At 40.9% G+C, this 45,306-nt stretch carries 48 protein-coding genes; 7 read left to right on the top strand and 41 right to left on the bottom strand.

Annotated features, from left to right (window positions below; all coding sequences use genetic code 11):
* Positions 1-331: 331 nt before the first annotated feature.
* From HCK02_RS06005 to HCK02_RS05960, 10 genes are all read right to left on the bottom strand, one after another.
* Positions 332-805, bottom strand: a complete 474-nt coding sequence (locus HCK02_RS06005; protein WP_167629186.1) for a hypothetical protein — start codon at positions 803-805, stop codon at positions 332-334.
* 465 nt (positions 806-1,270) lie between these two features.
* On the bottom strand, positions 1,271-2,140 hold the full coding sequence (locus HCK02_RS06000) for a methyltransferase domain-containing protein (RefSeq protein ID WP_281348872.1): 870 nt from the start codon (positions 2,138-2,140) through the stop codon (positions 1,271-1,273).
* A gap of 371 nt (positions 2,141-2,511) precedes the next feature.
* Positions 2,512-2,733, bottom strand: a complete 222-nt coding sequence (locus tag HCK02_RS05995; protein ID WP_246215536.1) for a DUF4176 domain-containing protein — start codon at positions 2,731-2,733, stop codon at positions 2,512-2,514.
* Between the two features lie 208 nt (positions 2,734-2,941).
* Positions 2,942-3,250, bottom strand: coding sequence for a DUF4176 domain-containing protein (locus HCK02_RS05990; RefSeq protein WP_167629184.1), 309 nt, complete (start codon positions 3,248-3,250; stop codon positions 2,942-2,944).
* Positions 3,251-3,814 (bottom strand): hypothetical protein, encoded by a 564-nt coding sequence (locus tag HCK02_RS05985; protein ID WP_208970446.1) that lies wholly within the window; start codon positions 3,812-3,814, stop codon positions 3,251-3,253.
* Between the two features lie 12 nt (positions 3,815-3,826).
* The gene (locus tag HCK02_RS05980) at positions 3,827-5,278 is read right to left on the bottom strand and encodes a T7SS effector LXG polymorphic toxin (protein ID WP_167629182.1); all 1,452 of its coding nucleotides are present in this window, start codon (positions 5,276-5,278) and stop codon (positions 3,827-3,829) included.
* Positions 5,275-5,628, bottom strand: a complete 354-nt coding sequence (locus tag HCK02_RS05975) for a DUF3958 family protein (RefSeq protein WP_167629181.1) — start codon at positions 5,626-5,628, stop codon at positions 5,275-5,277. Before HCK02_RS05975 ends, HCK02_RS05980 begins: the two co-directional genes overlap by 4 nt.
* A complete protein-coding gene (locus HCK02_RS05970; RefSeq protein ID WP_167629180.1) occupies positions 5,625-5,918 on the bottom strand; it encodes a TIGR04197 family type VII secretion effector in 294 nt (97 codons plus the stop codon). The genes HCK02_RS05975 and HCK02_RS05970 overlap by 4 nt, the downstream gene beginning before the upstream one ends.
* A gap of 79 nt (positions 5,919-5,997) precedes the next feature.
* On the bottom strand, positions 5,998-6,291 hold the full coding sequence (locus HCK02_RS05965) for a WXG100 family type VII secretion target (protein ID WP_167629179.1): 294 nt from the start codon (positions 6,289-6,291) through the stop codon (positions 5,998-6,000).
* 373 nt (positions 6,292-6,664) lie between these two features.
* Positions 6,665-7,435, bottom strand: a complete 771-nt coding sequence (locus tag HCK02_RS05960; protein WP_167629178.1) for an SDR family oxidoreductase — start codon at positions 7,433-7,435, stop codon at positions 6,665-6,667.
* Between the two features lie 311 nt (positions 7,436-7,746).
* Between HCK02_RS05960 and HCK02_RS05955 the strand changes: the two genes are divergently transcribed.
* Positions 7,747-8,202 (top strand): hypothetical protein, encoded by a 456-nt coding sequence (locus HCK02_RS05955; protein WP_167629177.1) that lies wholly within the window; start codon positions 7,747-7,749, stop codon positions 8,200-8,202.
* A 99-nt stretch (positions 8,203-8,301) separates the two neighbouring features.
* Here HCK02_RS05955 and rlmN read toward each other — a convergent pair whose 3' ends face one another.
* Positions 8,302-9,405, bottom strand: coding sequence for a dual-specificity RNA methyltransferase RlmN (gene rlmN, locus HCK02_RS05950; protein WP_167629176.1), 1,104 nt, complete (start codon positions 9,403-9,405; stop codon positions 8,302-8,304).
* Between the two features lie 158 nt (positions 9,406-9,563).
* Between rlmN and HCK02_RS05945 the strand changes: the two genes are divergently transcribed.
* The 3 genes from HCK02_RS05945 to HCK02_RS05935 are packed head-to-tail and all read left to right on the top strand — an operon-like array spanning position 9,564 to position 13,799.
* Positions 9,564-10,520 (top strand): AAA family ATPase, encoded by a 957-nt coding sequence (locus tag HCK02_RS05945; RefSeq protein ID WP_167629175.1) that lies wholly within the window; start codon positions 9,564-9,566, stop codon positions 10,518-10,520.
* Positions 10,513-11,652, top strand: a complete 1,140-nt coding sequence (locus HCK02_RS05940; protein WP_167629174.1) for a DUF58 domain-containing protein — start codon at positions 10,513-10,515, stop codon at positions 11,650-11,652. Before HCK02_RS05945 ends, HCK02_RS05940 begins: the two co-directional genes overlap by 8 nt.
* On the top strand, positions 11,652-13,799 hold the full coding sequence (locus HCK02_RS05935; RefSeq protein ID WP_167629173.1) for a transglutaminase TgpA family protein: 2,148 nt from the start codon (positions 11,652-11,654) through the stop codon (positions 13,797-13,799). The genes HCK02_RS05940 and HCK02_RS05935 overlap by 1 nt, the downstream gene beginning before the upstream one ends.
* Before the next feature lie 60 nt (positions 13,800-13,859).
* Here HCK02_RS05935 and HCK02_RS05930 read toward each other — a convergent pair whose 3' ends face one another.
* The 10 genes from HCK02_RS05930 to HCK02_RS05885 form a co-directional block, all read right to left on the bottom strand.
* On the bottom strand, positions 13,860-14,504 hold the full coding sequence (locus tag HCK02_RS05930; RefSeq protein ID WP_167629172.1) for an HI_0552 family protein: 645 nt from the start codon (positions 14,502-14,504) through the stop codon (positions 13,860-13,862).
* A gap of 139 nt (positions 14,505-14,643) precedes the next feature.
* Entirely contained in the window at positions 14,644-15,015 is a 372-nt protein-coding gene (locus HCK02_RS05925; protein ID WP_167629171.1) for a YxeA family protein, read from the bottom strand.
* Positions 15,016-15,176: 161 nt separating this feature from the next.
* The gene (mscL, locus tag HCK02_RS05920) at positions 15,177-15,572 is read right to left on the bottom strand and encodes a large conductance mechanosensitive channel protein MscL (RefSeq protein ID WP_167629170.1); all 396 of its coding nucleotides are present in this window, start codon (positions 15,570-15,572) and stop codon (positions 15,177-15,179) included.
* A gap of 111 nt (positions 15,573-15,683) precedes the next feature.
* Positions 15,684-16,682 (bottom strand): LacI family DNA-binding transcriptional regulator, encoded by a 999-nt coding sequence (locus HCK02_RS05915; protein WP_167629169.1) that lies wholly within the window; start codon positions 16,680-16,682, stop codon positions 15,684-15,686.
* Between the two features lie 50 nt (positions 16,683-16,732).
* Positions 16,733-17,236, bottom strand: a complete 504-nt coding sequence (locus tag HCK02_RS05910) for a GNAT family N-acetyltransferase (RefSeq protein WP_167629168.1) — start codon at positions 17,234-17,236, stop codon at positions 16,733-16,735.
* Positions 17,233-18,135 carry a ribokinase gene (gene rbsK, locus HCK02_RS05905; protein ID WP_167629167.1) on the bottom strand — a complete coding sequence of 301 codons (903 nt, stop codon included), beginning with the start codon at positions 18,133-18,135 and terminating at the stop codon, positions 17,233-17,235. The genes HCK02_RS05910 and rbsK overlap by 4 nt, the downstream gene beginning before the upstream one ends.
* 14 nt (positions 18,136-18,149) lie before the next feature.
* Positions 18,150-19,511, bottom strand: a complete 1,362-nt coding sequence (gene dcuC, locus HCK02_RS05900) for a C4-dicarboxylate transporter DcuC (protein WP_167629166.1) — start codon at positions 19,509-19,511, stop codon at positions 18,150-18,152.
* On the bottom strand, positions 19,508-20,917 hold the full coding sequence (dcuC, locus tag HCK02_RS05895) for a C4-dicarboxylate transporter DcuC (protein ID WP_425482859.1): 1,410 nt from the start codon (positions 20,915-20,917) through the stop codon (positions 19,508-19,510). The genes dcuC (HCK02_RS05900) and dcuC (HCK02_RS05895) overlap by 4 nt, the downstream gene beginning before the upstream one ends.
* 18 nt (positions 20,918-20,935) lie before the next feature.
* Entirely contained in the window at positions 20,936-21,853 is a 918-nt protein-coding gene (gene rihC, locus HCK02_RS05890) for a ribonucleoside hydrolase RihC (RefSeq protein WP_167629165.1), read from the bottom strand.
* Positions 21,854-22,021: 168 nt separating this feature from the next.
* Positions 22,022-22,951, bottom strand: a complete 930-nt coding sequence (locus HCK02_RS05885; protein WP_167629164.1) for an LCP family protein — start codon at positions 22,949-22,951, stop codon at positions 22,022-22,024.
* Between the two features lie 216 nt (positions 22,952-23,167).
* Here HCK02_RS05885 and pbp4 point away from each other — a divergent pair, with 216 nt between their 5' ends.
* Positions 23,168-25,195 carry a penicillin-binding protein PBP4(5) gene (pbp4, locus tag HCK02_RS05880; RefSeq protein WP_167629163.1) on the top strand — a complete coding sequence of 676 codons (2,028 nt, stop codon included), beginning with the start codon at positions 23,168-23,170 and terminating at the stop codon, positions 25,193-25,195.
* Between the two features lie 42 nt (positions 25,196-25,237).
* Here pbp4 and HCK02_RS05875 read toward each other — a convergent pair whose 3' ends face one another.
* From HCK02_RS05875 to HCK02_RS05780, 20 genes are all read right to left on the bottom strand, one after another.
* Complete coding sequence (locus tag HCK02_RS05875; RefSeq protein ID WP_167629162.1) at positions 25,238-26,386, bottom strand: ArgE/DapE family deacylase; 1,149 nt, start codon at positions 26,384-26,386, stop codon at positions 25,238-25,240.
* Positions 26,387-26,507: 121 nt separating this feature from the next.
* Positions 26,508-26,885, bottom strand: a complete 378-nt coding sequence (locus tag HCK02_RS05870) for a hypothetical protein (protein ID WP_167629161.1) — start codon at positions 26,883-26,885, stop codon at positions 26,508-26,510.
* Between the two features lie 49 nt (positions 26,886-26,934).
* Positions 26,935-27,456 carry a VanZ family protein gene (locus HCK02_RS05865; protein ID WP_167629160.1) on the bottom strand — a complete coding sequence of 174 codons (522 nt, stop codon included), beginning with the start codon at positions 27,454-27,456 and terminating at the stop codon, positions 26,935-26,937.
* Between the two features lie 67 nt (positions 27,457-27,523).
* Complete coding sequence (locus HCK02_RS05860; protein WP_167629159.1) at positions 27,524-28,312, bottom strand: hypothetical protein; 789 nt, start codon at positions 28,310-28,312, stop codon at positions 27,524-27,526.
* Between the two features lies 1 nt (position 28,313).
* Complete coding sequence (locus tag HCK02_RS05855; protein ID WP_167629158.1) at positions 28,314-28,724, bottom strand: permease prefix domain 1-containing protein; 411 nt, start codon at positions 28,722-28,724, stop codon at positions 28,314-28,316.
* Positions 28,721-29,023 (bottom strand): PadR family transcriptional regulator, encoded by a 303-nt coding sequence (locus HCK02_RS05850; protein ID WP_246215535.1) that lies wholly within the window; start codon positions 29,021-29,023, stop codon positions 28,721-28,723. Before HCK02_RS05850 ends, HCK02_RS05855 begins: the two co-directional genes overlap by 4 nt.
* Before the next feature lie 230 nt (positions 29,024-29,253).
* Positions 29,254-30,636, bottom strand: a complete 1,383-nt coding sequence (locus tag HCK02_RS05845; protein ID WP_167629157.1) for a polysaccharide deacetylase family protein — start codon at positions 30,634-30,636, stop codon at positions 29,254-29,256.
* A gap of 198 nt (positions 30,637-30,834) precedes the next feature.
* Positions 30,835-31,644: a ZIP family metal transporter gene (locus HCK02_RS05840; RefSeq protein WP_167629156.1), complete on the bottom strand. Its 810-nt coding sequence runs from the start codon at positions 31,642-31,644 to the stop codon at positions 30,835-30,837.
* Between the two features lie 53 nt (positions 31,645-31,697).
* Positions 31,698-31,934: a hypothetical protein gene (locus HCK02_RS05835; RefSeq protein WP_167629155.1), complete on the bottom strand. Its 237-nt coding sequence runs from the start codon at positions 31,932-31,934 to the stop codon at positions 31,698-31,700.
* A 97-nt stretch (positions 31,935-32,031) separates the two neighbouring features.
* Positions 32,032-32,418 (bottom strand): DUF1149 family protein, encoded by a 387-nt coding sequence (locus HCK02_RS05830; RefSeq protein ID WP_167629154.1) that lies wholly within the window; start codon positions 32,416-32,418, stop codon positions 32,032-32,034.
* Positions 32,419-32,562: 144 nt separating this feature from the next.
* Complete coding sequence (locus tag HCK02_RS05825; RefSeq protein WP_167629153.1) at positions 32,563-33,567, bottom strand: inorganic phosphate transporter; 1,005 nt, start codon at positions 33,565-33,567, stop codon at positions 32,563-32,565.
* Between the two features lie 95 nt (positions 33,568-33,662).
* Positions 33,663-34,061, bottom strand: coding sequence for a peptidase (locus tag HCK02_RS05820; RefSeq protein ID WP_246215534.1), 399 nt, complete (start codon positions 34,059-34,061; stop codon positions 33,663-33,665).
* 254 nt (positions 34,062-34,315) lie between these two features.
* On the bottom strand, positions 34,316-35,917 hold the full coding sequence (aspD, locus tag HCK02_RS05815; RefSeq protein WP_167629152.1) for an aspartate 4-decarboxylase: 1,602 nt from the start codon (positions 35,915-35,917) through the stop codon (positions 34,316-34,318).
* 277 nt (positions 35,918-36,194) lie between these two features.
* A complete protein-coding gene (locus HCK02_RS05810) occupies positions 36,195-36,626 on the bottom strand; it encodes a universal stress protein (RefSeq protein WP_167629151.1) in 432 nt (143 codons plus the stop codon).
* Between the two features lie 112 nt (positions 36,627-36,738).
* A complete protein-coding gene (locus HCK02_RS05805; RefSeq protein WP_167629150.1) occupies positions 36,739-37,425 on the bottom strand; it encodes a DsbA family oxidoreductase in 687 nt (228 codons plus the stop codon).
* 82 nt (positions 37,426-37,507) lie between these two features.
* Positions 37,508-37,975 (bottom strand): DMT family transporter, encoded by a 468-nt coding sequence (locus tag HCK02_RS05800; RefSeq protein ID WP_167629149.1) that lies wholly within the window; start codon positions 37,973-37,975, stop codon positions 37,508-37,510.
* Between the two features lie 15 nt (positions 37,976-37,990).
* Positions 37,991-38,422 (bottom strand): DMT family transporter, encoded by a 432-nt coding sequence (locus tag HCK02_RS05795; RefSeq protein ID WP_420812308.1) that lies wholly within the window; start codon positions 38,420-38,422, stop codon positions 37,991-37,993.
* 139 nt (positions 38,423-38,561) lie between these two features.
* Positions 38,562-38,972: an NAD(+)--rifampin ADP-ribosyltransferase gene (gene arr, locus HCK02_RS05790; RefSeq protein ID WP_167629148.1), complete on the bottom strand. Its 411-nt coding sequence runs from the start codon at positions 38,970-38,972 to the stop codon at positions 38,562-38,564.
* A gap of 169 nt (positions 38,973-39,141) precedes the next feature.
* Positions 39,142-41,187: a heavy metal translocating P-type ATPase gene (locus HCK02_RS05785; RefSeq protein ID WP_208970447.1), complete on the bottom strand. Its 2,046-nt coding sequence runs from the start codon at positions 41,185-41,187 to the stop codon at positions 39,142-39,144.
* Between the two features lie 140 nt (positions 41,188-41,327).
* Positions 41,328-41,474, bottom strand: coding sequence for a hypothetical protein (locus HCK02_RS05780; protein WP_167629146.1), 147 nt, complete (start codon positions 41,472-41,474; stop codon positions 41,328-41,330).
* A 717-nt stretch (positions 41,475-42,191) separates the two neighbouring features.
* Here HCK02_RS05780 and HCK02_RS05775 point away from each other — a divergent pair.
* Positions 42,192-42,884: a Crp/Fnr family transcriptional regulator gene (locus HCK02_RS05775; RefSeq protein ID WP_167629145.1), complete on the top strand. Its 693-nt coding sequence runs from the start codon at positions 42,192-42,194 to the stop codon at positions 42,882-42,884.
* An 80-nt stretch (positions 42,885-42,964) separates the two neighbouring features.
* A complete protein-coding gene (locus HCK02_RS05770) occupies positions 42,965-44,932 on the top strand; it encodes an Ig-like domain-containing protein (RefSeq protein ID WP_167629144.1) in 1,968 nt (655 codons plus the stop codon).
* Positions 44,933-45,306 lie beyond the last annotated feature (374 nt).

The following is a 45,306-nucleotide window of genomic DNA, read 5'->3' as shown; positions in this document are numbered from 1 at the left end:
AAAAGTCCTTTCGACATTTGTGTCTATTTATTTACTAGTATATCAAAAAAGGTGTCTACTTTATTAGGATACATGCATATGGCTTCTAGCCCATATGGTGGTTTCATATATTCTGCCCGCCTTTCATCAACTATCTTATACTATATTCGTCAAAAAACTCCACTCAAATCCGCTTATTTTTTCTGTCTACTTTAGTATAACCCTTCCATAACCATGGAAGCTCGTTGTCAAGGACAATTGGACAATAACACGAGTACTTAATTGACACCTTATAAAATTTGTCAAAAATAGTGTTGCCATTTCAAACAAAGCAAAAACTTCACTTTTTAGATTATCTTCTTTTTATTTCCAAGTATTTACGTCGAGATTCTTTTGAATCTTGTTTCATTTCTGGATACATTCGTTTTATATCCATTGCTGTTACAAAGAAAAAAATAATCGCACTAATTTCAATAAGCAAAACTGTGATATTTAAAATTCCTAACAAAACTTCGCCCGTTCCACCATTAAAAATTTCTATTCCGTATAAAATAGCAAGAGGCACGCCGACTACTTGGATCGCATAGATAAGTATGGGCGCCACATACTTCTTGTTAGGTAAAAAATCCAGTTTACTAATCTCCACATGAGCATAGATGGTAAAGATAAACACAATCGTACCTATGCCATTTAAACTCCTGCCTATCAAGGATAACAAAATGGTGATAAGCATAATAATGGGGATAGCTAAGTAATATGTGTAAACTCGATAAGGTCTTCCTTTAATTTTCATTTCTTGTTTTGCATCTTTTACGTCTTGCTTCATTTTTTCTCCTTCTATCTAGTTATGTTTGACTTCTCTCATCCTGAGTTAATTCTAAGTGTGGATAATCTAACTCCTCTTGAACTTTTATGTAAAACTTTTTCTCTGCTATATTGATATAAGCTATAAAATAAATTTCTTCAGATTAAAAAAAAAGCTAATTGATCTGTTTACCAGCTAGATTGTGGCAGGCCCCGTGTTATCGTACCTTGATTATGAGTGACTAATAACTAAAAACGGGTGCTTTCTATTCTCATATCCACCATATTTACATAGATCCAACACGATTAATTCCTCATATGTACAGTACACATTATTGATTAGTAGTGCATAAACATCAACCGCTTTTTTAAACTCTGAACACGGATTTTTTTAAAGGTGTTGATCAAGTATATTTTTCTACTCCATTGCGCTGCCCTCAAAAAAGTTCTTCATTTCTCCCTTTCCTTGAGTATACAAGCTTTTTCTTTACTTTGTTTTTTGGTATTCTAAAACCTGCATAGTTGGATAATCCACAAATATCCCGAATTTTTCTCTAATCTTTTGATAATATATGGGATCATTTTCTATTAATCCAAAAACCAGTCGTCCAGGAATACTCGCCTCCAATCGCTTCACTAAATTTGACTGTGAAGTGAAATAATTTCGTTCCTTTTTTTCTCGATTCCAAGAATCTGGACCCCAGTTCAATGTAAAAATAAGTTCTTGAAAAATTTCATCTGTAGAATTAATGACTACTCCCATCTCTTCAAGTTGATGATAGTTGAATTTCCCACTTTGATAATAGCGACAAAATGGCTTCAAATTTTCCGCCTCAAATTCTGCTAGCATTTCCAACAATACTTCAACTGAAATTTCAGTTGGAATCAAAGTAAATGATTTCTCTTGCATCTTTGTCTCACCTTGAACACCATCACGTATTAGCAGATTCCCGCCTGGTTTTAATAGCTGATTGATATTTTCAAAAAAAACCGTGTGTAACTGTTTATCTTCACTATAGGATAAAATTTCATGTAACACAGATGAGAGAATGATAGAGTCAAACTGTCTGCCACTACCTGTCAACAGGACTTTATTTAAGTCAGAGAGATCTTGTTGAAAAAATTGAACATCTGCTTTTTCCATAGCTCGCTTCCCTTCAAGGCTCAAATCAACAGCATAGACCTTTGAACTTGGGTAGTGTTCTTTTATTGAAATACTAAGCGAACCATCTCCTGCTCCCAAATCTAAAATATCTCCTTTTTTCACACGTTTAATAAGTTCTTGCTTGCCTCCATGCAAAACAGAATTTTTCATTCGTTTATAGTACTCTGATGTATGTTTTGTTACATCGATCATTTTGTCGTCACCCCTATTAGTGAGTAAGTAATCCGTCAACTTTCTCGCTTACCACGAAATATCAATATTTAACACTAGCTCTTCTTTGGATACTTTATCTTTTTCTTTCTCAATAGAGAGCTACTCTTATGAAATAGATAGCCGCTTTTCCTTGGAACTTCAATATTGTATATTTTTTCTTTAGTTCTACAGCCTACAAAGACAAATAAACTTCAAGTTACAATCAAAAAAGTTCCTAATTTAAGCAGTTTTCTCATTTTTCCCTCACCTACTATAGAATTAGTAAAGCACTTAATCAACGGTCCCTTTGGGAAATTCACTTTCCTTGATCATTTGATCGTATTGTTCAGCAAACTCCCTTTCTTCCTCATTCAAAAACCCTTTAAATAGGACTTGATGGACATTTTCCCGATTAAAAAATAGACTGCTTCGGGGGCTATCATCCCTTGGGGAATTAATACAGCTCCATAATCATAAAAAAAGGCTTTTTTCTTATCTTCTATCACACTTGCTCTGGAAACGATCATTAATATGGATCCATCTCCATCTTTTAAAGTAACTACGCTACCTAGTGGTAAAATTTTCTCATTCATTTTTTCTTTCCTCCAATTTTCTTTTTTGATAACTTCCCACCACATTAAACCATCCAATCAGGTTATTTTGCCACACGAGATAAAATTCAATATAGGGAAGTATGTCAAAAAGACTTGATGGAATATTGGATTTCCTAAAAGCAAACCTTATAGCAACTTGCAACTCTGATATTGTTAATAGGAATAATTTTCTAGACTCTATGCTTTTTTATTCATTCTCTGTCACAATGAGTTCAAATCGTGGATAAGTTATTTTTTTTAATTCTTCGTCTACTTTTTCACGAAAAGCTCTTTCCGCTTCATTGACGTAACCTGTAAAATAGATTTCCTCAATATCTTCCTGATTAAAAAAATAAGAAGTTTGGTCAGTCTGTCCATTGGGATATAAACATCCACTGTATTCAAAGTAACCGATCACTCCTTGATTATTATACAGCGCGAAACGACTGATAATTAAAAGTTGCTGTTCTCCGTTTTTCAAACGTACGACAGATCCTAGTGGCAACAATTCTTCCATTTAAATTTCTCCATTCTCTATTGGTAATTGGTTCTTTTTATAAAGAGCATACATTTTTTTCCTCTTGAAAGGTCTTTGTAAAGCAAATAGCGGAATAGGTAACATCCAAAAAAGAGCTGTAGCAAAAAACAAAATCGCCTCTCCATTGGAAAAGTAGAGTACAACGGTACTTCCTATAGCCAATAAAAGGGTCCAACATCCTATTCTAAGATTTTTTTTAAGTTGCTTCTCACCTTCTTCAAAGCAAAAGGATACTTTTTCTATTGAGGTAGGAGTCCTAAAAACACTTTTTTTACTAGAATGATCAATCACAATAATCAATAGTACACTGATAGCAACGCCTAATAAAATACTTAAGCCTACTAGATAATTAATTGGCATTTTTATAATAAATGATCCCAGAAGCGCATACAAAACAACTCCAACAGTTCCAGAAAGTAATGTGACAATAGTATTTTGAGCAGAATACTTTCCTTCAACAAATTTTTTCTCATTTATATTATAAAAGTAATTTTTATTTTCTTTTTTATCATAAAATACAGGAATCCACGGTGATTTCATCATTTCTATCCTTTCTTAGCCAAAAGCGCTTCCTAAACCTTTCATAAACCCTGAAGCTGCATTTCCAATTTTATCTCCAACACTCTTAACACCTTTTTCTATGCTTTTTCCTACTTCTTTTGTTTTTTCACCGATGTCATCTACAATTTTTTTTGCTCCTCTGATGATATCATCTTTTTTATCATAAATCTTGTCAAAAACATAGTTGCCAACGGCTGTAATTCCAACGCCTACCGCAAATCCTAAAACTCCACCAACTACTGTCCCAACTATCGGTATAGGAATGGCTGTTCCAATTGCTGCACCTATTGCTGCACCTGCTTCTCCACCAGCAAAACCAATACCTACATGTACCGCAGATTTTATAACCGCATCGCCTACATCTTCACCTTGCGTAATTTGTGTCACCCCATCAATAACTCCACCAACAACCGGAAGTCCATATTTCCCTACTTTTGCCACGGTACTTCCTATTTTAATCAAATTAGTTGTGAGTGAAGATGTACTTGGATTAACCATCACAAAATTACCTGCTCCACCTGGCCCCATTTTCCCCGTTAATGCAGTCAAAAGAAAGCCAAAGCTCTGAACTGCTTTTCCACTTGATTCTACGCCTGCATTAAATAAATCTTGTGGCAAATTGTCTATGATAGATTTTGGAATTTCATCCACATCTTTCATAAAATAGTCAATAATTTCTTGTGGTGGCTCCATATCAGGATTTGTTTGAGCTAGTGTGAATAATTTTGCTCGCTCAGCATCAGATAAATTTGGTACTTTTTTGCTTATTCTTTCTAAAAATTGAGCATCACTTTGTTTCACTTTTTTAGTAACCATCTCAGCCCACATTAATTTTTCCTGAGGCGGAACCACAAAAGTTCCCGTTGAGGAATTCCAAGCCGACTTCGTTTGAGCAATCCCTTGATCAATAGCCTGTTTCAAGCTCGCAATTTCTGAAAAAATACTCGGTGAACTCGCATGAAAAGCGACTAATTTTCGTAGTTTGTCTTCGAGTTCCTTTTTACTCGTTTGATAAACGTCAATCAGAGCTTGATTGAATTTCAACTGCATTTGTTGATCCGTTTCTGGTAACGGAGATTGCAGCACTTGTTTCTGTAGCGCATTCGCTTGGTTGATGAGGTTATCTGCTTGCCGTATTTGTTCTTCCAATTCGGATTGTTTCAGATCCCCACTATCGACTTCACTTTGATAACGTTCTGGAAATTTCTGAACGGCTTCTTCAGTCGCTTCTGTTAAAAGAACACCTGCTTGAACGAGGGGCAACAGAACTGCGCTATAAAAAGCTTTGGCCGAATCATACGCTTTCCCTTTCAGTAAAGGGCTATCTCCTGTAAACTGATGAATCGCTTGTTGAAGGGCTTCATAGCCCTCTAAATGTTGCTGGCAAACTTGACTCATACTCGTCGCTTGGGCTTTGGATTTCGATACATACATATCGATACTCATGCTTTCACCTCCTGTTCGTCTAAGAATGCTTTTCTTTTTCCATAGGCGACTTCATGGGCTTGGTCTTCTAGGTCTCTTTTTTCTTGTTGGAAGGCTTCTTCCATGACGTCAAAATGTTCTTGCACCGATCGTGAAAGGGAAAAAACCCGTTCTTGCATATCCTCCCGCAAAAAAGCTCGATCATTTTTCCGAAACTGCCAACTCACCCCTTCCACAAATCGGAGCCCTTCTCGAAAATGGTTCGCATAAGCCTCTTGAAGTTGCAGAACAGCACGCCTTTTTTGTTGGTTTTCATCTTCTTTCCCCAGTAACCGCCGTTCCTCTTGCTGCCACTCGGTCCACGTCTTCATGGTGTTGGTCCTCCAATCGGTGAAAGGCTGGCTCCTATTTCCGCATCTTTCGCTGCAAAGGCCTCCGCAACGCTTTGCAAGTTCGTACTTGCTGTCGTTAACGCACTCGCAATCTGGGAAACCGCCTCACCTTCTGCTTGAATGGCCGTATGCGCCTGTGCATTCCCTCCAACTGTTGTTTCTTCATCCTTCGTCACAGTTGTGCCTTGTGTCTGGAGGAGCAAAACCGCTTGTTGAAGTGCGGTAGCTTTTTCGGAGGCTTGCCCTAAATCACTCGCTACTGTGCTCATTCATTATCCTCTCCTTCCCACCTTTTTAGAAAAAACACCTCTTACGAGAAACTCATAAGGGGCGTATTTGATAGTAGGATTAAAATCCAAAGTTTTGAGAAAGTTGTTGGTCTTGTTCTTCCACGGCTGTCGCTGTTTTTTGAAGTTGTTGTTCAATTTGATCCATCAAATTCGCAAACTCGGTTACTTTTGGTTTTAATTGATTAAACTGATCATCAAATCGTGCAAAAGCCTGTCCTTCCCATTCACTGCGAAGTTGTTCTTGTGTTTGGGATAGACGTTGTAGCGTTTGTTCAATATCTCGAGCACTTGTCCCATACGTTTTGGCACGATCCCGTAACTCAGCTGGGCTCATTCTAATTTGTCCTGACATTCTACTCCATCTCCTTCTGTTTTAGTTTTTCACAAGTATACAATAGCACAATGTTCTTTTGTTGTCTGTGTCTATTTTGTGACAGTTTAGATTAAAAAAAGCATGAATACCCTTTTTGATGAATAAGCAATCTTACCCAGATGATGGATAAAGTTAAGAAAATCAGTAAACAATACAATGAGTTGCTTTTTATGTAGAGTAAATTCTCATTCAATTCAAGTTAGACTAGATTAAATTGTTCTAGTCTAACTTTTAATATAATGCTTAAAGACCAATCCCCCAAAAAACTACATGAAAGGTCTATTTCTTTTGCTAGATGAAAAAAGCCTAGAATTTTTAAATTCTAGACTCCTCTTTATCAAATTTTTTATCTTTACTCTCTACCTTTCCCCATTCTATTTGCTAAATAATCGGGGAAAATCTTACCAGCTAAACGAAGAAATTTTGAAAAACCCGGAACTACACGTTTTTTATTTTGCTTCATACCTTTAATTCCTTCATTTACAAGTTTATCTAGAGTCATGTTCGGTATCTTAGCATTTACACTTTTTCCATTCCCATTGGATTCAAGATTCGTCTCATTTACCAGCGGTGGCACAATCTCCAGAACACGGATATTCTTCTCCGCTTCATTCAGTTGAATTCGAAGAGCATCTGTATACCTATGTACAGCTGCTTTTGTCGCCGAGTAAACCGGGTGAAATGGAGAAGAAAAATAAGAAAGACCAGAGCTAACTGTCACAATCATAGCTTCTTGTTGTTTTACAAATTGTGGCAACAAAGCTTTTGTCATCCAAATCGTTCCGTTTAAATTTGTTGTCACCTCAGCCGTCACTTGTTCAAGACTCACCTGTTCATCAAACACATTAAAAGCCCTCATGATTCCTGCAGAGTTCAATAAAATGTTTGCTTCAGGATAATGATTTTGAATGAATATGGCCATTTCCCTCACAGAGTCGATATTCGATACATCACCTTGGAGTCCAATTAAGCCTTTATTTCCTTGAGTAACTTGATCAATCGTATCCTGATTGCGACCAATAACAATAACTTGATTTCCCAATTCGAGAAACTTTTTTGCAAAAGCAAGTCCGATGCCTGAAGTTCCACCTGTGATAATAATGCATTGGTTCGAAATTCTCATTTTAATCTCCCACCTCAACTCTATTTCTTAATTTTGGGTTCTCCTCCAATATAATCTTAGTATAACTTTCTCTTTGATATTTTCCCTTTTTGCCTGATAACTAAAAACCATGTTTAACGCTACTTTCTTCCATCTACGTAAGAAAGGGGTTCCCTTGCGGACCAGCCATTCCTAGAAAATATAAAAAGGGCTAGAACTTATAAACTCTAGACTCAGACTGTCGAAAAAGCAGCTCGTTTAATAGCAACATGGGAAGTAGATAAAAAAATCCTCCATAAGAGTTATTTGCTTTTGAGAGGAGAGGGAGGAATATGAAAAAAAGGTATTTATTTGTGAGCATAGCCATATTGATTGTGGGAGGCTTTATGATTTTTTCTTATTTTCAGCCGCCAATTATTGAAGGACAAAGTTCGAACTGGAAAATTAAATATGAACCAAGAAAGGGAGACGAAGCAGATTCAGAAAAATTCCCTTGGACTGGAACTATAAAATGGAAAAAACCTGGAGAAATAAAGCTAATCAAGCTTGAGCAAATTGTTGGGGAAAAAACCTATCCATTGTTTGATGGAGATATGTTAAAAAAAGGCGAGGGGAATTTTGATGGGAAAACTTTGACTGATAGTGAAACTTACTATAACCCTCCCCGAAAAACCGAACTAAAGCAATCTACATACTATAAAATTATATGGGTCAAAGATGGGAAAAAGATTTCAGAGAAGATTAAGCTTCAATGGAAAAAACGATTTTTTGTGAAACCTTTATTTTGACTTGTTAATGGGGTAAAAAAACCGGGTAGAAAATCTTTTTTGATTTTCTACCCGGTTTTCACGTTTAGCTAAGATTTATGTCCCAGCCTCTTTGCTATTTTATTCTTGCTCAAGAGCTTTATTTTGACGCATCCGCTCTCTCACGCCGACACGCTTAATTTGTTTGCTTCGAAGCTGCCCGCAAGCCGCATCAATATCGGTTCCGTGTTCACGACGAACCACACAATTCACGCCATTTTTCTTCAACACATCGTAAAAGGCAAGCACATCTTCTTTCCGGCTGCGTTCGTATTGATTGTGCTCATCCACTGGATTGTAGGGAATCAAATTGACGTAAGACAAACGCCGTTGATTCTTGAGTAAATCCGCTAGCTCCTGCGCTTCTTTTTTCGAGTCGTTCACATCACGCAACATGATATATTCATACGTTACACGACGGTTGGTTTTTTCAATATAATATTCGATCGCACTCATCAGCTTCTCGAGCGGGAACGTCCGGTTGATACGCATAATGTTTGTCCGAATTTCATTGTTCGGCGCATGCAGCGAAACCGCCAAATTTACTTGGAAATCTTCATTCGCAAAATCAATAATTCTTGGTGCAAGCCCACTCGTTGAAACGGTGATGTGGCGTGCGCCGATTGCAAGTCCCTTGTCGTGATTCACGACTCGTAAGAAACTCATGACGTTTTCATAGTTGTCAAACGGTTCGCCAATGCCCATCACAACAATGTGGCTAACGCGCTCCTCTTTCCCACGTTTATCCAAAAAGTGCTGCACATTCATGATTTGCGAAACAATTTCGTCAGCTGTTAAATCCCGTTGTTTTTTCAGCAAACCACTTGCGCAAAACGTGCATCCGATGTTACAGCCCACTTGCGTCGTCACACAAACGGACAAGCCGTATTCATGCGTCATCATGACCGTTTCAATCAAATTGCCATCCTCAAGCTTAAATAAATATTTAATCGTACCATCAGCAGATTCTTGCACAATTTGTTCTTCTAAAGTGTTTAATACAAAATTATCATTTAATAGTTGAATGCTTTCCTTTGGGACATTGCTCATTTCATCGAAAGAAGTTACACGCTTCCGGTAGAGCCATTCCCAAACTTGTGTTGCCCGAAATTTTTTCTGTCCTTGTTCGGTAAACCAAGTCGTTAAGTCATCAAACGTCAATCCGTAAATGGATTTTTTCGTCATTATTCAGCCTCTTCTCTTTAAGATCTCACTCCCATTTTATAGGTTTTCGCACTGCGTGGCAATACTTTTCGGCGTAAACCTTAAATTAATTTATTGTACTTCGTTCCCGCTCTATTTTATACTTAGTACAACACAACCGAACGGGAGGATTTTAATGAATGAATGACTCAGCTCGCAAAATCGAACAAATTATCGAACAAGTAGAACAAGTAATCGTCGGCAAACGCCGTGTAATTGAGCTTAGCTTAACGGCTCTCTTTGCAGGAGGCCATGTTTTAATTGAAGACGTTCCAGGCGTTGGGAAAACGATGCTCGTCCGCGCGCTCGCTAAATCACTCGATACCGCCTTTCAACGGATCCAGTTCACGCCAGACCTCTTGCCATCAGATGTGACTGGGGTTTCCGTGTTTAATCCCGATAGCCGCAAATTTGAGTTTCGGCCAGGGCCGATCATGGGCAATATTATTTTGGCCGATGAAATCAACCGAACAGCGCCAAGAACACAAGCGGCTTTGCTAGAAGGGATGGCCGAAAATAGCGTCACTGTGGATGGTGTGACTTATCCTCTTGCTGAGCCTTTTTTCGTCATGGCCACTCAAAACCCGATTGAATACGAAGGCACTTACGCGCTTCCAGAAGCCCAACTTGACCGGTTTCTATTTAAAATGACGATGGGCTATCCAACGAAGGCTGAGGAGATTGAGCTTTTAAGCGGCGAGCGAAGTGCGGATGCGCTTCTAAACGTCCAAGCTGTCATCCATGCTGATGAACTCGTTGCGCTCAAAAAAGCGAGCCAAAATGTGGCACTTTCGGATGAACTAAAAGGCTATATCGTGGATTTGGCACAAGCCACTCGGGAACACCCAGCGATTTCACTTGGAGCAAGCCCGCGCGCAACGATTGCGATGATGCAAGCCGCGAAAAGTTTTGCCTTCATTTCGGGACGGGACTTTGTAACTCCAGATGATATTAAATATCTCGCGCCGTTTGTCTTTCGGCACCGCCTCATTTTAAATGCTAACGCGCTTTATGATGGCATCCAAGCTGAGCAAGTGATCCAAGATATTTTATCAAGCACTGCCGTTCCAATCGAAAAGGGCGCTTCAAATGAATAAGCTACGTCCGTTGTTTCTTGCTTTAAAGTGGGTTGGATTGGTTCTACTTTTTGCGGGTTTAATCGTTTACACGCTGTTTCAAGGCGATAACGCGAGCTGGTTTTTGACTTATTTTTTCGGTTTGGTTTTGCTTTTCATTTTAGTTTTGTCGCTTTACCGGCTAAAAAATTGGCGGCTCGTGCGGAAATTCAATAAGCAAGAATATTTTGCTGGTGATGCCATTGATATTGAACTTTTGCTTACCCGAAAATCGCATTTTCCGGTTAGCTACTTGCTCGTTAGGCAGCCAATTCCGGATTCTTTACTTGCAGGACACACGCTTCGTGAGCTAGCTTTTCCTTTTTTCAAAAATACGCTCGCGCTCCCCTTTGAAACGCTTGAAGCGAAGCGAGGTATTCACCGTTTCGCTCCACTCGAACTGAGAACGAGCGATCCGCTTGGATTGATCGAACGAAGCATTACGACGGGCGAAGCGGAAACGCTCACAGTTTTTCCAGCTTACTTTCCGGAAATCGCTGACAAATTGAGCGAAGCGGCACCTGAACGCGGCAAGAATGCGACTCATTGGACGATCAAGAAAAATGACAATTTGCATGGGCTTCGGGAATATAGCGCTGGAGACCGCATCGCCTCGATCGACTGGAAAACGACCGCGAAAACCGGCACGATGATGACAAGAGAATTTGAGAATAGCGCTAAAAGTCGGATGAGCGTTGGTTTTTTCGGCGCGCCACATCCAGATTTTGAAGCAGCTTTAAGCGCGGCGTATTCGTTCGTCCGCAAATTGGTTGAGGAAAACGGGGAACTCCGCGTCGCCTTATTTGGAAGTCCCAGCGAAACGCTCGATTTCAACCAAGGAAAAAAGCACTTAAGTGAACTTTCTCATGCTTTTGCCAAAATCAAGCCGCAAGAACCCGCTGTGCTCCTTCCCCTGCTTCAAGAGGAACTCGCGCAAAGTGAGCACTTGTTGCTCTTTACGTCGACTACGAGTGAAGCGCTCCTCCGAGAAGTGCATAAATGGGGCGAAAGCAAGGTCACGCTTGTCGCGCTACAAGAAAACGAGACGCCGCGACATCCGCAAATCATTTACTTATCTAAAATGGCCCTTTCACGCCGTAAAGGAGGATTTTGATGGGACGAAAAATGTTAAAATTCCTACTTTATGTGCTTGCGATTTTGCTGATTTCAGAATGGGTTTTTCCGTTTAGTTATTTAACAGAAACCGGATATTCCATCTGGATGGTCGCTTTCATCGCCTTATCGCTCGGCTGCTTTTTTATCGGCTTGCGATTTTACTATTCGATTCCCCTTCATTTACTCGCGATCGCCTTACTGATGGCTATCTTATTTAACAGTGGAAACCTTGCTGATCCGTCCTTTTACGCGAAACTAACGGGAACCGCCATAAAAGGCACCGGCAGTTTGTTTCAACTAGATGCTACAAAAATTGGCGACGAATTTATTTTCATGACCTTTTTGATTGCCCTTTGGCTGTTAGCTTACATCACGGCTTATTCGCTTCTAAAAAAAGGGCGCATCCTGAGCATTCTCGCCCTCACCGTGATTTACATTGCCGTTATCAATACCTTCACGGATTACAAAGGAGAGCTAGCACTTGTTCGTACAGTCGTTATCGGCTTTGTTTTGCTTCACTTGACGCTAACGGCGAGGCTTGGCGCGAGTCAACTTGATTCCCCCAAGCGATCTCTCGTGTACCACACGAGCCTTCTTGCCGTGCTCGCTATCATGATTGGAATCGCTCTTTCTCTTCCCGTTCATAAACCAATTTGGAACGATCCCGTGCCTTATATCAAACAAGCGCTTGGGATGGATACGACTCGAACGGTGGGCTATAGCGAAGATGATACTGAACTTGGCGGCGCTCTTGATGCCGATTATAGCGAAGTTTTCCAAGTGACTTCGAAGCGCCCGCATTACTGGCGTGTCGAATCCAAACGGACTTATACCGGTAAAGGCTGGGCCAGCCCGAGTACAACTGACACGGAAAGCTTTGCAAGTTCGGACGAATTTCCGGTCAATTTGAATGAAAATTACGCCGAGCAAACAGAACAAGCAACGATTCGCTTTACGGCTTCTAATGACTATCTCGTCTATGCTTACGGCACACAAAATGTCGAGTCCGCAGCTGGGCCGTTCCGTTACACTGCATCAAACGAAAAAGTCACACCTCAAGGTTCCATCAAAAAGTATGCCCTTGAAATCAAAACGCCGATTTACGACATTCGCAAGATGAAAGAAGCGCCATTTGCGTCGCTCTCGGACGAATTTACGGAGCGCTACACGCAGCTGCCGAATGGTTTGCCGAAGCGCGTCAAAAGCCTCGCGAACCGGCTGACGGAAAAAGAAAGCAATACCTATGAAAAAGTGAAAGCGATCGAGCGATATTTGAGTTTTTCCGGTAAATTCCGCTATAGCACGGAAGATGCCGAGGAAACGAAGCGTGGCGCGGATTATGTCGATCAATTTTTATTTGAAACGAAAGTCGGTTACTGCGACAATTTCTCCACTTCGATGATCGTAATGCTGCGCTCTCTTGGCATTCCGGCGCGCTTTGCGAAGGGCTTTACATCCGGGGATGCGGCCGGTAAAGATGGAGCGAATACGATTTACAAAGTGCAAAACAACAATGCCCATTCTTGGCCTGAAGTCTATTTCCCAGGCACGGGTTGGGTTCCCTTTGAGCCGACTGCGACTTTCCAAAATCCTGAAGCTTTCACGAATACAGCTGGAGATCAGCGCTCGGATACGAATACGAACAATCAAGCGGAAAACCGAGCGGATACACCCGCAAAACAAGATCAGCCGACTCAAAATGAAGATCGTTCGCAAAAACAACAAGAAAGCAAAACTAAACAAGAAGGCGCGAAGCAAGAAACAACCAGCCAAGCGAAACCCTTCCAACTTCCAAGCTTCGTTTACTGGATTTTAGGTGGCGTGGCAGTTCTCTTGCTAGCCTTCCTAGTTGCTAAGCGGAAAGCCCTGCTCCTACGCTATTTCAGATGGCAAATCGAGCACGATAAACTTTCATTCGACAAGGCTTACCGCCGATTGCTCAAACTCTTTGCTGAAACGCGGAATCCAAGCGAAACCTTGACCGATTTTGCAGCTCGAATCGAAATTCCTGCTTTCACGGAGCTCACGCGGCAATACGAGGCGCACTTGTACGGCGGAAAAGCCATTCAAATCGAGCAAGTAGCTCCCGCGTTTCTTAACATTATCCAAGTTCTACAAACACCAAAAAAACGAAGAAAACCTTGATCGTCTAAGGGTTTTCTTCGTTTTTTCCGTTTGCCAAAAATGCGAGAATCAGACAAAAAATTACGCAAGATTCATCTTCACGTAAAGCGATTCCAGTTCACAAATTAGGGGTAGCAAAGTTTCGACTGGATTTGGTAAATCGCATTTGTCAAAAACGCTCCCTATCCCGAGTCCATTCCCCGCCGCAAGTTCATCCGAAATGGCATCCTTAGTGCCTGCCTCGAAATCTGCGAGCGTCAAAAAAGAAGCAAATTCTTCCTTCGCGGATGTCCAAATTTTGTAATCTTCAAGCGGTCCCGCCTCTGAAAGAAGTCGCAAAAAACGTTCATTATGTAAAGTCACATCAAGCGATGATTTTTTCGCTTTATAATCTTGCCATTCAAGCCCCACCTTGAGATAAGCCGTATTCCATAGCAAACTAATACATGTCGCCTCTTGTTCATGATTAATAAGCCGAAACGTCGCAAAAAAATGCCCCTTCATTTGCCAACCGTTTGTCCAACTCTCGATATACGGCTTTCTGAGCTTTGATTCGGCAGGTAATTCCCGGTAAATCGTTAAAACCAGTTCCCGCCATTCTTGCCACAATTGTTGTCGTTCTTTTTTTAGTTTATCTATTTGCTCCGCCGTATAAATTTCTTTCAATTTCCGAAACTGCTTTTCGGGCAAATAAAGCGCATCAAAATCTGACTTTGTGAGTTGCATTCGAATTCCTTCTTTTCTATTCTTTTACTGATTTGACTAAATTATACCGCCAGTAAATTTAAAAAGCGAATTTCCCTCATGAAAAAGCAGAGAAAACTCATCAATCTACGTTTTCTCTGCGTATTTTATCATTTACCCATTACAATTGTTCAATCGCTTTTTCTGGTACTTTTTCGCGTGCTACTTCTTTATACGTTTCTACGTAAGCTCCTTTCGAGCTTAGTTTTAAAAAGCGATTTTGTTTTAGTTCACCAATGGACATAAATTCAATGGTTCTTGTTTTTCCTTCTTGGTTCACTGCGGTTAATTTATAGTTGGCATTCCCATGTTCGTCTACATTGACTAGTTGCCCCGTTTTAACATAAACGGTTTCTTCTTTTACGAGTGGATTGAAACGATCAACGATGCCTGCCATTTCCCCCGACTGATTGGCAGTTACAAATTTCACTCCTACTAAGGCAACGCCTACAACAATGATGACGCCTAAAACCCAACCTACTAATTGTTTCATTTAAAACGACCTTTCTTTCACTCGTTTCCCATCTTTTTACTATAACGAAAAAAAAGCCGCTTTTCATCCGTCAGAAGCAAGAGTTTCGTCTACTGCTGTGGTCGTAAAAATAGTTACAAAAAAACCGCCCTAATCAGGCGGTCTAGTTCAAACTATGTAATTTAATTTTCTTTCTTTTCTTGTAGCAAATCACGAATTTCTTTCAAATATTCTTCCGATGGCGTTACTTCTGGTTCTGCTTCTTCCTCTTCAGCATTTCTGCGCCGCGATAAGCTGAGCAATACTTTGATGAAAACAAATAAAGCAAGTGCCACAATTAGAAAATCAACAATCGACTGGATAAATAAGCCATATTTAAGCGTCGCATCTCCAATTTTAACGGAAAGCTCTGTGAAATCTAGCCCACCAAGGACCATTCCAACAAGCGGCATAATGATATTATCAACTAGCGAGGAAACGATTTTTCCAAATGCTGCCCCGATGACAACCCCGATTGCTAAATCCACTACATTGCCTTTTAAAGCAAACTCTTTAAATTCCTGAACAAATTTTTTCATCTCGATCCTCCCTTTCCTTTGCTAGATTCCTCAAAATCATAAAATCGAAACATGTTATATCATACTATTTTTCTTTGGATTTGTCATACTTTTTGCACGAGAAAAGCCAGCTCAAACGTGAGCTGGCTTCGTGACACTCTCCCGCTTCACAAGGGAAACGGGGATGAGCTCTTTATAAAAATGATATTCAGGATCTTTTTTCATCAAAAGTAAATGTTGAACGGCTTTTTCAGCAAGAAGCTCAACGGGTTGCTTGATCGTTGTTAAACGTGGCTTAACGATATCAGAGAAGCTAATGTCATCGAATCCGATAACGGAAAGCTCTTCTGGCAAAGCTAGGTTATGCTTATCTGCAGCGTCATACAGGCCAACGGCAATTAAATCGTTACTGCAAAATACGGCTGTCGCCTCAGACGAAAATAGTTTTTTTGCTACGGCTTCCCCACCGTTTCTTGTAAGCTCGGTTTCAAATGTCAGTACTTCTCCGCCCGCGCGCTCGATTTCGCTTCGGAAGCCTTGCAAACGGTTGTGGATATTGACATAAGGAGTATTGCTACCGATAAAAGCCGTCGTCTTGTGGCCATTTTCAAGCAGTTCGTTAGCCGCTAAAACGCCACCTTTATAGTCATCCACGTGAACGGAAAACTGCTCGAGTGCGTAGCGATTATCGAGAATCAAATACGGGATCTTCGCTTGTTTTAGTGCATCGAGAATTTGTGTTTCCATGCTCGTCAAGCTGCAAATCACAACACCGTCCACGCCGCGCGAAATCAGCTCACTTAAATACTGCTTCTCTCGTTCGCTTTCTTCAAAAGAACTACATAAAAGCGTCATATAGCCTTCCTTGCTTAGCTCTTTTTCAAATGCTTTAGCAAGCTCCGCGAAAAACGGATTGGTAATGTCTGGGACAAGCAAACCTACAGTAAAACTTTTGGCTGAAACCAGACTTCTTGCTGTTAAATTCGGTTTATAATCGAGCCTTGCGATCGCATCGAAAACTTTTTTCTTGGTTTTCATCGTGATGTGATCCGCCTTTTTGTTGATAACCATGGAAACCGTTGCAATCGAAACGCCGGCTTCTTTCGCTACGTCTTTTATTGTACTCGCCAAATCGATCCACTCCCCCGCAGATTCCCTATCTCCTTCTATTTTAGCAAACTTTACTTGTGCCTGCCAATTTCCTTTTGAAAGGCGAAAAACTCATGATAGGGATAACGTTCTCGGATAGAGCCTTCTGCCACTTTCTTAAATCCTTCTTTATCAAATAAGTGTAGCATCGCTCGGTTGTTCACGCTCGTTACACTACAAAGCGTGTCATGTTGGGCTTTTCTCGCCTCGCCCTCAGCAAACTGGAGCAACTCGAGTGCGAGCCCCTGCCCGCGTTTAAGCGGTGAAGTCATCACTCTTTTAATGAAAACGGGGGATTTTGCTTCTTGCCAATTAAAGTGTTTCACCGTACCCGTTAGCTGTTCAGTGAGCGTTACCATCGCAAATAGCCTCTCGGCTTCAAACCATCCGAACAAACTGCGTGCTTTAAGATCACTTTGAAGCACCATTTTGGAAGGATAATCCTGATTCCACTGATGCGCATTTAAGCCTTCCTTCACCTCTAGAAGCAGCTTCTCCGCCTGTTCCAAATCTTGCTTTTCGATGCGGCGAATCATGGCTCTCTTAGCTCCTGCTTCGTTGGAATCGACGTATAGGCACCTTCGCGAGCCACGACAATCGCTGCAATTTCCGTTGCTTTTTGAATCGCTTCTTCCACCGGCTGCGTTTGAATGCAGTGCGCAAATGTGCCGATAAAACTATCCCCTGCGGCCGTTGTATCCACGGCTTTCACTTTCTTAGCAGGAACGAGCGTTTCACCTTCTGCCGAAACGAGGAGCGATCCCGCATCGCCAAGCGTGACAATAACCGCCTTCCTAACAAGCTTGAGCAAGTCTCGAGCCGCTTGAATTCGCTCTGCTTGATTTTGAAGCGGTTTGCCGCCGGTCACAAGTTCGAGTTCCGTTTCATTCGGAATCAAGTAGTCCGTCATGGCGAGTAATTCCTCACTGCAGGTTTTCCCAGGAGCAGGGTTTAAAATCGTCAGTTTTGCTTTGTCTCTTGCGATTCGAAAAGCTTCGAGCACTGCTTCTTCTGGAATTTCAAACTGCGAAATCACAACGTCACTTGCGGCAATTTTCGCTTCGGCTTCCTGAACGAGTTCCCGTGTCACTTTTTCATTCGCGCCACCGTACATCAAAATCATATTTTTCCCTGCTTCATCCACGGCAACAAACGCTTGCCCTGTCTCATCATCCATCACGGCGATTTGCTCTTGGTCAATTTCTTCTTCTGTAAGAATCGCTTGCAAAAATTCACCGCGTTCATCATGCCCGATTGCCCCAACAAAACTTACTTGGCTACCAAGCCGACTTGCTGTAACGGCTTGATTGAAGCCCTTACCGCCTGCTGTATGTTTGATGGATTTTCCGGCGATCGTTTCGCCTACTTGAGGAAGTGCTTTAAAAGTTATTGTTGTATCGACATTTAGGCTTCCCACTACACAAATTTGATTCATTCTTATCTCCTCACTTACAAAATCACTAATGATAACACGATGACTGTTACAATCCCAGCCAAAATCGGGATACTCGTTCGTTTGACAATTTCAATAGGCGAGACTTGCATAACGCCCGCGACAATCATGATCACACCTGCAACTGGCGACATCGAGCGCGTCAAATGTGCCACAAGCTGCATCGGGAGTGCGAGCTGAATTGCATCCACATGCGCACTTGCCGCAATATCTGGAATGAGTGGAATGGTCGCATAAAAAAGTGGTGTCCCGCCGCCACTTACTAGACCAAATAGGAATGTAATTCCACTGAAAAACAGTGTTAAGATAGTTCCTGCACTGTGCACATTTTGAACGGAGTGCATCAGCATTTCAATCACGCCAAGCGACTGCAAGCCTTTCGCGAAAAACACACCGCCAATCACGATGATGACAACTTGCGTGAAGCCTTGTCCCATTCCTTTGAAGAATTCAAAAGAGCCATCAAAAACTTGTTTTAAGTTTCGTTTACGAAGTGTTTCGATAACAAGCACGATGAAAAAGGAAAGGAACGTTAAAATGACCACTTCCACTTTAATATTTCGGAAAAATAAGCCTGCAACTACAATGAAAAGTAGAGGCAAGAGTGGTAAGACCCCGTAGTATTTGGGTGGAAGCACTTTTTTCGTTTCTTGCTGATTATGTATTTCTTCTTTAACAATAATTTTCCCTGCTTGACGTTTATCCATGTAGCGCTGCCAGAAATAATGAGCGACCGCCATCACAAGAATCGTTGGAATTGAAATAAGCGCGTGATTTAAGAAGACGTAATCAAAAAGCGAGTATCCCAGTGTCTTCGAAGCAATCACATTATCCGCTCCAAGCGGCGTTGGTACAACTGTTGCTACAGTCGCAATCACACCGCCGATCGTGAGCGGACTTAATCCCACTTTTCTTAAAACGGGGTAAAGCACAGCCATTAAAATCACCGCTAAACTCGACGAACTTGGAATAAACAAGCAAAGCAAATTCCCTACGAGAAATACAATCGGTATTAATAAATATTTGGCTCGAATTCTTGAAAGTGGTTTGGTTAAAATCCCTACCACCACGTCGGTTGCGCCAAGATAATTCATGTAAGAAGCGTAACCAAACAAAGTCATAATCGTAATGCCGACCACGCTAAGCTGGTCAACAAACGTTAATTCAAGTTGCTTAAAAACATCTAAAAAGCCTAATCCTGTTGTTTCTTTTGGTTCTAAAATCGGATTTCCAAGTAACAGTGCAACGAAAAACAAAATGAGTCCGGCCAAAAGTAGTACAAGTGCCGGCTGGTATTTCTTCACAATCAAGTAAAACACCATCGCAACAATGATAATTGCAGAAATAAGTTCAATCACGCGCAACACCCTTGTACTCTTTTTCTTGCTTGATTCTGTTCATTCGCCTCTATTCCCTTCGTTATAAGATGATGAGGGAAAGTCCGATAACCATAATAATGCCGATAATCACTGGCACACTTGTCCGTTTGACCACTTCGATTGGATTGACTTTCATCACACTTGCAACCACCATGATAACTGCGGCTACTGGTGAAATCGAGCGCACCAAGTTTGCAATTAGTTGCATTCCCGTCGATGTGCGCACTTGCTGCAATATGTGGAATGAGTTCAATCGTTGCATAGAACATCGCAAGCCCACCACCACTTACAAGACCGAGTAAGAAAGTTGCGCCGCTAAAGATAAATGTCAAGATTGTTCCCGCACTTTGCACATGTTGGACAGATTGTGTCAGCATATCAATTACGCCGATCGTTTGCATCCCCTTAGCAAATAATACACCACCAACGACAAGTACGACAACTTGCGTGAAACCTTGCCCCATTCCCTTAAAGAATTCAAAGGATTGATTGAGCACATCTTTAAGCTTCCTTTTGCGAATAAATTCAATAATCAAAGCGATAAAGAACGAAATAAAGGTAAGAACAACCACATCCGCTTTAATATCGTGGAAGAAAATACCGATAATAACAATGAATAATAATGGGAGCATTGGTAAAATCGCATAATATTTAGGTGGAAGTTCTTTTTCTTCTTGTTCCACTTTCGACTCATCAATATCTACATAAGCTTTCGCACCTTGGCGTTTATCCATATATTTTTGCCAGAAGTAATGTGCCACAGCCATCACAACAAGGGTTGGAATGGAGATGATCGCATGATTCAAGAAAACATAGTCGAACAAATTATAGCCAAGCGTTTTAGCCGCAATGACATTATCGGCTCCAAGCGGCGTTGGCATGATCGTTGCAACCGTTGCAATAACCCCACCAGCCGTCAGTGCACTTAAGCCTACTTTTTTCAAAACGGGATAAAGAATCGCCATTAAAATAACGGCTAAGCTAGAAGCACTTGGAACAAACAAGCTTAAAATGTTACCAATGATAAAGACAACGGGAACAAGCACATATTTGGCTTTGATTTTCCCAAGTGGTTTCGTAATCATGCTTACTGCAACATCATTTGCCCCTAAATAGTTCATATAAGAAGCAAATCCAAATAGCGTCATGATCGTAATCCCAACAACGCTTAGTTGATCAATGAACGTCAACTCAAGCTGTTTAAAAATGTCTAAAAAGGCAAATCCTGTCGTGTCCCCGCTCCCCAAAATAGGTTTTCCAAGGATAAAAGCCAGCAAAAATAGAACTAGTCCAGCCGAAAGAAGCACGAGTGCCGGTTGATAATTTTTCACGATTAAATAAAAAACAAGTGCAATGACAATGACCGCAAGAATAATCTCAATCATTTTCTAGAAGTCCCCCTTTTATTTTGTTTGTTCGAGCATTTCAAGAAACCATTCTCTAAATTTTTCTACGTGGACATCAAGGGCTACTGTGGAATTTGTTTCCCTATGGTACTTCATTTTCAAATCGGCTACCGTTGCTCCGTTTGCAGGTCCTTTACCCGTTTCGATTTCAACGAAGGTATCCGCAAAGTCGAACAACTCTGGCTCAACAATCGCAGCTAAGGCACAAACATCGTGCATTTTAAGCCCTGTTTTCATACTGCCGCCGCGATAATGTGAAAAGAGTGCTGCAAACATTTCACCAGCTCGGTTCATCGTCTTGATTTGTTCCACTTCTTTTTGCATCAAGACCGCTCGACTTGTGACATCCAGTCCAATCATCGTGATTTTCACACCGGATTCAAACAAAATTGCGGCTGCTTCTGGATCAGTAAAAATGTTGAATTCCGCTGCAGTTGTTGTGTTTCCACGACTTAAGCTACCGCCCATCAGTACAATTTCTTTCACTTTGCTTTTAGTTTCAGGATATAGTTTGAATAGTAAAGCGATGTTCGTTAAAGCGGCTATCGGCATGAGCGTAACCGGTTCTTCACTTCCTAATAACGTTTTTCGCAAAGCTTCGACTGCATGCTCAGGAAGGACTTTGCGAGTTGGCGTTCCAAAATCAAATCCGTCCATTCCTGATTCACCATGAATTTCGCTACTATCTTCAAGCGTCTTAAGTAGCGGCTCTTGACAGCCCCGCGCAACCGGAATATCACTTCCAAAAAACTCGACAAGCTTCAAGGCATTTTCCGTCGTTTTGTCAACGCTTACATTTCCAGCAACCGTTGTAATCAATTTTAAATCGACTTTGGGATGAAACATGGCAAAAGAAATCGCAACTGCATCATCAATTCCAGGGTCCGTGTCAATAATCAAAGGTATTTTCCGCATTTTCTTTACCTCCAGTTAAACGTTTAATTTAATAACCAAAAAGAAAGCGCATTCTTCAAAGAAAATAATATCATTAAACGTTTAATTAAACAAGCGCTTTTTTAAAAATTTTTTATTTCCATAGAAAAACCGCTTTTCTCATTAAGAAGAAAAGCGGCTTAATTTCCTTTACTTATCGAAAAAATCTTGAATCGCTTTTTGATTCGCAGCAATATCAATCCGCAGAACCGATCCAGCCCCAGCAATCCGTTGATTTTCCCAAGTTCCTTTCACTGGAACGGTGAGAGTTTTAAGGTCATCCGTGCGACCCAGTACAAAATCTGCCCCCGTTTTTAAAACAAGTGAAGTTGGTAAATCTGTCGACGTGTAACCTTGCACGGTCCCAAGTACGCTTGGCATTTTGAAAATACTTGTCGCAGTGATCGCTTGTTCTTTCACCGCGCTTAGTACTTGTTGTTGCCTACGGACACGCCCGAAGTCGCCTTCCGCGTCATGACGGAACCTAGCGTATTGTAACAACGTGTGCCCATCCATCTTTTGCTTTCCAGCTTTAATGTTCGCATCAATGTTTTCCGACATATCCTTCTCCGCGTCAATTTCAATGCCGTCTGGCGCAAGGACATCAATAATCTTCGCGAAACTATCAAAATTCGTGACTACATAATAATTACATTTCACACCAAAATTTTCTTCGACTGTTTGCCTAATAAGTTCTGGTCCCCCATACGAATAAGCTGCATTAATTTTATTTTTCCCGTGTCCAGGAATATCAACATACGTATCTCGCATCAAAGAAACGAGTTTGGGTTTTTTCGTTTTTTTATCATAATGCGCAATCATCAGTGAGTCGGAACGCCCTTGGTCCGCACCACGCGAATCACTTCCGATGAAGAGCACATTGATTTCATTTCCTTCCGTTTTCGCTCCGTTAAATTCAAAACTCTTCATTTGACTGGCATTTTCAGCCTTTTTCAAACTTGATTTATATTGGAAAAAGCCGATTACACCGAACACCAACACTAGAATAAGTAGCAACACTAAAATCGTGCCGAAAACTCGCCCTTTTCTCATTTTTTTTCGCTCAGCATGTCGTGCCATAACTTCCACCTCAACTCATTTTTTGCAAAGCTTTGCATTTTCTTCCTTCATCTTACACTAAATCAAATCAAAAGGTGAACAATAAACTTATAAGAATTATTAAAGAAATTTAAAAACATGCCTTTCTGAGCAGAATTTTGCTATATTATTAATTGTAAAGAAGAATCGATTCAAAAAAAGCAACCATTCAGTTTCTTGAAAAAAGGAGGAAAACGGGTGAAACAACCAATTTACAAACGAAAAGGCTGGCAAATCACTTTTGGTAGTATTGTGGTCCTTTTGATTGCTGCAGCAGCGCTTTTCTTTGTTTTCTTGAATCAGTCTGCAGACAAAAAGGCCAAGCAAGTAGCGGAATCCTTCACTACAAACTTAAAAGAAGGAAAATATAAGCAACTCGCGCAAGACGTCACTACAGATTCTTTAAAAGAGGTCGGTTTTACAAAAAAGCGCTTGCAAGAAAAATATCAAGTCGTGTATGGCGGTGTCGGGGTTCAGGATATTACTGTTAAAAATTTAAAAGTCAAACCTGGCGCAAATAGCCGTATTTATGACCTTAGCTATGAACTTTCTATGCGAACGAGCCTTGGAAAACTAAAAAATCAAACATATAAAACGACAATTTCGAAAGCCAAAGATGAAGATGAGTGGAAAATCAATTGGAAACCAGCACTCATTTTCCCGGGAATGGTGGCTGATGACAAAGTTCGCCTTGAAACAGATGAAGCCCGTCGCGGCGATATTGTCGATCGAACTGGAGAAAAACTCGCGACCATGGGAAATTTTTATGAAGTTGGGGTTGTCCCAAAACTACTTGCAAGCGGTGATGAAAAAGCAAAACGAATCGCCGCAATCAGCAAGGAAATCAAAGTCCCTGTATCTGAAATCGAAGAAGCGCTCGAACAAAAATGGGTGAAAAAAGATAGTTTTGTTCCGTTAAAAACTGTTTTTGATGGCGTAACATCTGACTTAACTGGGATCGCTTACTCACAAAAAGTATTGCGCACTTATCCGCTCAACCAAGCCTCTTCTCACTTACTTGGTTACGTCGGGGAAGTGAGCGCCGAAGATATCGAAAAAAATCCCCAATTAAAAGTTGGCGATGTAATCGGAAAAACAGGTCTTGAGCGTTATTATGATAAAGATTTACACGGGGAAAGCGGCGGAACCATTAAAATCGTTAATGACCGCACGAAACACGAAACGACCTTGCAAAAAGTTGCAAGGAAAGATGGAAAAACAATTAAGCTTACGATCGATGCCGATTTACAGCAAAAAACTTATGCAGGACTAGCAAAAGAAACAGGAGCCGCGACTGTGATTAATCCGCAAAACGGGGAACTGCTCGCTCTTGTCAGCACGCCTTCTTATGATGCCAACCAAATGGCAGCCGGAATTCGCACGGAAGATTATAAAAAATACAGTGAAGATGAGCGGATGCCATTTCTTGCGCGTTATGCCGCTCGCTATGCGCCGGGCTCCACTTTTAAGACGATCACAGCAGCAATTGGACTCGATCTTGGCGTGACTAAGCCAGGTAAGGTACGTGACATCAGCGGCTTGAAGTGGCAAAAAGATGCTTCTTGGGGCAAATATTCGGTAACGCGCGTGCATGAGAAAGCTCATGTCAATATGGTGGATGCGCTCGTTTACTCGGATAATATTTATTTTGCGCAAGAAGGACTGGAGATTGGTGCCGAGCGATTTGAAAAGGAACTCAAGAAATTCAATTTTGGCGAAAAATATGCTGACTTGCCAATCGAAATGAAAGCTGCTCAAATTTCAAATGAGGGACTGAAATCTGAAATTCTCTTGGCAGACACAGCTTACGGCCAAGGGCAACTCTTGATGAGCCCGATTGAGCAGGCTGCACTTTATTCTGCCATTGCAAACGGAGGCAAAACGGTTTATCCAAAACTCACCGTTTCACAAAAAGCCAAAGCGCCTCAGCAAGCCGTGAAGAAAGAATCCGCAGATACTGTGAAAGAAGCACTCATTAAAACGGTTTCTGATCCAAACGGAACGGCACATGGCCTTGCAGTAAGTGGCAAAAATTTGGCGGCAAAAACCGGGACAGCCGAGTTGAAGCAAAAACAAGGTGAAGATGGCGATGAAAATGGCTTTATATATGCCTTTAACGCAGATCAGCCAGATGCGCTACTCGTCGGCATGATTGAAGATGTAAAAGGCCGAGGCGGAAGTAGCCTCGTCATTGACCGCTTAAAATCCGTGATTGCAGACTTTTAAAAAAAGAAGCGTTCAAACTCACGTTTGAACGCTTCTTTTGGTTTATTTTTCAGCTAGAAATTGGATAATCATTTCTTTGTAGACTTCAATCATATCCGTATAATTTTCGATTGCTACATATTCATCAATTTGATGCGCGGTTTCAATGACACCAGGACCGAAAATAATCACTGGGAACTCTTTTTTCGCTTTGATGAACTCGGCTGCATCGGTTGTTCCCGGTGAAGTAACTAAGTCAATTTTTTGACCTGCTTGTTTTTCATATGCAACCTGACCAATTTTCGCAATATCCGAATCTTTATCACTAAAGACTGGAAGCTTATCGTAATCCCAGACAAGTTCCAATTTCACATTTTTTTCTGCATTTAACTTGTCCACGATTTTCGCAAATACATTTTTAATTTCGTCATTATCCACTTCAGGTATCGTCCGAATATTCCCTTGCATCTTCGCAAGTTCAGGAATACTATTCACTTGGTTCCCACCGGAAATCACCGTTGCATTGTGCGTAAAGTTTCCAAGTAAGGGATTCGTTTCCTTAACGGAAGCCACAAATTTTTCTACTTCGTTATAAAACAAGGCTAAATTATCAATGGCATTGACCCCAAACTCTGGCATCGAACTGTGAGCATTCTTGCCGTAAGAAGTGACTGTATAATTCATTGAGCCTTTGTGGGCATACCAAATCCGTGGACCGCTTGGTTCCCCAATGATGAGGGCATCCAGATCATCCGCATAACCTTCCGATGTAAGTTGTTCTGCTCCTAGCTCTCCAACCTCTTCTCCGACGGTGGCTAACAGTTTTACCTTTCCTGGTAAATTTTTCTTTTCATCTTTCAGTTCAATCATCGCGATCACCATCGCCGCAAGTCCTGATTTCATGTCTGTTGAGCCACGTCCGTAAAGTTTTCCATCTTTTTCCGTCGCTTCAAAAGGTGGGTACGTCCATTTTGAAGGATCCCCCGCATCCACGACATCCATGTGACCAGAAAGTCCCAATACTCGGTTCCCGCCATCGCCGATTTCACTGACTAAGCTAGCGCGCTTTTCCGCGTACTGAACTTTTTTCGAGTCAATTCCGTGTCTTGAAAGTAATTCTCCTAAATAGTTGGCCACTGCTTCTTCGTTTCCATTCGTTGAATCAATGTTTATGATATCCTTTAGAATCTGCAACCTTTCTCGTTGTTCCATGTGATTACCTTCTTTCTTTTAGTCTCCTTTCTACTTCCCTATTCACTCATTTTCAAACCTGTTTACTATATGATTTTTAATGATTTGCGTAAGAAATAACCGCCAAGTTTTTCTAACTTTTTTATATAAGCCAATACGATTTTATTTCCTTTACTTTTGCTGTTTTCAAAGTACTAGCGAATAAATAAACGTAACAAAAATCGATCACTTGCTCGTTCGCCAAAAAAAGTTGACCATTAATCGCTGATCCTTTACCATGCGTCAAAACTTGATCTACTTCCACCCGGCAGATTTCATTCGTCCTTTTCTTTTGCAAATAACTAAGTACATCATCAATTCCCACAATCGTTCGTTTTTCATGAAGATATTTAATCTGAATATCAGGAGCCGCGTGTTCCTTGACTGCTTCCTCTGTTTGCTTTAATAAAGCGATCGTAAAGTCGGCCACGATTTTTTTCCGAGGTGCATTTTCACAACTTTTTGGTAAATAAATTTCCATTTTCCAAATCCCTCACTTTCTTGCTATAAAAAAACAGCTTAGATTTTTTCTAAGCTGTTCGGCGGTTATTTTTGCGTTTTTTAAAGTGTCGAAATAGCCAAAAGCATATCAGAGCACCAACTGTCGCCCCGCAGAAATCTAAAATCACGTCCTGCACAAGCGGCGTTCGCCCACCTGTAAAATGCTGATGAATTTCATCACTTGCTGCAAATAAAAGTGGAACGAGGAGCGCTACAAGAAATGCTAAGCGTTTTCTTCCTCCTAAGAGATAAATACCAGCAAATAGCCCCGCTCCCATAACAAAATATGTCATAAAGTGAGCACCTTTTCGAATGAAGAATTCCAAAAATTTGCTGTAGCCTAAGTTCGAAATACTCACTTCTTCTCCAGCGTACATGAATGAGATATGAGACAACGCTCCTTCAAGAGGCTTTCCTGCCAAAACTTTGTCCATCATCGGAACAAGTGATTGCTCATCATAGGTTTGCGAGGAAGACTTCAAAAGTGTTCCCATAATCAATAAAACACAAGCAAAACTTACTATAATCCAAAATTTCTTCGTTTTTAACATCTAATTTCCCGCTTTCAACAGATTCAATTTTTATTATACCATCTGTTTATGAAAGAACCAGAAAAAACTAACTAAATTTTTCTTTTGTTTGTTTGCGCCGATACACGAAGAAATAAATCGAAAGTGGCCACCATAAGATTCCGAAAATAGGATAGATTGCCCAAATGGTTTCGCGCGAAGTAATCACATTGACGACAATAAAAAAGATACTAAGCAATAATGTCGAAATAATCGAATAAGTCAGCAGATACCGTGCAAGCAGGATCGAAAGCGGCCAAAATAAACTAGCAAACGCAGGATAAATCCACCAAATCACATCTGTTGTGACCGCATTAGCAACAATGAAAAACAAAATCAGCCAAATGGTAGCAACGACTGAAAAGCCGCGTGGGAAATAGTTGATGCCAACTGAAAGCGGCCACCACATAATCGCGAACGTTGTGAAAATGCTAAAAGGAAAACTCGGTTCGAAATAAACATTTAGCAAAATATAACTAAGAACAAGTAGCAAACTCGCGAGTGTCGAATAAATAAATGATGCAGCACGTTCTCCCATTAAAATGACAAGAGGCCAAGCGAGAACTGCTGGAATCGCATATAGCACCCACAAATAATTTGGTGTTTCTCTTAAATTTATAATCGTAAGCACTGCTATAATGAGTACACTGCATAAAACAGAAAACAATTTCAAATGGCGACTGCCATCAAGCAAAAAGAATAAAATCGGGACTAAAAGTAAAATAGCCGTATAAAAAGACCAATCTCCTCCAGGAAAAACAAGAAAATTAAGGGCTATTAAAAAACCCGCGATAAGAAACGAACTAAATGCTAAAAACCCTCTTGTACTTTTATCCATGTTATTTCAGCTCCTCTTTTTTGCGATTTAAATAATAAAACATAGCAAGTGGCCACCATAAAACAGCAAAAGTTGGGTAAATGAACCAAATCACTTTAGGTGTATAGTAAAAATTGATAAATACCATCAAAGCAATGATGAGAATACTGCCCCAAATTGAAAATCCTAAGTTTAGTTTTGCAAAACCTAGCTTCTTACTTCCACCAATTTTTAGTTCCTCTTTAATTTCATCAAAATCGCCAAATTCAATAATCACCTTATTGATTGCATCTTCTTGGGATTTACCTTCGTGCATCAAGTCATATACCTTTTCTTCCATGTCTTGCATAATTTCTTCTTTGACTTGCTCAGAACGTTCCGTCTCAGGTACATCATCAAACAACTTTTCTACAAATTCATATATTCTTCTCAATTTTCCCTCTCCTCCAAAAAGACGTTAATCACTTCTTTAATTTCTTGCCATTCTTCAATCATTTCATTCAAATAAAGTTCCCCGCGCCGCGTTAGCGAATAATACTTTCGCTTGCCGCCATGACTGCGATCTCCGTAATAGCTTTTTATCAAGCCCTTTTTTTCGAGCCGTTGAAAAACCGCATAAAGCGTCGCTTCCTTAATTTGAAATTTTTCTTTCGTCCGATCACCAATTTCCTTCGAAATCGCATATCCATAGGAATCACCATCCGAAAGAATCCGCAAAATAATCGAATCCACGTGGCCTCTTAAGATATCACTGCGGATTTTGACCACCTCCCTAAATTACTCTGCCACACATTACTCTATCAGATAGAGTTGATAACATAAAAAAGTTTACCATGTATTACTCTATCTGTCAAAGTAATTTTTATTTTTTTTTTACATTCCTCTGCTAAAACCGCATCACAACAGGCTTACATACAAAAAAGCAGAAACCACAAAGAGTTTCTGCTTTCTATAATAACTATTTACACGGCTTTTTCCTGCGTGGTATCAAAATACTCATGACCAATCTCTAATTTTCGATTCAAAAGCTCACTGACCGTAACAAACTCGTAACCTTGCTTTTTCAGTTGCTTAAGCGTCTCCTCAAGGCCATCCGCCGTTGTTTCGTGGATATCATGCATCAAAATAATTCCCCCATCGCGCGCACTTTTTAGCACTTTATTCGTGACAAGGCGACCACTTTTATATTTCCAATCCTCCGTATCAACCGTCCACTGCGCAAGCGGAAGCCCAATAGCAAGCGCCGTATCATGATGAACCGCCCCATAAGGAGGCCTCATGAGCTCTGGAAAATAGCCCGTTTGTTCATACACCGCCATTTGCGTCTTCAAAACTTGCTCCGAAACCTCGGCGTTCGAAAGCTTCGTCAGTTGCGGATGGCTCCACGAATGGTTACCAACCTCGTGTCCAGCCATCAGTTCCTGCTTCACAAGCCCTGGATTTGCCGTCACCTCAGAACCCAGCACGAAAAAAGTCGCTTTTGCGTGATATTTTTTAAGCAAAGCAAGAACCCGCGGTGTCACTTTTCTGCTCGGTCCATCATCAAACGTCAGTGCAATTTTCTTCCCCGAATTTGCAGGCCTTAGTGGTTTTTCTCCTTCAGTTCCGGGTGCTAAATATTTCGGTTTCACATGCCCCGCCAAATAAGAAAGCGGTACAGCGACGTGCTTCAACTTCGGATGATTTGAAATCGAAATCGGCAGCGTAAGCGTCTTATTCGTGAGGTTGATACTCGTTTCCGAAAGTTGTTCTGGATATTTTGCTTTTCCTAAATCCACCATTTGTTCGAGTGGCAATTTTTTCTGCGCGATAATCGCTTTCTGCATAGCAAGCTTGAGCTCAAGAAGCGCATCCGGATCAGGACTTAGCACCTCGCCAAGCGTAAGCACCTTGCCCGTATCCACGTCCACAAGTTGCTGATCGAATTGTCTTTCTGAAGTTCGTTTGTAACCAAATCCAGCTCGGTCATATCTAATTTTCTTCAAGCGATAGCCTTCCACACCATGTCCAGTTCTCTGTCTATCAAAAATGAAAAACACTAAATTATTTGAGTCATTTTGTTCCATTTTGGCCGCATCCAGTATTTTCTGTTTCAAAGCTTGATTATCCGATTTGTCTTTCAAAATCGGGATAAACATCGTGGTATTTGAATTTTTCTTATTTGTTTGTTCAACTTTATGGAAATTCCCCCGACCAATTTTTTGATCCATCTCCCGTTCAACATCTCTTGAGATTTTTTCACGTGCTTGTTCAAGTTCATGATTTTGGTAAGCAAAGAAACCCCATATAGCCCCAACTACGATTACGAGTGCTGCAAGACTCAGCCAAAGTATTTTACGATTCATAAATAACACCTCTTTAACTAAATGAGTTCCCCAACCCCGTCCCATATTATACAGACTTTCAAACAAAAATCCAGCCATTTTCCTAAATTTCATTCGTGGATTTTTATACATTCGGTAAATTGTATATAAAACAAATTTATTATTTTAAAATAAAAAAACACGGAAAAGAAAAACTTTTCCGCATCCATTTAGAATTTTTTAACCAAGTGCCACATCGAGCACCATCATAACAGCAAAACCAGCCATCGTAGCAGCTGTCGCAAGGTCAGTTGAACCTTCCACTTGTGACTCAGGAATAAGTTCCTCCACCACAACGAAAATCATTGCCCCGGCAGCAAAAGCCAGCGCGTATGGTAAAATTGGCGTGACAAACACAACAAGGAGCGCACCAATGACTGCAAAAATCGGCTCCACGATCGCAGACAACTGGCCGTACCAAAAGCTTTTTGCTCGACTAAGCCCTTCCCCGCGAAGCGGAATCGAAACAGCCGCACCTTCAGGGAAATTTTGAATGCCGATTCCAAGTGCTAGCACAACGGCGGTTATGAAGGTCTCCGTATCGCCAACAAGAACAGCACCAAAGGCAACCCCAACGGCTGCACCTTCTGGAATATTATGGATCGTAATCGAAAGGACAAGGAGAATACTCTTATGCAGTTTGGTCTTTGGTCCTTCTTTATCTTTTTCAGGAAACCCAAGATGGAGATGGGGAATTAGTCTGTCTATCAGGCGTAAAAATACGCCGCCCAGTATAAACCCGACAAGCGCAGGAACAAATGAAAAGAAGCCCATTCCTTCGCTCCGCTCAATTGCTGGACTTAATAGCGACCAAAAACTCGCCGCAATCATAACACCCGCCGCAAAACCCAACATCACATTGGTCCATTTTTGATTTAAATCTTTAAAAAAGAAAACAAGAGCTGCACCTAAAGCCGTACAGCCCCAAGTGAACAGTCCGGCCAGTAAAGCCAGCAGGACTGGATTCAAACTTGAAAAATATTCTAACAAAAAAAGCAACCCCTCTGAACAATTTGCGATTCAAAATTGACTAGCTCTATCCTTTATTCTTTCTCTTGATCTCCCTCAAACCCGCGTTTTAGACCTTTAAAGAAGGCACCGCCAGTTTTCCCGATCACTTTGGCTGCTTCAAGCGAGCCATAGAAGGCCAGTTTCGCAGTATCGCCGAGGATTTCCCCTGCTTTTCCTGCCGCGTCTCCTGCTTTTTCTTCTATTTTTTCAGAAACTTCTTTGACTTTTTCTTTGTCAAACATTTTTGGTTCTTCGTCATTTCTTGTCATAACTCGTCCCTCCATTTCTCTTTCCCTCATCATAGCGAAAATCACGCCAAGATTCAATAACAAAAAAAGTACCGTTTCAAAAACGATACTTTTCTGCTTATAAATGGCTTTCGAAATCAAGCTCGTAACCGGGCTCATCAAATGCAATCTCAGTTACTTCATAAGTCAAACGCTTAATATAACTAATCAGCGGTTTCGACATTTCCTCTGCCCGCTCAGCGCCAAGTTCTTCGGCTGCACCAAAAAAGTCGACCACTTGAACGATGCGGCTAATATGACCATTAATTTTAAACCGATCTAGCACAAGTGAAAACGGCATGTCTACTTTAAAAATTTTACCTTCATCTAAAATCGACTTGTCGTCCCCTGTTGGTTCCACTTCATTTAATTGAACTTGAATGCTATTTTCTGCATTTTCCTGTGGTGCTTGAAGCGTTTCAAAGTTAAATTGTTCCACATTGATTTGATTTACTCTAAATTCCAATTCATTCGTCCTCCGTTTCCAAAATATTTCTTTTCCTAATCCATACTTTCATCATAGCGGTTTTACGTATGCTTTTCAAATTTTGCTAGTCCTTCTCGCCAATTTGAAGCCCCGCAAAATGGGACAATTGCGACCCATCCGTTTTCACAAAAAGATCGCGGCTGCAAGCCAGTATACAACAGCTGCCATACAAGCGGAAATCGGCAGTGTAATAATCCACGTCACAAGCATATTCTTTCCTGTGCGCCAGTTCACTTCTTTCTTGTGATTGGCTGTTCCAACGCCCATGATCGAGCTATCAATAACTTGTGTGGTGCTGACTGGAAGGTGTGTAAGCGTTGCGGTCATAATCACGGAAAGCGAGCTAACATCTGCGGCAACCCCTGTGACGGGTTCAATCCGCATAATTTTTGTTCCCACTGTCTTGATGATACGAAATCCGCCGACAGATGAGCCAATCGCCATCGAAGCGGCACATAGAAATTGCACCCAGAAAGGAACGCCTGCGCTTTCTTTCAAAAGTCCACTTGCAACGAGCGCTAAGGTGATCATTCCCATTGTTTTTTGGGCATCATTGGTTCCGTGCGCATAAGCTTGGATAGCTGCCGTAAAAATTTGCGCGACTCGGAAATGACGGTTCGTTTTAACGCGTTTACGATTGCGAAAAATCCATTTAAAGGCTGAGTAAATCAAATACCCAATGGTAAATCCAAGAATAGGTGAGATAATTAGTGCAATAATGATTGTTCCGAATCCAGCATAGTTTAGCGAAGTGAATCCAGCTGAAGCAATCGCCGCACCTGCAATGGATCCAATCAAAGCATGTGAAGAACTGCTTGGCATCCCAATGACCCAAGTTAGTAAATTCCAAATGACAGCTGCCACTAAGCCGCAAAGGACTACAAATTCTCCATTATGTAAAGAAAAGGGATCTACAATATTTCTCGTTAAACCTTCCGCGACCCCAGTAAAAGAAATGGCTCCTAAAAAGTTCATCACAGCCGCCATCATAATCGCTACACGCGGTTTTAGAGCTCGTGTTGAAATACAGGTTGCTACCGCATTGGCAATATCATGAAAGCCATTGATAAAATCAAATGCGAGCCCAACAATCACAATCAAAATTGTGATCAAAATGATCGTATCCATCCGACATTCTCCTCACCCAAAAATTCTCTCTTACACTCTATACCCAAATTCATCAAAAAACAAAAGCCCCTACTTTTTAAGGCAGGGGCAATCGTTTAAAATTCATATCCGCTGTCGTCGCTATCAAATCCGTCTTCATCATAAAATTCATAGTTTTTGTCATAAGTATCTGGATCATGTTGAATTTCATAAAGGAAAGATCCAAATAAACCAAGAACCACAAAAATGCTAAGTATAAAACTAAGTCCTGTCAAAATACAACCCGTGATGAGAAGTCCAATTCCTCTTTTAGGTTCAAGCGATGGCTTCTTCGCAAATAGATAAACAAGCAGCACAATAATCGCGCTTGTAAAAATAACTAATAGACACCATAAAACAGGATTCATTCCCCGACGTTCTGCATCTTTATAAATCCAAATCGCGAGAACAGCACGCGCTGCAAGTGACATTAAACCAACAAATAGAAGTCCGAAGCTAAAAAAAAGTATACCCAATTCATTTCCCCCTTCAAAGTAAAAACTATAGATGAAACTTATTTTTTTGCAAACATTTATGACAAATTTCTTTTTATGCTGCCAAAAATCCGCTTTTCATTTGATATGGCTTTCAAATCTGTAAAAGTTGGTTTGGCAGGCTCCCATTTTCATTTTGTCTATTTTAAGTTTAGCATGCCTTACCAAAAAAAGCTTCAAAAAATTGACTTTTCTATAAAAAAAACGGCTTCCAAAAATGGAAACCGTTTTCTCTCTTATTTCACTTGTCCACGTTCAAATTGCCATTTCAAAAATTCATCGGAAACCATTTTTTTAATGCGCCGCCCAATTTCCTTGTAATCCTTGGTTTCTAGATTAGCCAGCGAAATTCGAACCGACCATTCGCTGCCACCAAAACCGCTCCCTTTTAATAACACCAAGCCGTGTTCTAGTGCAAGACGCATTAAGAAATTAGTAATGCTCGTTTCTTTTTGAAAATCTAGTCCAAATTGTTCACCAAAATGTGTTTTCATCCATTCAAGCAAATCAAACTCACAATAATACGCGGAATCATAATGGTCAAATGGCATTACAAGATCGAGTTCTTCATACAACAACTTTTGCCTGTAACGACAAATGGACTGTGCTTTTTTCTTATATGACTCTTCCTCATCTAACAAGGAAAACAGCGAAAATAAAGCCATTTGCACTTGTTGCGGCGTGGAAAGACCTGCCGCATGATTCAGTGCGACTTCCCTGCTGTCTGCAACAAGGCGGTCGATAAACTTAAACTTTTCTGTTTCTTTTGTAATCACTTCATACCTTATCTCGAGCTCCCGTGTAAATTCTTGTGATAACTGTTTTAATTTAGCGTCAAAAACGTTTTCTTCCGCTAAAGCAATTGTCCCAAGACGCCAACCTGTCGCACCAAAATATTTAGAAAATGAATAAATACAAGCCGTATTAAATGGCAAGACGCTAAAAACAGATTGGAATTTAGGAACAAATGTCCCGTAAACATCATCTGTCAAAATCATCAAATCCGGATTATCCATTTGAACGATATCTTTCAACTGAAGAATCGTTTCTTCCTTAAGCGAGGAAGAACTTGGATTACTTGGATTCACCATAAAAACGGCTTTAATTGAGGAATCACGTAATTTTTCAATTTCCCGCGAATTGAATTGATACGTTAGTCTCCCATCAATTAGTTCAGGCGTCGAACGAATTTGAACCACATCAAACCGGTAACGCGATAGTTGTGGAATTTCTAAATACGGTGTGAAAGTTGGGATCATCAGTGCAATTTTATCCCCTGGTTGCAGTAAAAAGTTGCTCACCAGTGAATCAAATAAGTAACAAATTCCTGCCGTTCCCCCTTCGACGGCAAAAATATCGAATGGACGTTCAAGTCCTTCAAAGATTTCTTTTTCTAAATACGCTTTAATGGCTTTTTCCACATAATTTAAGACCCGATCTGGATTTGGATAATTATCTCCCGTAATTGCATCAACAAATTCAAACAACCAGTCATGCTTATCCGCTCCGAGAACGCGCTCTCCTTTTCCCCAAATCCCGACAAGCAAATTCTTTCCCGGCGTTTCTTTTTGTGCCGCTAGAAATGCTTCAAATCGACCAAGCATCTCCATACGAGCAGGCATTCCAGAAAGTTCACCTTGCCGAACTCGCTCCATCTCCGAAACTACAAATAAGCCAAGTAAGAAAAACGCTTCGCGCGGCGCGGCCGCTGTCCAATTCAGGTTCCCCCTGCCCGCATTGAGTGGCACGCTATTTTTTACGGCTTTTTTTGCACTTTTTTCTAGAAATAGCCCTAGTTCAAACGGGCTAAGATTTTCCGCTTCTTTTACAGAAAACATTGATCGCTCCTCTTTCCTTTTGGACTAACGCTTCAGTCACCAATGTGAAATTGTGAACCTAATCTTTTCTCTTCAAAAAAAATCACAATCTTTTCCCAGTCGCCACCACTTCCTCTTCACAAAGATATGTTGAACAGACTAAAAGTAAGCGCTTTCTCTAAAAACATTATAACTGACATCGAATGTTATGTACACCAAAACAAATCTTTTTTCACAAAAAAACTTTGTGAAATCTGTTCACATAAAAAAGCGAGCCATAAAGGCTCGCCATTCTAACTCAGCGTGCAATCAAGACGCTGCATTTCGCATGTTGTACCAAGTAAGATGAGACACTTCCCATCATCATTTTTTCCACACGATTTAACCCCGTGGCTCCACAAACGAGTAAGTCGGCGCCAAATAGTTCAGGGATTTCTTCTGCTAGTAATTTCTTTGGATTTCCTCTTTCAAGAAAAGTTCCTACAGATTGAATCCCTTCCGCTTCCGCCTTTTCTTGAAAACCACGAAGCACCGTTTCCATTTCCTCGCGAAGTTCTTCTTCCCAAGTCGTTCCTTCTACCGTAAAACTAGGAAAAGAGCGCGTATCAATAACTGCTGCCATCGCAAGAGAAGCTCCCGTATCTTTTGCAAGTTTCACTGCATCCGTAAACGCTTGTTCCGCTTGCTCTGATCCGTCTATTGCCACTAAAATTCGTTTATAACTAGCCATATTAATCTCCCCCCACTGATTCATTTTTAACGTTTCATTATTCTATACCTAAAATCGGCTCACTTAAAACGTCATAAAAAAAGCTGACTTCATTAAAAAGTCAGCTAAATCTTTAAATCGAACAGCTTCCGCCTTCACAGCCTGGCCCTTGCGTTTCTTTAATTTCCGCTTTCGTTCCGCCTGCGCGCTCAAGCACTGTCACAAAGCTTTCAACAGGTTGCGCACCAGAAACTGCATATTTTTCATCAATCAAGAAAAAGGGGACGCCCGTTACACCATACTCGACCGCCTCAGTTTCATCGACGCGGACTTGTGCAAGATACTCCTTCGAATGGATGATTTCCCGTACTTTTGTTTCGTCAAGTCCTGCCTTACCGGCAAGCTCCACCAAGGTTTCCTCGTCATTTAAAAAGGCCCCCTTCGTGAAATAAGCATCCATGCCAATCTCAACGAATTCCAATTCTTTCCCAACCGTTCGCGCATATTGAGCAATGCGGTGCACAAGAAATGTATTCGCAGGTTTCATTCGATCAAAATCATAATGTAGCCCTGCCACCTCTGCCATTTCCCCGATTTGCGCATTCATTTGTTTGGCTTCATCGAGCGACTTTCCGTATTTAGCCGCAATTGCTTCATGGATGGACTGATCGGTTTGAATCGGAGCATCTGGATCTAGTTCAAAGCTGCGAAAAACGATATCAATATCTTCACGACCCGTTTTTTGGATCGCCTTTTCTAAATTTTTCTTGCCAATATAACAAAATGGACATACAAAATCTGACCAAACTTCAATTTTCATTGTTTCTCCTCCGTTACAACTTATTTAAAGTAAGTATATAATTCTTTATAACTTAAAACGAGAAGAGAAACAATTTTTCTGCTTAGAAGTTTTGAATTAAAAGAATACCTGCAATCATAGCTAGCACGCCGATAATGCGGTAACGGTTGATTGGATGCTTGATTACGCCAAAAAAGCCAAAATGGTCAATAATTAGCGCGATCACCATTTGTCCACAAATGGCTAAAACAACAGTCATTGCGGATCCTAAAATCGGCAAAAGTAAGATATTGGATGTCACAAAAACAACACCCATAATGCCACCCGTGAATACCCAAAACGGAATTTTGCCGACGCCACGCACTTTGAAAGTGACTCGTTTTTCGATAATCAAACAAATGAGGAATAATAAAATCGTTCCCACTAAAAATGAGATGAAAGAAGCGAGAAACGGTGAACCAACGGCCACCCGTAGTTTCCCGTTAATCGAGGTTTGTATCGGCGAAAACATTCCGGCAATAAACCCCATCAGCATAAAGAGAAACATCGTTTTTGGCGCTTGTCTTTCCATATTGGTTCGCCTCCCTTAAAAGCGTTGCATCAGGAAAACGCCAAAAAACATCAGCGCCATTCCGAGCAGCCGTTCTAGATTTAGTTCGTGTACCGGCAAGTTAAACCAGCCAAACTGGTCGATCAAAATCGCCATCACCATTTGCCCGCAAACCGTCACCATCACTGTAAGCGCCGATCCGAGTCGTGGCAAAAGTAAAATATTATTGGTTAAAAAGATAATACCGAGCGCGCCGCCGCCAAACCAAATCCACCACGGATTAGCAGCAATCGCTTCAGGAATGATCCCAAAATTGTGAAAAGTTAGCAGTGTAAGTATCAAAAGCACCGTACTTCCAACAGCAAATGAAATAAAAGAAGCAATAAACGGCGACTGCGTGTAACCTTTTAAACGGTTGTTTACAGAGGTTTGAACAGGGAGCATCATTCCCGCAAGAACCCCAGCCATAACATAGAAAATAATCAACTTCGTGTCCCTTCTTTCTGCTTTGCATACCTTTTCATTTTATCGGGTGCGAGCTTCCTTGGCAACATAATTTTTCTTTTTTACAAATTAACGTGTTCCAAGCTCTTTAGCTTGGAACACGTTAATTGATGATATCTTCATCCCGCTTGGTTCCTGCTTCCAAGTTCCTTTTCCAACTTTCTCGCTCTTCATCTGTAAGCCGCTTATAATCAGTAATTTCTGCAACAATCTTTAGCGGATACGCACTGCGGTAAGATCTTGTCGGATTCCCAGGGAATTTTTTATCCGTCACATTGGGATCATCTTCAAAATCGCCAGTCGGCTCAACTTGGTACACATGTTCCTCACCTTCCCCACGTGCTAAAGCCGCCGCAAGACTTGCCCCATCTTTTAAAGCGGTAAAGTAAATATGATTCATGACGACATTGGGGCGATAATTCGAACGAAAACCTGGATTTAAATAATCACCGATTTGAAGTTCAGCTTTTGTTCCATGATAAAATGGACCGTTTTCCTGTATTTGCTCTGTCATTATGCACTCCTTCTCCTTCCATTTCTCACCAAATCGCTCTCGTTTGTAATTTCTCTCTGCTTTTTTATTATAATCGCCTTGCCTTTAAATTTCACGTTTTTATTCATGATAAAAATCGCGCGCTTAAAAACCAACAAAACTGAGCTCAAACTAAAAAACGCCTGATTTCTCAGGCGTCTAAAGTCATAGCATTGATTGCTACGATGATCGTACTTAGTGACATCAAAATCGCACCAACGGCTGGACTCAAAAGAATCCCAATTGGAGCTAAGATACCGACAGCTAGCGGAATTGCTAGAATGTTGTAACCAGCTCCCCACCAAAGGTTTTGAATCATCTTGCTATGCGTTCTTTTAGCTAGGCGAACAAATTTCAAAATATCTTGCAAGTTACTATTCGTTAAGACAACATCGGCAGAGTCAATCGCAATATCTGTTCCTGCACCAATTGCCATACCGATCGAGGCTCTCGCAAGAGCCGGAGCATCATTAATTCCGTCTCCAACCATCATCGCTTTCTTGCCCTCATCCGTGTAACGTTTTATGATTTTTTCCTTATCATCTGGCAGTAATTCGCTGTAAAACTCCTTGATATCCAGGTAATGAGCGACCGCTTCCGCAGCATCTTTATTGTCTCCCGTTAACATCACGGGTTCAATTCCGACTTCTCGTAAGCTCGTAATAAAGTTTTGTGCTTGGTCCTTCAAAGTATCCCCCATCGCGAAGAAAGCGACTAACTCATCATCAACGAGTAGAAACGAAATCGTATTTCCTTGCGCTTGATATTCTTTTAATTTTTCTAGTTCAAAGTTTAGCTTGCGCCGTTCGATTTCTTTTTGATTAACTAAAATGATCTCGCGGCCTTCTACTAATCCTTTCACGCCAATTCCTTTCAATGTAGCAACGTCTTGTGCTTGATAAGCTTCGATTTTTTCAGCTTTCAAGTAATTCATGACGCCAACAGCTAGAGGATGGTTTGTTTGAGATTCCAAAGCACCAATATATTTTAGTGCTTCTGTTTTGTCCATCTCAGCCAAAGTTTCAACACCTGTTACAGTAAATTTACCTTCTGTTAGCGTTCCCGTTTTATCAAGGAAAACATAATCCAACTGATTTCCTTGTTCTAAAGCTTGACGACTTTTTAGTAACAAGCCATTTTTAGCAGCTATCGAAGTTGAACGAGCGATAACTAAAGGAATAGCTAACCCTAATGCGTGCGGACATGCGATAACAAAAACCGTTACCATTCGGTCTAGCGCTTGTGGTAAGTCAGCTGCAATCAACCAAATAATGAAAGCTAAAATCCCTGCAACTAAAGCCACATAAAAGAGCCACTTAGCAACCTTGTCCGAAACCGACTCTAATTTTGATTTTTCTTGTTGTGCTTGTTTGACCATCGTCATCACTTTGGCCAAATAGCCATCTTCACCAGTTCCGGTTACTTTCAATTGAATGGTCCCATCGCCGTTAACAGAACCTCCGATGACCGTCTCACCGACGTTTTTCTGAACGCCCTTCGACTCTCCCGTTACAGCGGACTCATCCACAATCGTTGAGCCATTCGTGATCACACCATCTGTTGGCATCTTATCCCCTGCACGAACAAGTAAAATATCCCCGTGATGAACATCTTGCAATTTCACTTTTTTCGTAGAACCATCTGCTTCCATTTTGTTAACTTCATCTGGCAACAATTCCGCCAACTTCTTAAGCGTGTTACCCGCGTTAGAGATAGCGTTCATTTCTACCCAATGCCCCAAAAGCATAATCACAATCAACGTTGCAAGTTCCCAGAAGAAATCCATCACATGGTCATTCGGATTGACTTTATTTGCAATAAACGAATACAAACTATAGACATAAGCAACCGAGATCCCCATTGCGATCAAAGTCATCATCGCCGGACTCTTCATTTTCAGTTCCATTTTAGCTCCACTGAGGAATGGTTGCCCACCATAAATGAAAAGAATTGTCGCTAAAATGAGTACGACCCAATCCGAACCGGGGAAAGTAAATTGAAAAGGTAGCTGCATTCCCATCATCGGCGAGAAAACAATGATCGGAATCGCTAAAATAAGAGAAATCCAAAATTTTTGTTTGAAATTCCCCATGTGCATCGAATGGTCCATTCCTCCACTGTCCATATCATGGTGATCGTGGCCACCAGCCGAATGATCCATTTGGCTGTGATCATGTCCCTCGTGATTCATGTTCATTGTTTCTTCCTTTTGTTTTTCGTGTTTCATCACAAACTCCTCCTACTATTTTCACTAACACAAGCTAAATAATCCATCAACTGTTGATATAACCTTATCAACTTGTAATCCTTACTCATTCCCTTCACTCTCAGCTGGTTTTATTTTCTTGCAGGGGAGTGATTCCGTTCCTCTTTCTTGGGAATAGAGTTGCACTCAATACCTTGGACCGTTTTCTTATTCGCTAGTTGCTTTTTGATTCGCTCAACATCAGTATCCGTTAACCCCGCTTCTGTGACTAAATCCATGATCGCCTCTCCGATCCGTTTTACACATATATGGGAAAATAAATTTTCTGTTGTGCCTTTAACAGTATATCCCCTTCACGAATGGCAGGATGATAGATGGATTTTTTACCAACTGACTCAGTTCGAACTGCACTTTTGTTTACAATTGTAAACTATATTTACAGTCTACAATTGTAGTCGTTTATTGTCAACCAATACAAACAAAAATTAATTTTCTTTTTCAAAATTACTCTTTAATTTATCAATCAAAAAAATCACATTGTGATAAAAAGCTCGTCTTTCCTTATATACAAAGCCTTTCCCTTTTTCGAGATTTTCATAACTCTTTCTTTAAATTTGCTTAATTTAGTAAGATTCAAAAGTTCACAAATAAGTCACATAAAACACTTAATTAGTTTCTTTAAGAAGATCGTAATCTAGGTTCCTATACTAAAATGTTACTTGCACGCGTGTTGATATTTAAAATTTACTGTTTTTCGCTTTAAGGATAGAACTTAAGCCTTTTTACACATAAAGCTTATGTCATAACTGAAATTACTGTTGTTTAAACGGACGTTTTATGAGCAAATGTTGTACTAAATATTCTAAATAAAGCAATCCAGCACTTCCAAGGGGAGACGCTAGATTGTAAGAATTTATGTGTTTGAAAAAAGCTTGTGTATAAAGCGTCCCTTTTATGCACAAAGATACCACCATAGACTGGAAAGGATCAATTTTATGTTTTATGAAACCGCTGAGTTTAGAGAGTGGCACTCCACCTCTTGGAACGCCACTCTCTATGAACCTGATCAAATTTGCTACAAAAGTAGCGCAGCAAACGACAACAAAGTTCTACTGATTCGTCAAGGCATTGTTTTAGTCCAAGCCACCAATCGGCAAGGAGAAAAGGTCAACACAGAGATTCTTGTAGAAGGAGATCTTCTGAATTTAGAAGCTTTAGTAGACGATTCTTATACATGGGAAATCCCTCATTTCATCCAATATCAAGTTGTTGCGGTCACTCCAGTAAAAATTTATGAGATCGAAAAGGAATTTCTATTATCGCATTTGTATGTGGAACCTAGAAAATATCACCACCTATTCGAGCGCACCATTGTACAGCTGGCACACATTTCCCTTTCAAATTTCATCTCCATTAAAAACAGTCAGTTAAAAGTTGCTTGGGCGTTGTTTCGCGTAATTGGAAAAGTTGGTGAAGTTTCTGATCTAGATCCAGAGCTTGTTTTTATCCCTCCATTTGTCACACAAACATTTATTGCCCAACTAGCCAACTCAGGTAAAGCCAGAACGAACGAGGCGATCAAGGAACTTTTAGGACTCGGAATCGTTGCTCACTGGAAACCAAAATGCAGATTAATCCATGTAGGAAATTTAACGAACTATTTAAAACAAGAAATTAGTGATCAGTAAGATAAAACACGGCCGCTCGTAAATCTAACAAGAAAAACAAATAAATTTTTATCATTTCAAAATTTAGGAGGCTAATTCCATTGAAAAAAAACCAAATTCGCTTTACCATTTTTTCACTCGTTCTAGTTCTAGTCATTAGCTTGGTGTTGCCATTTGGCGGGACAACTAAAACACAAGTAGACGCTAGTACGAAAAAGAACATAAAACCAGCTATTGAAAACACGATTACTGAGGTAACAGATCCGAAGCTATTGGATCGTTTTAATCATCTTCAATTCGGGAAAGGATACTGGCAGCCTGTAACTTCTGACAATCAAAGAGGGCCGCGTGCTATGTTTGAACAAACTGAAGTAGATGAAAAGGGCTATTTCTCATATTATACTGGAACAAAATACGGAAGAGTTACGCAAAATCAAACTTCTTCCCGTAAAACGATTGAATTTTTAGTTGACGGCGTGATGGGATCTCCAAACGGAACATCCAATGTAGGTGCGATTCAAACTATTCCTACAATAAAAGGACATCGTTATCAACTTTCTTATCAAGGATTGGCTAGTGAAGTTAACAAAGAAGCGTCTGCTGATCGACTGGTCAACCCGCAAATCCCCTTCGAAGACAGCCCTATTGGCTCATCTGGTAGAGGTGGGAGTACCCTTGTTGATCTTTATTTGTCCCAAACAATAGCTAACAAACCAGATTTTCGGGAAGCAGAAGCTGAATCAAACTTGCTCAAAACTATGTCTTTCACTGGAACAGGGGAAGAAGTGACTATTTTAGTCGGCGCAATGCCAGATATACAGGGAATTTCAAGTGTTTCTTACAGCCATTTAGCTGTCCTTGATCTCGACCAAGGCATTGAAGAAGTGCGGACGGGCGTGGATGGTTTGTTTACAGATGATACGCATTCGAAACTCCGTTTACCAGTTGTTCAAGAAGATCTGGATGCGGTTCAGAATCAAATTGATTTAGATCTCATTTTAGATCCGCTCGTCAAAGATTTTTATCAAAAAGAACTCGATAAAGCCCAAGCGCTTCATGATGCTGTGGATCCTACGATTCAAATCGAGTCACTCGTGGATAATCCAAAAGATGAACACAGCTACACGCTGATCGGAAAATCCTATCCAGATGCTTTAATTCGCTTTGAAGGCGTGGCGACGCTTCCAAATCCAACGATGCCAAGCGACAATCCGCGTGTACAAGCTTCTTATCATGTTCGCACAGATGCCCAAGGAAACTTCCGGATGGCGCTTCCGAAAGGAAAGTTCTTTCATGCCGGCGAAGTCGTGACGGGAACGAGTATGATCCACGGGAAAACCGCGACCACACAAGTAACCGTACAAGATGTTGTGGCGCCAAAAGCGCCTACATTAAATCTAATCCGAGATCAAGATGAAGCCTTTACCGGGCAAGCCGAAGCAGGCACTACGGTATCTATTTTAGATGCGAAACAAAAAGAAGTGGCAAAAGCGAAAGCCGGCACCGATGGCCAGTTTTCTGTGGCGATTCCTACTGACAAGCAGCCACTCACGCCTTATGTGGATTATGTAGCAGTTGCGACAGATGACGCCGAGAACAAGAGCCCGATTTCGAATAAGCAAACGGTACAAGATACAACGCCGCCTGAAGCGAAAGCCGTGAAACACACATTCCAACAAGGGGATGCCCCGCCAAAAGATCCAAGTCACCTTCTGCGGGATATCTATGATAACGCAGGCGTGGAGCCGGACAACTTAACCGTGACTTATGAAACCAAACCTGATTTTACCCAGTCAGGTTCGCAAGTGGTGACAGTGAAACTGGAGGATAAAGCTGGCAATCGTACGCTAATCCGCGTTCCAGTCGAAATCATTGCTCGTGAAAACGGCGGCGGAAGTCATACCGAAAACGGGAACCCGACTGCAGGAAACGGGAATGCGCAGCACATCGGTGGTTTTTCGCTACCGAGCACGGGTGACCGGGGGATGCCTTGGACAGTGGCTTTAGGAGCCTTGCTTCTTTTGGCTACTTCGACTATGCTCATTTCCCGCCGCAAAAAACGGGAATAATTATCATTCAAATTTTTACTCTATTTTTAGTTTAATACGAGTTTGGGACATGAAATAAAAAAGAACAGAATCGTCAAGCAAGTCATTTTTACAAATGGCTTCATTGAACGATTCTGTTCTTTTACTTTTGGCTCGTTAGTTTCATATATAATAGCGGATAAGGATTACCTTGTTCGTCGCAATCCGTTCTTTTATATATTTCAAATCCCATGTATTCATAAAAGCCTTTAGCAAGTGGATTTTGCTCGTTAACTGTCAAATTATTAATTGAATACTTTGCTATCCCATATTTAAGTAAATTGCATGTATCCTAATAAAGTAGACACCTTTTTTGATATACTAGTAAATAAATAGACACAAATGTCGAAAGGACT

This window comes from Listeria valentina, assembly GCF_011800755.1.
GTDB classification, from domain to species: domain Bacteria; phylum Bacillota; class Bacilli; order Lactobacillales; family Listeriaceae; genus Listeria; species Listeria valentina.
Note: the sequence above shows the minus strand (reverse complement) of the source record. Positions and strands in the feature narration are given on the sequence as shown.

Bases quoted from the DNA above. Each gene is read 5' to 3' on its own strand.
- HCK02_RS06005 (WP_167629186.1), bottom strand. From the start codon at position 805: ATGAAGCAAGACGTAAAAGATGCAAAACAAGAAATGAAAATTAAAGGA.
- HCK02_RS06000 (WP_281348872.1), bottom strand. From the start codon at position 2,140: ATGATCGATGTAACAAAACATACATCAGAGTACTATAAACGAATGAAA.
- HCK02_RS05995 (WP_246215536.1), bottom strand. From the start codon at position 2,733: ATGAATGAGAAAATTTTACCACTAGGTAGCGTAGTTACTTTAAAAGAT.
- HCK02_RS05990 (WP_167629184.1), bottom strand. From the start codon at position 3,250: ATGGAAGAATTGTTGCCACTAGGATCTGTCGTACGTTTGAAAAACGGA.
- HCK02_RS05985 (WP_208970446.1), bottom strand. From the start codon at position 3,814: ATGATGAAATCACCGTGGATTCCTGTATTTTATGATAAAAAAGAAAAT.
- HCK02_RS05980 (WP_167629182.1), bottom strand. From the start codon at position 5,278: ATGAGTATCGATATGTATGTATCGAAATCCAAAGCCCAAGCGACGAGT.
- HCK02_RS05975 (WP_167629181.1), bottom strand. From the start codon at position 5,628: ATGAAGACGTGGACCGAGTGGCAGCAAGAGGAACGGCGGTTACTGGGG.
- HCK02_RS05970 (WP_167629180.1), bottom strand. From the start codon at position 5,918: ATGAGCACAGTAGCGAGTGATTTAGGGCAAGCCTCCGAAAAAGCTACC.
- HCK02_RS05965 (WP_167629179.1), bottom strand. From the start codon at position 6,291: ATGTCAGGACAAATTAGAATGAGCCCAGCTGAGTTACGGGATCGTGCC.
- HCK02_RS05960 (WP_167629178.1), bottom strand. From the start codon at position 7,435: ATGAGAATTTCGAACCAATGCATTATTATCACAGGTGGAACTTCAGGC.
- HCK02_RS05955 (WP_167629177.1), top strand. From the start codon at position 7,747: ATGAAAAAAAGGTATTTATTTGTGAGCATAGCCATATTGATTGTGGGA.
- rlmN (WP_167629176.1), bottom strand. From the start codon at position 9,405: ATGACGAAAAAATCCATTTACGGATTGACGTTTGATGACTTAACGACT.
- HCK02_RS05945 (WP_167629175.1), top strand. From the start codon at position 9,564: ATGAATGACTCAGCTCGCAAAATCGAACAAATTATCGAACAAGTAGAA.
- HCK02_RS05940 (WP_167629174.1), top strand. From the start codon at position 10,513: ATGAATAAGCTACGTCCGTTGTTTCTTGCTTTAAAGTGGGTTGGATTG.
- HCK02_RS05935 (WP_167629173.1), top strand. From the start codon at position 11,652: ATGGGACGAAAAATGTTAAAATTCCTACTTTATGTGCTTGCGATTTTG.
- HCK02_RS05930 (WP_167629172.1), bottom strand. From the start codon at position 14,504: ATGCAACTCACAAAGTCAGATTTTGATGCGCTTTATTTGCCCGAAAAG.
- HCK02_RS05925 (WP_167629171.1), bottom strand. From the start codon at position 15,015: ATGAAACAATTAGTAGGTTGGGTTTTAGGCGTCATCATTGTTGTAGGC.
- mscL (WP_167629170.1), bottom strand. From the start codon at position 15,572: ATGAAAAAATTTGTTCAGGAATTTAAAGAGTTTGCTTTAAAAGGCAAT.
- HCK02_RS05910 (WP_167629168.1), bottom strand. From the start codon at position 17,236: ATGATTCGCCGCATCGAAAAGCAAGATTTGGAACAGGCGGAGAAGCTG.
- rbsK (WP_167629167.1), bottom strand. From the start codon at position 18,135: ATGAATCAAATTTGTGTAGTGGGAAGCCTAAATGTCGATACAACAATA.
- dcuC (WP_425482859.1), bottom strand. From the start codon at position 20,917: ATGATTGAGATTATTCTTGCGGTCATTGTCATTGCACTTGTTTTTTAT.
- rihC (WP_167629165.1), bottom strand. From the start codon at position 21,853: ATGCGGAAAATACCTTTGATTATTGACACGGACCCTGGAATTGATGAT.
- HCK02_RS05885 (WP_167629164.1), bottom strand. From the start codon at position 22,951: ATGGCACGACATGCTGAGCGAAAAAAAATGAGAAAAGGGCGAGTTTTC.
- HCK02_RS05875 (WP_167629162.1), bottom strand. From the start codon at position 26,386: ATGGAACAACGAGAAAGGTTGCAGATTCTAAAGGATATCATAAACATT.
- HCK02_RS05870 (WP_167629161.1), bottom strand. From the start codon at position 26,885: ATGGAAATTTATTTACCAAAAAGTTGTGAAAATGCACCTCGGAAAAAA.
- HCK02_RS05865 (WP_167629160.1), bottom strand. From the start codon at position 27,456: ATGTTAAAAACGAAGAAATTTTGGATTATAGTAAGTTTTGCTTGTGTT.
- HCK02_RS05860 (WP_167629159.1), bottom strand. From the start codon at position 28,312: ATGGATAAAAGTACAAGAGGGTTTTTAGCATTTAGTTCGTTTCTTATC.
- HCK02_RS05845 (WP_167629157.1), bottom strand. From the start codon at position 30,636: ATGAATCGTAAAATACTTTGGCTGAGTCTTGCAGCACTCGTAATCGTA.
- HCK02_RS05835 (WP_167629155.1), bottom strand. From the start codon at position 31,934: ATGACAAGAAATGACGAAGAACCAAAAATGTTTGACAAAGAAAAAGTC.
- HCK02_RS05825 (WP_167629153.1), bottom strand. From the start codon at position 33,567: ATGGATACGATCATTTTGATCACAATTTTGATTGTGATTGTTGGGCTC.
- aspD (WP_167629152.1), bottom strand. From the start codon at position 35,917: ATGTTTTCTGTAAAAGAAGCGGAAAATCTTAGCCCGTTTGAACTAGGG.
- HCK02_RS05810 (WP_167629151.1), bottom strand. From the start codon at position 36,626: ATGGCTAGTTATAAACGAATTTTAGTGGCAATAGACGGATCAGAGCAA.
- HCK02_RS05805 (WP_167629150.1), bottom strand. From the start codon at position 37,425: ATGAAAATTGAAGTTTGGTCAGATTTTGTATGTCCATTTTGTTATATT.
- HCK02_RS05800 (WP_167629149.1), bottom strand. From the start codon at position 37,975: ATGGAAAGACAAGCGCCAAAAACGATGTTTCTCTTTATGCTGATGGGG.
- HCK02_RS05795 (WP_420812308.1), bottom strand. From the start codon at position 38,422: ATGGCTGGGGTTCTTGCGGGAATGATGCTCCCTGTTCAAACCTCTGTA.
- arr (WP_167629148.1), bottom strand. From the start codon at position 38,972: ATGACAGAGCAAATACAGGAAAACGGTCCATTTTATCATGGAACAAAA.
- HCK02_RS05785 (WP_208970447.1), bottom strand. From the start codon at position 41,187: ATGAACATGAATCACGAGGGACATGATCACAGCCAAATGGATCATTCG.
- HCK02_RS05780 (WP_167629146.1), bottom strand. From the start codon at position 41,474: ATGGATTTAGTCACAGAAGCGGGGTTAACGGATACTGATGTTGAGCGA.
- HCK02_RS05775 (WP_167629145.1), top strand. From the start codon at position 42,192: ATGTTTTATGAAACCGCTGAGTTTAGAGAGTGGCACTCCACCTCTTGG.